Annotated in this window: 45 protein-coding genes and 1 pseudogene (1 of these 46 cut by a window edge); 34 read left to right on the forward strand and 12 right to left on the reverse strand. The window is 48.0% G+C overall.

Annotation, left to right across the window (positions count from 1 at the left end):
• Positions 1-448, forward strand: partial view of an alpha/beta hydrolase gene (locus C3B52_RS26070; protein ID WP_103109299.1) — the 3' end only. 491 nt of this gene lie to the left of the window's left edge; only the last 448 of its 939 coding nucleotides appear in the window; its start codon lies off the left edge, out of view; it ends in the stop codon at positions 446-448.
• A gap of 174 nt (positions 449-622) precedes the next feature.
• A complete protein-coding gene (locus C3B52_RS26075) occupies positions 623-1873 on the forward strand; it encodes an MFS transporter (protein WP_103109300.1) in 1251 nt (416 codons plus the stop codon).
• A gap of 98 nt (positions 1874-1971) precedes the next feature.
• Here the strand turns inward: C3B52_RS26075 and C3B52_RS26080 are convergent, their stop codons facing one another.
• Both C3B52_RS26080 and C3B52_RS26085 read right to left on the reverse strand, forming a co-directional pair.
• The gene (locus C3B52_RS26080; RefSeq protein ID WP_103109301.1) at positions 1972-2601 is read right to left on the reverse strand and encodes an RraA family protein; all 630 of its coding nucleotides are present in this window, start codon (positions 2599-2601) and stop codon (positions 1972-1974) included.
• Between the two features lie 123 nt (positions 2602-2724).
• Positions 2725-3777, reverse strand: coding sequence for a 2,3-butanediol dehydrogenase (locus tag C3B52_RS26085; protein ID WP_103109302.1), 1053 nt, complete (start codon positions 3775-3777; stop codon positions 2725-2727).
• Positions 3778-4054: 277 nt separating this feature from the next.
• Here C3B52_RS26085 and C3B52_RS26090 point away from each other — a divergent pair, with 277 nt between their 5' ends.
• Both C3B52_RS26090 and C3B52_RS26095 read left to right on the forward strand, forming a co-directional pair.
• Positions 4055-5080 (forward strand): LacI family DNA-binding transcriptional regulator, encoded by a 1026-nt coding sequence (locus C3B52_RS26090; RefSeq protein WP_103109342.1) that lies wholly within the window; start codon positions 4055-4057, stop codon positions 5078-5080.
• Between the two features lie 251 nt (positions 5081-5331).
• On the forward strand, positions 5332-6300 hold the full coding sequence (locus C3B52_RS26095; RefSeq protein ID WP_164684933.1) for a phosphotransferase family protein: 969 nt from the start codon (positions 5332-5334) through the stop codon (positions 6298-6300).
• 116 nt (positions 6301-6416) lie between these two features.
• Here C3B52_RS26095 and C3B52_RS26100 read toward each other — a convergent pair whose 3' ends face one another.
• On the reverse strand, positions 6417-7427 hold the full coding sequence (locus tag C3B52_RS26100; RefSeq protein WP_103109304.1) for an alpha/beta fold hydrolase: 1011 nt from the start codon (positions 7425-7427) through the stop codon (positions 6417-6419).
• Positions 7428-7543: 116 nt separating this feature from the next.
• On the opposite strand from C3B52_RS26100, the gene C3B52_RS26105 reads away from it, so the two are divergent.
• From C3B52_RS26105 to C3B52_RS26120, 4 genes are all read left to right on the forward strand, one after another.
• Positions 7544-8359: a MerR family transcriptional regulator gene (locus C3B52_RS26105; protein ID WP_103109305.1), complete on the forward strand. Its 816-nt coding sequence runs from the start codon at positions 7544-7546 to the stop codon at positions 8357-8359.
• Between the two features lie 166 nt (positions 8360-8525).
• Positions 8526-9251, forward strand: coding sequence for an acetoacetate decarboxylase family protein (locus C3B52_RS26110; RefSeq protein WP_103109306.1), 726 nt, complete (start codon positions 8526-8528; stop codon positions 9249-9251).
• Positions 9248-9361: an SDR family oxidoreductase gene (locus tag C3B52_RS26115; protein WP_103109307.1), complete on the forward strand. Its 114-nt coding sequence runs from the start codon at positions 9248-9250 to the stop codon at positions 9359-9361. Before C3B52_RS26110 ends, C3B52_RS26115 begins: the two co-directional genes overlap by 4 nt.
• Positions 9362-9534: 173 nt before the next feature.
• Positions 9535-10902 (forward strand): FAD-binding oxidoreductase, encoded by a 1368-nt coding sequence (locus tag C3B52_RS26120; RefSeq protein WP_103109308.1) that lies wholly within the window; start codon positions 9535-9537, stop codon positions 10900-10902.
• A gap of 58 nt (positions 10903-10960) precedes the next feature.
• Here the strand turns inward: C3B52_RS26120 and C3B52_RS26125 are convergent, their stop codons facing one another.
• On the reverse strand, positions 10961-11419 hold the full coding sequence (locus C3B52_RS26125; protein WP_103109309.1) for a DUF7832 domain-containing protein: 459 nt from the start codon (positions 11417-11419) through the stop codon (positions 10961-10963).
• A 196-nt stretch (positions 11420-11615) separates the two neighbouring features.
• On the opposite strand from C3B52_RS26125, the gene C3B52_RS26130 reads away from it, so the two are divergent.
• From C3B52_RS26130 to C3B52_RS26140, 3 genes are all read left to right on the forward strand, one after another.
• Positions 11616-13064, forward strand: coding sequence for a sigma-54 interaction domain-containing protein (locus C3B52_RS26130; RefSeq protein ID WP_103109310.1), 1449 nt, complete (start codon positions 11616-11618; stop codon positions 13062-13064).
• Positions 13065-13370: 306 nt separating this feature from the next.
• Entirely contained in the window at positions 13371-14816 is a 1446-nt protein-coding gene (locus C3B52_RS26135; RefSeq protein WP_103109311.1) for a sodium/proline symporter, read from the forward strand.
• Positions 14817-14832: 16 nt separating this feature from the next.
• The gene (locus tag C3B52_RS26140; protein WP_103109312.1) at positions 14833-15579 is read left to right on the forward strand and encodes an acetoacetate decarboxylase family protein; all 747 of its coding nucleotides are present in this window, start codon (positions 14833-14835) and stop codon (positions 15577-15579) included.
• Positions 15580-15757: 178 nt separating this feature from the next.
• On the opposite strand, the gene C3B52_RS26145 is transcribed toward C3B52_RS26140, so the two are convergent.
• From C3B52_RS26145 to C3B52_RS26155, 3 genes are all read right to left on the reverse strand, one after another.
• On the reverse strand, positions 15758-17152 hold the full coding sequence (locus tag C3B52_RS26145) for a TraB/GumN family protein (protein WP_103109313.1): 1395 nt from the start codon (positions 17150-17152) through the stop codon (positions 15758-15760).
• Between the two features lie 155 nt (positions 17153-17307).
• Entirely contained in the window at positions 17308-19038 is a 1731-nt protein-coding gene (locus C3B52_RS26150; protein WP_103109314.1) for a methyl-accepting chemotaxis protein, read from the reverse strand.
• A gap of 166 nt (positions 19039-19204) precedes the next feature.
• Positions 19205-19981: a DeoR/GlpR family DNA-binding transcription regulator gene (locus C3B52_RS26155; protein ID WP_103109315.1), complete on the reverse strand. Its 777-nt coding sequence runs from the start codon at positions 19979-19981 to the stop codon at positions 19205-19207.
• 323 nt (positions 19982-20304) lie between these two features.
• On the opposite strand from C3B52_RS26155, the gene C3B52_RS26160 reads away from it, so the two are divergent.
• Positions 20305-21525, forward strand: coding sequence for an amidohydrolase (locus C3B52_RS26160; RefSeq protein WP_103109316.1), 1221 nt, complete (start codon positions 20305-20307; stop codon positions 21523-21525).
• A gap of 69 nt (positions 21526-21594) precedes the next feature.
• Entirely contained in the window at positions 21595-22812 is a 1218-nt protein-coding gene (locus tag C3B52_RS26165; RefSeq protein ID WP_103109317.1) for an amidohydrolase family protein, read from the forward strand.
• 67 nt (positions 22813-22879) lie between these two features.
• Here the strand turns inward: C3B52_RS26165 and C3B52_RS26170 are convergent, their stop codons facing one another.
• Positions 22880-24094 (reverse strand): cytochrome P450, encoded by a 1215-nt coding sequence (locus C3B52_RS26170; RefSeq protein WP_103109318.1) that lies wholly within the window; start codon positions 24092-24094, stop codon positions 22880-22882.
• Positions 24095-24207: 113 nt separating this feature from the next.
• On the opposite strand from C3B52_RS26170, the pseudogene C3B52_RS26175 reads away from it, so the two are divergent.
• Positions 24208-24618: pseudogene (locus C3B52_RS26175) on the forward strand (DUF4275 family protein); the annotation flags it as partial.
• 60 nt (positions 24619-24678) lie between these two features.
• On the forward strand, positions 24679-25071 hold the full coding sequence (locus C3B52_RS26180) for a VOC family protein (RefSeq protein WP_103109343.1): 393 nt from the start codon (positions 24679-24681) through the stop codon (positions 25069-25071).
• 57 nt (positions 25072-25128) lie between these two features.
• Here C3B52_RS26180 and C3B52_RS26185 read toward each other — a convergent pair whose 3' ends face one another.
• Entirely contained in the window at positions 25129-26190 is a 1062-nt protein-coding gene (locus C3B52_RS26185; protein ID WP_103109319.1) for an SDR family NAD(P)-dependent oxidoreductase, read from the reverse strand.
• Positions 26191-26456: 266 nt separating this feature from the next.
• Here C3B52_RS26185 and C3B52_RS26190 point away from each other — a divergent pair, with 266 nt between their 5' ends.
• From C3B52_RS26190 to C3B52_RS26235, 10 genes are all read left to right on the forward strand, one after another.
• Positions 26457-26960: a DinB family protein gene (locus tag C3B52_RS26190; protein ID WP_103109344.1), complete on the forward strand. Its 504-nt coding sequence runs from the start codon at positions 26457-26459 to the stop codon at positions 26958-26960.
• Between the two features lie 275 nt (positions 26961-27235).
• Complete coding sequence (locus tag C3B52_RS26195) at positions 27236-27862, forward strand: nitroreductase family protein (protein ID WP_103109320.1); 627 nt, start codon at positions 27236-27238, stop codon at positions 27860-27862.
• Between the two features lie 57 nt (positions 27863-27919).
• Complete coding sequence (locus C3B52_RS26200; protein WP_103109321.1) at positions 27920-28867, forward strand: ring-cleaving dioxygenase; 948 nt, start codon at positions 27920-27922, stop codon at positions 28865-28867.
• Entirely contained in the window at positions 28867-29478 is a 612-nt protein-coding gene (locus tag C3B52_RS26205) for an alpha/beta hydrolase (RefSeq protein ID WP_103109322.1), read from the forward strand. Before C3B52_RS26200 ends, C3B52_RS26205 begins: the two co-directional genes overlap by 1 nt.
• Before the next feature lie 308 nt (positions 29479-29786).
• Positions 29787-32837 carry an efflux RND transporter permease subunit gene (locus C3B52_RS26210; RefSeq protein ID WP_164684934.1) on the forward strand — a complete coding sequence of 1017 codons (3051 nt, stop codon included), beginning with the start codon at positions 29787-29789 and terminating at the stop codon, positions 32835-32837.
• A 12-nt stretch (positions 32838-32849) separates the two neighbouring features.
• A complete protein-coding gene (locus tag C3B52_RS26215) occupies positions 32850-34097 on the forward strand; it encodes an efflux RND transporter periplasmic adaptor subunit (RefSeq protein WP_103109324.1) in 1248 nt (415 codons plus the stop codon).
• 2 nt (positions 34098-34099) lie between these two features.
• On the forward strand, positions 34100-34546 hold the full coding sequence (locus C3B52_RS26220; RefSeq protein WP_103109325.1) for a hypothetical protein: 447 nt from the start codon (positions 34100-34102) through the stop codon (positions 34544-34546).
• Between the two features lie 15 nt (positions 34547-34561).
• Positions 34562-35242 carry a response regulator transcription factor gene (locus tag C3B52_RS26225; protein WP_103109326.1) on the forward strand — a complete coding sequence of 227 codons (681 nt, stop codon included), beginning with the start codon at positions 34562-34564 and terminating at the stop codon, positions 35240-35242.
• Positions 35239-36627 (forward strand): sensor histidine kinase, encoded by a 1389-nt coding sequence (locus C3B52_RS26230; protein WP_103109327.1) that lies wholly within the window; start codon positions 35239-35241, stop codon positions 36625-36627. The genes C3B52_RS26225 and C3B52_RS26230 overlap by 4 nt, the downstream gene beginning before the upstream one ends.
• Before the next feature lie 110 nt (positions 36628-36737).
• Positions 36738-37424 carry a sulfite exporter TauE/SafE family protein gene (locus C3B52_RS26235; RefSeq protein ID WP_103109328.1) on the forward strand — a complete coding sequence of 229 codons (687 nt, stop codon included), beginning with the start codon at positions 36738-36740 and terminating at the stop codon, positions 37422-37424.
• A 10-nt stretch (positions 37425-37434) separates the two neighbouring features.
• On the opposite strand, the gene C3B52_RS26240 is transcribed toward C3B52_RS26235, so the two are convergent.
• Complete coding sequence (locus C3B52_RS26240) at positions 37435-37860, reverse strand: FixH family protein (protein WP_164684935.1); 426 nt, start codon at positions 37858-37860, stop codon at positions 37435-37437.
• 162 nt (positions 37861-38022) lie between these two features.
• Here C3B52_RS26240 and C3B52_RS26245 point away from each other — a divergent pair, with 162 nt between their 5' ends.
• Positions 38023-40209, forward strand: coding sequence for a heavy metal translocating P-type ATPase (locus C3B52_RS26245; RefSeq protein WP_103109330.1), 2187 nt, complete (start codon positions 38023-38025; stop codon positions 40207-40209).
• A 26-nt stretch (positions 40210-40235) separates the two neighbouring features.
• Here the strand turns inward: C3B52_RS26245 and C3B52_RS26250 are convergent, their stop codons facing one another.
• Positions 40236-40616 carry an ArsR/SmtB family transcription factor gene (locus C3B52_RS26250; protein ID WP_103109331.1) on the reverse strand — a complete coding sequence of 127 codons (381 nt, stop codon included), beginning with the start codon at positions 40614-40616 and terminating at the stop codon, positions 40236-40238.
• A gap of 173 nt (positions 40617-40789) precedes the next feature.
• On the opposite strand from C3B52_RS26250, the gene C3B52_RS26255 reads away from it, so the two are divergent.
• The 5 genes from C3B52_RS26255 (at position 40790) to C3B52_RS26275 (ending at position 47922) form a co-directional block, all read left to right on the forward strand.
• Positions 40790-41077, forward strand: coding sequence for a hypothetical protein (locus tag C3B52_RS26255; RefSeq protein WP_103109332.1), 288 nt, complete (start codon positions 40790-40792; stop codon positions 41075-41077).
• Positions 41078-41293: 216 nt separating this feature from the next.
• Positions 41294-43525: a heavy metal translocating P-type ATPase gene (locus tag C3B52_RS26260; protein ID WP_103109333.1), complete on the forward strand. Its 2232-nt coding sequence runs from the start codon at positions 41294-41296 to the stop codon at positions 43523-43525.
• A 267-nt stretch (positions 43526-43792) separates the two neighbouring features.
• Positions 43793-45013, forward strand: a complete 1221-nt coding sequence (locus tag C3B52_RS26265; RefSeq protein ID WP_164684936.1) for an MFS transporter — start codon at positions 43793-43795, stop codon at positions 45011-45013.
• Positions 45014-45038: 25 nt separating this feature from the next.
• The gene (locus C3B52_RS26270) at positions 45039-46454 is read left to right on the forward strand and encodes a M20 family metallopeptidase (RefSeq protein ID WP_201264945.1); all 1416 of its coding nucleotides are present in this window, start codon (positions 45039-45041) and stop codon (positions 46452-46454) included.
• Between the two features lie 148 nt (positions 46455-46602).
• A complete protein-coding gene (locus tag C3B52_RS26275; protein WP_103109335.1) occupies positions 46603-47922 on the forward strand; it encodes an HTH domain-containing protein in 1320 nt (439 codons plus the stop codon).
• A gap of 57 nt (positions 47923-47979) precedes the next feature.
• On the opposite strand, the gene C3B52_RS38045 is transcribed toward C3B52_RS26275, so the two are convergent.
• Positions 47980-49989 carry an ABC transporter ATP-binding protein gene (locus tag C3B52_RS38045; RefSeq protein ID WP_103109336.1) on the reverse strand — a complete coding sequence of 670 codons (2010 nt, stop codon included), beginning with the start codon at positions 49987-49989 and terminating at the stop codon, positions 47980-47982.
• 247 nt (positions 49990-50236) lie between these two features.
• Here C3B52_RS38045 and C3B52_RS26285 point away from each other — a divergent pair, with 247 nt between their 5' ends.
• The 3 genes from C3B52_RS26285 to C3B52_RS26295 all read left to right on the forward strand — a co-directional run bounded on the left by C3B52_RS26285 (position 50237) and on the right by C3B52_RS26295 (position 52534).
• Positions 50237-50884, forward strand: coding sequence for a polysaccharide deacetylase family protein (locus C3B52_RS26285; protein WP_103109337.1), 648 nt, complete (start codon positions 50237-50239; stop codon positions 50882-50884).
• A gap of 88 nt (positions 50885-50972) precedes the next feature.
• Positions 50973-51938, forward strand: a complete 966-nt coding sequence (locus C3B52_RS26290) for a helix-turn-helix transcriptional regulator (RefSeq protein ID WP_103109338.1) — start codon at positions 50973-50975, stop codon at positions 51936-51938.
• A 77-nt stretch (positions 51939-52015) separates the two neighbouring features.
• Positions 52016-52534 carry a DinB family protein gene (locus tag C3B52_RS26295; RefSeq protein ID WP_235615864.1) on the forward strand — a complete coding sequence of 173 codons (519 nt, stop codon included), beginning with the start codon at positions 52016-52018 and terminating at the stop codon, positions 52532-52534.
• The last annotated feature ends 170 nt before the right edge of the window (positions 52535-52704 follow it).

Here is a 52704-nt window from a genome sequence, read left to right on the forward strand (position 1 = left end):
TGCTTTACTGGTACGTGACAAAGGCGGACCAGACCTCATTTTCCAGATGCCGCTGTATCCGATGCTCGACAATCGCAATCGTACGGCGTCGAGCCATGAGATTTTGGCAGACAACGCAACCTGGAACCGGACGAACAATTTGATGGCTTGGGGTATGTACCTGGGCGAGGATGCTAGCAAAAACGAGCTGTCTCCATACGCTGTTCCAGCGAGAGCAGAAAGCTTGGCGGGGCTGCCGCCGACTTTTACGTGCATAGGACAACTCGATCTGTTCCGGGATGAGACGATCGAATATGTGACGCGTCTTGCGGAAGCAGGCGTAGATGTAGAATTTCAACTGTATCCTGGCAGCTACCACTGCTTTGAAGTATTCGTCCCGCAGGCGGAAGTGAGCAAGCGCGCAAGTCAAAGCTATGTAGATGCGATGGCGAGAGCACTTAATCCGTAAGGGATATTGCCAGTTAGAGCAAAAAGGTGATATGCTTTCGTTAAGGAAAATATAACGAAATGCTCATCGTACTTGGGAGTCTGATGATTGATGCTGGGAAACCGCATCATGATCAGGCTCCTTTATGCTTTTATTAGGGCTATTTGCCTTAAATAAGCATAAGGAGTGACGAGAGTGGGAGAGATTTTCAGGGATCGAAATTTTCGCAGGCTGTTCTTTTCTAATTTGTTTTCGGGGTTTGGTCAGGGGATGACCATGATTGGGATATCGTGGTATCTGGTAGAATCGACGGGCTCAGCCAGTTTGCTTGGCTCTACCATGCTTTTTTCCTCCATATTGACGCTGCTCGTTGGACCTTATTCGGGTACGTTGATTGACCGTTTTTCGCGTAAGACGATTCTACAATTGGAACAGCTGGGTGGCTTCGCAGTACTGGCGCTTTTGGCAGTTTGGGGATTTTGGGGGAGTTATCACGAGTGGATGCTGGTTCTGCTTTATATGGCGACGTTATTCATGTTTCAGATTCATGAGCCAGCACAGGCTGCCTTTGTGCAGGAAACGTTTCCTCCCAAGCATTACAAGGCGATCAACTCTTCACTGGAGATTGAGAATCAAACAGCATTGGTCTTAGCGGGAGGATTCGCGGGAATTATTTTGGGGAAATTCGGACTGCATGTGGTACTGCTGTTCAATGCTTTAACGTACTTGATTGCTTTAATGTTGCTGTCAGGAATCGACTACGTCTTTACCCTGGGCAAGCAAGCGGAGAAATCGCCGCGTACGTCTTGGGTAGAGCAATTTTATCAAAGCTGGGTTTATATCAGGGAGCGAAGAGGATTTATGATCTTCGGGGTGTCTGCTCTGGTGCCATTCATAGCTGTTATGCTGGCGAATTTGTTGAACCCGATTTTTGTGAGTCAGGTTTTGCGAGAAGATGTGAAGATTTATTCGCTTGGTGAGGTGACGTATTCGATTGGCGCCGTAGCAGCTGGTATCATGCTTGCCTGGTTTAGTAGAAAGCTCGGAGCTTTTTCGTACATGGTACTGAATTATGTGTTCATGGCGATTGTGTTTGTTTTGACTATCGCTATACCAAACGGGTGGGTGTTTGTACTGCTGTCTGCTTTTATCGGGTGGTGCAATGTTTCAACCCGGCTGATCCGACAGACCTTGTACATGGAGCTGCTGCCCAATCGCTTTATGGGAAGGGTCATGAGCTTTTTTAAATCAATCGGCACGCTGATGAGACTTTTGCTTCTGTCTCTGTTCACAGTCATGCTTGACTCTACGGGAGCGCAAGTAGGATACGTTGTGCTTGCCAGCTTTTTAATCATGGCTGCTCTCGGAATTGTCTTTTCTATGCGCCTGTTGCTGAGACAGGTAGACAAAGCTGAGACGGTGACAGGTCAGGGGTCTGCAGAGTAAACGGAATAGGTGGGAGATTATCCACGCTAGAATAGCTCCTCTTCAGGGAGGTTTCTTTTAGGTAAAAAGCGCCTCGATGGGCGCCTTTTCCTAGTGTATTATTTTCGTTTGGCATTAGCCAGAAACTCATCCAGATAAGCTCTGACAGCATCGGGATTGCCAGATACGCTGGCTTCTCTAACCTGATCCTTTGCTAGCTTGTCCAAGGCTTGGGTGAGAATCTCCTGTTCTATCGATTGTGGGATGACCACGAGACCGTCCGCATCTCCCACGATCATATCGCCTGGCGAAATGCTGGTACCTCCACACGAAATAGGTACATTAATTTGGCCCCAACCTGCTTTACCACTGGCGGCGACAGTCGTTCCTTTGCAAAACACGGGGAAGTCCAGCTGCTTGATTCCGATGATATCGCGGATGACTCCGTCAACTACGATTCCCTGAATACCGAGCGTTTTGGCGAGGCCGACAATAAAATCTCCAGCAATCGCCCGATAGGTGTCGCCCTTTGCATCGATCACAAGCACATCGCCAGGCTGAGCTTCCCGGATAGCCTGCAATACCGTTAGATTATCACCAATTGGCATTTGCACAGTGAATGCTCGTCCGGCAATTCGGTACTCTTCTTTTAGCGGCTTGATGCTGCTATCCATGTTGGTCAGCCCCTGAAGCGCATCAGAAATGCACGTCGTAGGGACGTTTTGGTACTGGGAAACGATAGTGGACATAAAGAACCCTCCTTTATTTGTAAAGTTTGGAATTCTAGTTATGTCCATTATACGATACGCTGCATTTCATAGAGGCAACAAAAAAGCCAGGGATTAGTTCCCCTGGCTTTACTCCATTCAGCGTTACTGTTTCGGACTTACGAGAATTTTCACCTGATTTTTCTCTTTCAACAATGCTTCAAATCCATGCTCCACGATATCGTCCAGCTTGATTCGTTGGGTGACCAGCTTGTCCGCTGGGAAGAAGCCTTTTTCCATCAGGCTGATTACAGCAGGGAACACGTCACGATAACCGATGATGCCCGTCATGTTGCGTTCTTTCATGACGATGTGGTTCGGTTTGATCGGCGCTTCTCTTTCAAAGATGCTGACGATCATGATTTGTCCAGCAATTTTGGTGGATTCGATGGCTTGAGTCAGGACTGGTGGTACACCGGTTACCTCAAACGCGATGTCGGCACCGCCGTTTGTGCGGTTGTGAATTTCTTGAACGACATCGTATTCTTTTGGATCGATGACGATAGCACCCAGCTCTGCTGCTTTTTGTTTACGCTCTGGAGAGAGCTCAACAGCATAAATTTCTGCCGCACCAGAAGCTTTCAATGCTTCGATAACGAGCAAGCCGATTGGACCTGCACCGAATACGACTGCTTTATCGCCGACTTTCAGCTGACTGGAACGAACGGCATAAAGAGCGACAGCAGATGGCTCGACGAGAGCACCTTGCTCATAGGAGAGGCTGTCCGGAATTTTGTGGACCATATGCTCATCAGCAGCAACGTATTCGGAGAAGCCACCGCCGCCACCTGCCAGACCGAGGAAGCCCATTTTATCGCAAAGATTGTATTTGCCTTGTTTGCACGCCGGGCATGTACCGCAGGAGAAAACTGGTTCTACAACGACGCGATCGCCAACCTTGATCGAGGTTACACCTTCCCCGATTTCTACAACTTGTCCGGAAAATTCATGTCCCATTACGATCGGCGCTTTTTCACCTGTCAGTGGATGAGCTGTACCTTCAGGAATGAAAATTGGACCTGCCACGTATTCATGCAAATCGCTACCGCAAATACCGCACCATTCTACTCGAATTTTTACTTTTCCTTTGAGGGCCTGGGGCTCCGTAATCGTTTCCAATCGTAGGTCTTTCAAACCATGCCAGCGCAACGCTTTCATAACGGTCATCTCCTTGTTAGGCTTGAGGATTATATATGAAATTCAGCAAGAGAAATAGGAAACGTTTCCGAAATAAATATGTCATAACTTTGACATATTGTCAAACCGATATATGCGTGGAAAAAGTCAAAAAATGTGCTGCTTGCGGATGCTTCGTAGGCGTACAGCCAGCTTTGCGATCAGGTCACGGAGATATGGTATAATTATGTATAGAAAGCTAACTTTGGATCGGAAAAACAGAAAACGATTCCGAGAAGGAAAGGATCTCTACAATACGATGAAAAATAAAGTAACGATTGAAGACGTAGCAAAACGAGCGGGCGTAGGGATTGCTACCGTATCTCGTGCCATTAATGACAGCGGAGGAATTAGCCCCAAGACAAAAGCGCTGATTTTGGAGGTCATCGAGGAGCTTGGCTTTACTCCGAATACTTCTGCGCAAAGTCTGAAAATACGTCAAACGTATCAAATTGCACTTGCCGTACCGGATATTCGCAATGCGATCATTCCGGAAATCTCCTGGTCTGTAGAGCAGGCAGCCAAGCAGCACGGCTATCGGGTCGTGCAAATCAACACGTCTGGGAATGCCCGGACTGAGCTTGAGACTGTACGGGAAGTCAAAAAGCTGCATGTGGATGGGCTCATTATCATGCCGCTTGCCTATCCGAAGACGTTGGTTGATTTGATTAATAAAGCAAGTGTTCCGGTTTCCATTATCAATTATGGAAAAAAGCTTGATGATCATGTGAAAGCAGATGTAGTCAGCCTCGCTCGTCAGGAAGGCCGCCTTGTCATGGAGCATTTGATCAAAATCGGGCGAACACGGATTGCCTATGCAGGCGCACCCAAGGACAAGATTGAAGAACGATACTTTGCCTACGAAGGGTCTTTGGCGCATGTCGATCCTTCCCTGGTTTATTTCGGTGAGGACTTTTCCTTTGAGACGGGCCTACGTGCTGCTGATTACTTTTTCAGCCTGAAAAATATGCCGGACGCCATTTATGCGGTCAATGACATGGTGGCGATCGGGATCGTGAATCGGTTCAAGGAGCTGGGAGTCCGTGTCCCTGAGGATGTAGCTGTAGTAGGCATCGATAACAATTTATGGACGACGATCACCACTCCGCAAATCAGCTCGGTTTCGATTATGGGGGATGAAGTGGCGCGTCTGGCTACTGAGCTTTTGTTGAAGCGGATTCGCGAGCAAGGGTCAGGGGCTTATGAGCGCGTTCAGTTCGAACCTCGACTGATTGTCAGGGAATCAAGCGTGGCGGTTATTCGTAAATCGCCATTGGAGATGTAAGGAATGCTAGATTGCGTAGGGTACTGGCTGTCGATCATGTCGGCGGTCTTTTTTATGTGCCTGTCTTCTCTAAATGACATTGATCCAGATAATCCCAGGTGTATATAATGGGGGTAATTTACATGAGAGTGAGTGATGATCATGAGAACAGCTGTCATTATGGTCCATGTTAATTTTGCAAAAGGGCAGGGGAGATGACTGCTTGGTAGGCTCTCTTCCATGCCACTAGGAATCACGTGGGAGGGAATTTTGTGAGTACGACTGAACATTCATTTGATCAACATCTATCAGGTCCACCTGCTTTTTCGTCTCTGCAGGAATATATAGCTTGCAAGGATGACATTCACTTCTGGTGGCCGTATGTGGCTACTATCCTCGAGCGTCATGGTCTGGAGAAAAAGGGTCAGGGGCTTCTAGCTGGGCTCGGCGGGACGTATCCGACCTTCCTCCATGGGGAGGTAGTCATAAAACTGTTTGGTTATATACGGGCAAGCGAAAAGTCATACGAAGCGGAACGGGCTGCGCAGCTGTTGCTCGCTACTGACCCGGAAATTGCGGTGCCTCGATTGGTCGCAGGAGGCCGACTTTTTGAAGATGCTCATAACCCATGGTCTTATTTGATTACCACGCGAATGTCCGGGGTCACTTGGCAGTACGCTAAGCTCAGCGGTGAACAAAAGCTTAGGATGGCGCAGGAGCTTGGATGCCAGATGCGCAGAGTACATTCGCTGAGTCCTTCGGGTATCGTCACACATGATGACTGGTCGGGTATGGAGGTAACCAGGGCTATTGAAAAAAGCTCGCTGCCTGCCCATCTGGTTGCACAGGTAGACGAATACCTTGCGGGGCTTGGTCCGTTCGACAATGTCTTTGTCCACGGAGATGTGATGTTTCGCCACGTTTTCGTCGAGAATGGACGTCTCTCCGGGATTATCGACTGGGGCGATGCGATGGTGACTGATCGGCACTATGAGTTCGCCAAACTCCACCTCGATCTGTTCAATTGCGACAAGTTGCTGCTGCGAGCGTTCCTCGAAGCGAGCGACTGGCCAATGACCAAGGATTTCGCTAAAAAGGCGATGGGAATGGCGCTCTACCGACAGGCACATGGACTCGTCCAGCATTATTCTATGGATGTCTTTTATACCTTGCCGGCTCTGCTCCCGTTGCAAGACATTGCGACGCTGGATGAGCTGGCGAACGTGCTCTTTGCAGTGTAGTAGCTAAGCTGGCAAACGATCCGAGCGAACTCTTTAGTATTTGGCCGGGAATCAAAAGACCCTGATGAAGAACCTTTTTAATGGTTTCCATCATCAGGGTCTCGTTAATCAATTGTTTAAGTTCTTTCTAGTAGAACTTTTAGTGTAGAATCAATGAAATTCGCATCAGTCGGATTCAGTCCAAAACCAGCTAAGTGTCCCCAGATCGATTCAATCGGCTGAAAAGTAGCATTCGGGATGAGGCTCGTCTCGTATTGGCTGTCTTCCGCGGTGAAATATAGATCAGTCCTCACAGGCATCACGACGGTTCGTGCCTTTATGCTGTTCAAAGCGAAGGCAAAGTCCCCATCATACAAGGGATTTCTGCTTATATCAGCATGCTGCCAAGTCCACATCATAGCGAGCAAATCATTCGCATCTGATTGAAAGAAGCTCTCCTCCCAAAACGACGAAATAAAATCCGAAAGAGAAGCGTATCCCAGCTCTTTAAAGCATTCTTCCCGGTAAAAGGCTTGTGAAAATCCCCAGCTCGCATAGACGCGCCCCAAAGTACGCAAGCCCAGCTCAGGTGGTGCTGTGTACATACCTTTATTCCACGCAGCATCTGCTTGCAGAGCAGCTCTTATGCCCTCGATCATGACCGAGTTGTGAGGCCAGGTCTTGGCCGTCCCCGCAAATGGAGCCAATCTCTCTACCATATCTGGATAGCTTGCTCCCCATTGAAAGGCCTGAATCGCCCCCATCGACCATCCGGTTGCTAAAACTACTTTCTTGACCCCAAACCTCTCTGTCAGCAGCCGGTGCTGCAGAGCGACATTATCAAAGATCGTGACGTTCGGAAAATTCGCCTTGTCAAAAGGACTTGCTGCGTTGCTAGGAGATGAGGATAATCCATTCCCGAGCATATTTGGAATCACGATAAAATATTTCTCCGGGTTTAGCGCCTTATTTATCCCAATAAGCCATTCATTTTGGTAATGCTGATCTCCAAATGAGGTAGGGAAAACGATGACGTTATCCTTGGTTGCGTTGAGTGTACCATACGTTTTATAAGCTAAAAATGCTTGTGGGAGAGTCTCCCCTGACTGCAAGCCAATATCTCCTAATTCAAAAATGTCGTAATCCATCTGCTTTCTCCCCTTTGTATGCTAGTTCAGCTTCAACTGTAAACGTTCCAGTATAGGGGAAGGTCAAGAGGGTTAATCGGTTATAATGCAAGAAAACGTGTGAAAGAGGTTGGCGCATGTTTAAAATCAGTGATTTTTCCCGATTGAGCCGAGTTTCGTTAAAAACGCTGCGTTTTTATGACGATATCGGCATCTTGAAGCCAGCGAAGATCGATAAAGAGACCGGCTACCGTTATTACTCAGCGGATCAATTACTTACTCTCAATCGCATTCTTCTATATAAAGATTTGGGATTTACTCTGCAGCAAATTCAGCAGCTGCTGAGAGAAGATATTTCGACGGAGAACGTTCGAGGAATGCTTCGGAGAAAAGAAAGTGAAATTCAACAGCTGCTCGAATTGGAGCGCGAGCGACTTAGTAAAATACAAGATCGATTGCTTTTGCTCGAGCGAGAGGGAAGGGTAGAAAAGGAACAAGAAGTGGTCATGAAAAGTGTGGAAGCGCAAAAAATCATTTCATTTTGTTCGCATGGTACGGTGGAAGAGATTCCGAAGCTGTTCCATACGCTAGGACAACTGGTAGGCAAACAAAAAAGACAGCTGCTCCCACAGATGGTTATGTGGAAAGAATCGGAGAGCAGCGAGGCGGAATTTGAATTGGAGGTAGCCTATTCACTCAAGCAGGAGATTGCCGTCTCCTCTGACATCCTGAATGTGCGCTTGCTGCCTGAGGAGCCGATGATGGCAACGCTGTTACAACGGGTAGACCCATTTGTTCCTTCTACGGCCTGCATTGATTTAGCCAAGTGGCTGGAGGACAATCACTATCGAATAAAAAAGGACCAGCCTGGGAGAGAAGTATATGTACAATCACTCGAAGAGAATGGAGGTACTTTCGTCGAGGTTCAAATTCCGATTGAATCCAAGAGCTGAAATGAATTTCCCAAAAACGGGTAATTACCGAAATAGACCACAGATTTACGGGTTACGAATATTACTACGAGCAATTCAATCCGTCCTACACAGAAGGAACCCCTTGGCATGTGATTTGCAAAGTTTTATTCCCGACTAGCAAATCCATGTTAAAGGAGATATTCGCATGCTAAAACCAGAGTACACGATTCTACCCGATTATGCGCCATTGTATCCGCAGGTTCCGTATCACTATAAAAATTATGAGAAAATCAGTGTTTACTGCAGGGGAAATCGTGAGGCGATCGAGCGGTTTTTGCCAAAGGACTTTGAATTTGTATCGGATATTTTCGAAATTTTCGTGTTGAAAAACGAAGTCATTGAAGGACTCGATCCGTATTCTGAGGGTGGAATCGTGATCCCATGCAAATATAAAGACCTTGTTGGAGCATACATGGCCTACGAGTACGTCGATACCGACGAAGCGCTTTGTGCAGGAAGAGAGATTTGGGGGTATCCCAAGAAGCTGGCTGAGGTAGAATTCAAACGCGAAGAGGGCTACGCACAAGGAAAAATCATTCGCAAGGGCAAATCCATCATTGATATTGCGCTCACCTTTGAGGACGTCGAAGTAAATCCGCCGAATCTGTTTCCACGGCTCCAGGTTAAACGGATGCCACGTGCCGACAAGTATGGCATGGATATGGATCAAGTCATTCTAAATGAATTTGTTGATTCCGTCATCCATACACGCCAAACCGGAACGGCCAAAGTGAACTGGGAGCATTCCAGCTATGATCCAATCGCGGATCTAGGGCCTGTCGAAGTATTGGGCGGTGTTTTTGTCATAGGCGACTTTACGTTGACGTATGGGAAAATCATTGAGGACAAGGTGCAAGTAGTCGCAAAATAAGCGGAGAGGCTTATGAAGTGGCGCAGGTCGTTGCTTTTCTGGCGTCAAATCGGGCATCCTTTGTCACCGGAAGTGCTTATGGTGTAGATGGTGGCAGATTGGCAAGATAATAGGAAAACAAACGTTAGTTGGATCGATTCAGGAAGCAGCGGCAGAATAAGGACTTTTCAATAAAGTCTGAGACTGCCGCTTTCCTTTTGCCCATAAAATCATGTGTCTTTTTCCAAAGTGATTCATAGCATATAACATTCTCACTATAAGCATCTGAGAAAGGAGTTCTCTTTTGGAAAAGACAAAGCTAACAGGGCGAATTGTTACGCCTGATGATGCTGATTATGAGCTTGCCAGAACCAATAATAATTTGAGCGTCCCTAAATTCCCGAAGATCATTGTATTTTGCCAGGATGTAGATGATGTCGTGAATGCGCTGAAATGGGCGAGGGAAAATCAAGTGCCGTTTCGAATAAGGAGCGGCAGGCATAGCTATGAAAATTTTTCGCTAGTAAATGGCGGTCTGGTTATTGATGTCAGCGAGATGAATAAAATTACTGTCAATCGCGAAAACATGACAGCAAAAATAGAAGCTGGAGCCGGTCTGGGGAAAGTATACAATGAACTATGGGAATTTGGTACGACGATCCCGGCGGGTACCGAAAGCAGTGTCGGTCTTGTGGGCCTTATGCTCGGTGGAGGCATTGGGATGCTGTCACGGCTGTTCGGACTTACTTGTGACAATCTGCTTGAAGTCGAAATCGTAATAGCGGACGGAGAAAAAGGGGCAAAACTGATTCAGGCAGACAAGCATCACAACAGTGATCTGTTTTGGGCTTGCTGCGGCGGTGGCGGTGGAAACTTTGGCATTGTCACGTCTCTTACATTCAAGGTGCATGCCATTTCCAAGGTGTCCATTTTCTCGATTACGTGGGGGTGGGAAGATCTCGAAGCGGCATTTGACGCCTGGCAGCATTGGGCACCTACCACCGATTTACGCCTTACCTCAGAAATTGAATTACGTGTAAAGGAAGCCAATCGAATTATTGCGCAAGGTGAATTCGTCGGTCCAGCTTCAAGTTTGCGGGCACTGATTCGACCGTTAACGGACACTGGTTCGCCAACAAGCGTATTCATAAAAGAAGTTCCATATAAAAAGGCTTTCCAATTTTTTGACGAGCCTGCTGGAAACGTGCCAGCTCACCGTAAGAGATCCGGGTCCTTTCTAAAAAAGCCTTTCCCGATGAAAGCGATCTCGACAATGAAGCATTTTTTGGAGAAAGCCCCAAATGAAAGATCTGCAATCTGGCAGCAATCTCTTGGAGGAGCAACCCGGCAGTACTCACCAACTGAAACCGCTTTTTTCTATCGGGAGGCCATTATCGCCCAGGAGTACCTCGCTACATGGAGCGAACCTGATGAAAAACAACAAAATGTACGCTGGATCGAAGAATTACGAGATGCCTTAAAAAAATATACAACGGGCGACTACGTGAACTGGCCAGACCTGCTCATTAAAAATTGGCCAAAGGCGTACTATGGCGAAAACATAAAGCGACTTCAGGCAGTGAAGAAAGAATACGACCCAACCAATGTATTCTCGTTTCCGCAGAGCATTCCACTTAAGACGGATGATAAAAAAAGTGCCCATCTCCGATGAGATGGGCTTTGCTGTAATCATATACGGAAGGTTGTCGCCATTGGAGGGGAAGACCTGATCAGCGAACGTTCTCAAGCCAATACTCATACTCGCTGTCTATGGCCTGTCCCATATGGAAGTAGTTATCCCAGTTGTCCTCTATATGATAAATACTGGGATCACAATCGAACTGCTCCATGAAGTGATACATATATTCCTGATACTCGCCGCTCTCCAGATTGCAGTAATAATAGTTGGCGAATTTGTTTCCTTCCTCATTCAGCAAATCTATAGCCAGTACGCCTCCTAATTGACGATATAGCTGCGAGCTTGTCAGCTTTCTTTGCTTGAAATCCTCGATGTGATGGGAGTAGTGGTGGAGAGCATCTGCACTGTACATTTCATGATCTACAATCCAGCCCAGAAAAAATCCTGTAAAAACATAGGCTTGTTCCCGTGGCAAATCCGTAGGGAAATCGCCCTCGTAATGATACTTCGCTTTGTCATACACGGTATTGGTGGAAAGGGTATCGCTCATCCGTTTTCTCCTTAGGTTGTTTAATGGTGGGTTTGTTTTATAAACTTTCCATATTGTTACATTCCGTTATGGTTGATTTTTTCCTTCAAGGTGTGGCTATACATCTCCTATTTATAGTGATGGTGAAATGTTTATAATATTATTAATTATGCAATTATAATGATTGCATCCTAAAAGACGAGAGGTGATAGACAGCATGGAAGATCTGAGAGTGCTATCAAAGCAATGGGAGCAAATTTTTTCGGTTATTCGCGAAGGGGTCTTGGTCGTTGATTTGGATTTACGGGTCACCTATGTGAATGAAGCCGTGCAAAATATCGGAATTTACCCGGAGAGAGTGATTGGAGAAAACATTTTTCAAGTCTTTCCGAATCTGAAGCAGGAGCACAGCCACTTTGTGAAAGTATTGGCTACTGGCCAGCCGATTACAGACAAGGTGCTTACCTTTGTTACCTATCGAGGTGAACGCAAGACGACGCTCACCTCTACTTTTCCTCTCTATGAGAATGGGGTGTTGACCGGCGCTTTTGAAGTGTTTCAGGATATTTCCGCGATAGACGAGCTATCCAAAAAAATCGTGTTTTATCAAAATAAAGAACGCCGGGTCGATCCTCAAAACAAGAAGCATGCTGTGAGTTCTATGTATACCGTTGATTCCATCATTGGAAATAGCCAAGCGATAGATTCGCTAAAGGACAAAATTTCCTTGATTGCGGACAGCTTCTCTCCAGTACTGATTTATGGCGAGACAGGAACGGGCAAAGAACTGATTGCTCAATCCATCCACACCGCTTCTGCAAAGAAAACCGCTCCGTTTATCGCCCAAAACTGCGCAGCCATCCCTGAAAGCCTGCTAGAAGGCATCTTGTTTGGTACAGAAAAAGGAGGGTTTACAGGAGCGGATAACCGACCCGGACTTTTTGAGCTTGCGAATGGCGGGATTTTATTTTTGGACGAGATTAATTCGATGCCGCTTTCTCTGCAGGCCAAACTACTGCGTGTCATTCAGGAGAAGAAAGTGAGACGGGTCGGCGGGCAAAAAGAAATCGATATCGATTTTCGTATTGTAGCGGCAACCAATGTGAATCCAGAGGTGATTTTGCAAACGGGTGAAATGCGCTCCGATCTATTCTACCGCCTCAATGTCATTTATCTGGAGCTGCCGCCTTTGCGGGAGAGAAGGGAAGACATCCCGCTGCTCATCGATCACTATATCTCTTACTATAACGAGCAATTTAACAAAAAGGTGCTGGGTGTCAATCAAGAGACGATGAGCTTTTTTATGGAGTACACATGGCCCGGGAATATCCGTGAATTGCGCAACATGATAGAGAGAGCCATGAACATGCAGGAGGGAGAGGTCATTCAACTAGAGGATGTGAACCTGGGAGCGCTGTTCGGTGTTTCCTCCATGTTGCCCGCCACCATGCCTGCTGAAAGCCGAAAGCAGCTAGGCTCACTGAAAGATGCTCTGAAGGAAGTAGAAGTGGAAATGATTAAGCAAGCGCTTATGGATACGAATGGGAATGTCTCAAAAGCTGCACGCAAACTAGATATTCCACAGCAGACGATGAACCACAAAATCGATAGATACACACTGCGACCGTTGATTTATCAGATTAAGCTAAGCGCTACTCAAAAATGAGTAACTACCAAATGTTTTGCTAGATAAATAGGTAATTCTAGCGTAAGTCCCCCTATGCATTTTGTGAAATCAGGGGCTTGGGGTTGGCATGACTGTTGCTTTATTTCTCCTGTAAGAAGGGAGGAGCTGAGAAGAGCAGTCTACCTGTCAAACGAATGGTGACTCATGAAAAGGATGCGGGGGTGTAGGCATGAATAGTTCTCTTCCTTTTGTCGGTTGGTTTCTGTATGTGATTGTTCCAGTCTCTACCTTGATCATCACTGCGGTGATTTTACTCATGATTAAAAAGAGGGAGGAGCCCACGAAATGATCGCTACTTTTATTGTTTATCTCGTTCTCGTTTTCCTTGTTGGCTTGTTTGCGGAACGCTATATATCCAAGAGCGAAGAGGGATATTACCTTGGCGATCGCAACTTCGGGCCTGTAGCGACTGCAATCAGTGCGGGGGCGACAGATACGAGCGGCTGGATTTTTATCGGAGCAGCCGGTTACTCGTATGTTGCGGGAATCTCGACGATGTGGATGCTGCCTGGATTTGTCGTAGGCTATTTTATTAACTGGTTTGTAGTAGCACCGCGTTTGCGAAGGCTGGGGACCGAATACAATTGCCTGAGTATCCCCGACTTTTTCGAAAAACGTTACGGCTCCAATTTATTGAAAATTACGTCAAGTGTCATTATCGCCATCTTTTTTATCGCCTATATGGGCTCGCAATTAACAGCAGCAGGCAAAGCTTTTCATACGATTATTGATATTGATTACAACACAGGACTGATTTTTAGCGCGTTTTTTGTACTTGCCTACACTGTTTTTGGCGGGTATCGCGCAGTTGTTTGGACGGATGTGATTCAAGGCTTCATCATGATCATGGTTCTGGTCACCTTCCCGATCTATATGATTATCAAGCTAGGGGGATGGGAATCGTTTTTTGCCCAGCTCGGACAGCTTGACCCAGTGTTGTTGACGCCCGCCGGAGGATCAGTTGGCGCTGCGGCTTTTGGTATCATCGTGGGACTCGTAGGCTTCGGGCTGGGGGAACCGGGACAGCCGCATATTATTCAGCGCTTTCTCTCTGCCAAGGATGACAAGAGCATCCGCGAGGGCACCTTTATTGCCATGGTATGGGTTATTATTGTGATGATGGGCTCCAATCTGCTCGGCCTCATCGGACGGATTCTGACTCCAAGTCTGACTGATCCCGAGTATGTATTTCCTCAGCTCGTCATGGAGACGATGCACCCTGTCGTGATCGGAGTAGTTTTAGGAGCCATTTTTGCAGCGATTCAGTCAACCTTCTCCTCCCAGCTGATGGTGGCTACACAGTCACTCGCCAGCGATCTTTTGCGCAGTATTTCCAAGCGTGAGTATAGCAATAAACAGGTCATTACGATCAGCAGAATCACCATGGTCATTCTATCGATTCTCGCAACCGGACTTGCTCTTATGGACATCCAAGCAGTGTTCACCCTCGTGCTATATGCCTGGGCAGGATTGGGTGCCAGTTTTGGTCCGTTGATTATACTAGCACTCTATTCCAACGCCGTTACGAAGTGGGGAGCTTTCTGGGGAATGATCTCTGGGACTGTAACCGTTGTCATTTGGAAAAGTACGCCTTATTCGGTGTATCTCTATGAAATCATTCCGGGTATGCTCGTCTCCACCATCGTGATTCTGGCTGTCAGCAAATGGACTTCAGCTGCGAAACGTGAGTCAATTCCAGACCATGCGGAGACCGGTATGATGAATCGATAAAAGAGGGGATTCGAAAATGAACACCTATGTAAAAGTGCATGGAAACAATATTCCGATTCAAGCGCCGTTAATTCCAGACCCTTTTGTACCATATACGTGCAAAGGATATCGTTCCGTATTCGCTTTATGTGAGGCAGATGAATCTGTCATTCGCAAATATTTGGAGCCGACGCCATTTGAATATGTAGTCAATCAGTTCATCGTGACAGTGAGTGATTTTAGCAATTGCGACAAAGTGGCTTTTATGGATTGCGCGATTGTCATTCCCGTGAAGTATAAAGATCGCTATGGCGGTTACTACCTGTTCGAGTATGAAAATGACGATTCTGCCATCGCAGCAGGTAGAGATTTGTGGGGGTATCCGAAGAAATATGCCGACATCAGCTTGCGGGAAGAGGATGGAAAAGTGAGAGGCCAGGCGATTCGAAAAGGAAAGGTCATCGTAGATATTGAGTGTAATCTGGCAGCAACTATACCGAATCTCGTCCAACCGCAGACGTATCCGCATCTGAATTTGCATGTTGTGCCGAAGCCAGATGGCAAGGGGATCGCTTCCATGAAGATCATTTCCAGAGATACGTCCCCCGATTTTCAGCTTATTAGTGAGAAGCTGGGGGAGACGACGGTGAACCTGCAAGGTCTGCCCACCGATCCGTTGGATGAGCTGCAGCCAGTAAAGGTACTTGGCGGAGGGTTGATCATCGGAGATTTTTACGCGACAGAAGAAAACGGCTGGGGACATGTGATCGAAACGTTGATTTAGAGAGACGGACGAGATGGTGAAGGTGCGTGTAAGCAAGCACCCGATGGGGCGTTCAGAGGAAGTGCTTATGCAAGTCTTTTCCTAGCGAGCGATGAGTCATATGGTGGTTGTACGGCGCAATAAAAGGAGCTGCCCCGCTTTTCACGAGGGACGCTCCTTTATGTACACAACCATTCAACTACTTCACAAATTCGACCTTGTAGCCTTTTTGCTTCAATTGGTCGATGATCATATCCTTCAAGACAAAATGTCCTGCGCCTACCACTACAAAATAGGTGGACTTGCCTTCTTTGTCGAGCAAGGCAGCTATTTTGGTCGCCATGTTTTTGTCTCGTTCCCCAAACAATCGTTTTGCGCTGTCGCTTTCTACGAAATCCTGAGAGGAAGTAAAGGATTGGGTAAAGCCTTCTAAATCACCTTTTGCCCATTGCTGCTGCCATTTGGTAAATTCACCAACGTTATTTTGCTGCGCAGCCGTAGGATTCAAAATGGCATCAAGTGCGTCGTTCAATTCCTTTTCTTGAATGTTCATCGGAACGTTGTTAAAGACGTCTGATTGAAGCTTCAGACCTTCGAGCTCTTCAATCGGTTTATCGGTAAGCAATGCGCTTTGCAGGAAATACATATCGACACCCAGCGTAGCGGCTTGGTTCATATCTTCTGGTGAGCTAACAAGAGAGGACATGGACAGACTGGTGGTGATTGCCCACGGCTTTAGTGATTCAAAAGCTTGCATCGGAAGCTCCAGCTTATCCGACACCTTCTGAAGCTTATCATAGGTTTCTTTGGAAATATGATCCTCCAAGGTCGTGCCATCCGTCAGCATCATGGAGTCTGTAAAATATTTCATGTCTTCTGGTTTAGGGGATGCCAGGTTCACTTCGACAAACAAGGAATTGGATGCTGCAAATGCGTCCCTGACCTCTTTGTGCAGCGGGTACATGTCGGAAATCCCCAAGTGAATGGAGCCGAGCAAATAGAGCGTATTTTCGCCCTTGGTCGCTTTCCAGAGAAGTCCTTTTGCTCCGGCCTGGGCAGTATCATACGCATAGGAGACGAGTCTGCTTGCGAGTACAGCAGCTTGTTCCGTGGTGCTTGGCTGATCCAGCTCAAGGCCACGAGGGGTTCCCTGAATGATACCTTTCTTTTGGAGGTACTCGTTTGCCGAGTATTTATCAATCTCAAAAGCTTGCGGCAATTCGTACTGCGTTAGGATAGCGTATAAAGTGCGAGTGACTGTTTCTCTCGTAATCGTTCCTGTTGCTCGTGACGCGGGAAGGGTTCCCTTTTTGTTCAGTCCCAAGGCATCCAGTTTCTTCGTTGTATCTGCCACTAGCGCTTGGAACTTGTCTGCGGTTATCGGCTTTTGAAAAGTCCCGTCATAATACCAGGAAAGTGGGAATATGCCGTATTTTTCGCCTTCGTGTAAGGTTGGAATCGACCACTGGCTAATCGAAGGAGCTGCAGGGACCTCGTTTGCTTGTACTGTATAGACGCTTCCCAGTATCGTCGTTAGACCGAGGACACCACTGGCAATCAGGCGACTAAGGCTGCTCCATTTTCTAAGTTTCATGCAGAAATCTCCTCTCTTGTAAAAATCTCACTCATTATAGCTTACTCTTGAGATTATAACAAACAGATATAGGAAAAGACGGATTTCTGTGATGAAATGAAGAGTGGTCAATTTGGGCATGAAAAAGCGCCAACAGGATTGCTGGCGCATATCTCCTACACTTTAAATTTGGCGACGAGTGTCTGCATTTCTTCGGCCACTTTTGAGAGGGAAGCGGCAGATGCAGCGATTTCTTCCATAGAAGCCAGCTGCTCTTCTCCAGATGCGGCCACACTTTGCGAATGGCTCGAAGATGTTTTCGCAATCTGATTGACTTCCTCCATAGATAACGTGATTTGCTTACTGTTAGCGGACAAATCGAGAGTCGTATTGGAAACATCCTGAATTTGCTCAGCAACCTCGCGTAGTGTGAGCAGAATCGTTCCGAATTTTTCCTCGGTAGAATGAACGATTTCCAAGCCTACACGAACCTCATCCTGCACCTGATTCATAGATGAAGTGGAATTGTTCGTGTCTGCTTGAATCTCGATGATGAGATCCGAAATTTGCTGGGCTGATTGCGTGGATTGCTCCGCCAGCTTGCGGACTTCATCGGCTACCACAGCAAATCCACGTCCATGCTCTCCCGCGCGTGCGGCTTCAATAGCTGCATTGAGGGCTAGTAGATTCGTCTGATCCGCGATTCCGCGAATGACATCAATGATTTGCCCAATTTGCTCAGAGCGTCCATTCAGCTTGGTAATGAGCGTGCTGGAATTTTCAACGGTTGCCTGTATCCGTTCCATTTGTCCAACCACCTGCTGCAACGATTGGTTGCCTTCTTCGGCTTGTGCTGAGGAGGTTTGGGCTGACGCGGATACTTCCGCACAGTGGTTGGCGATGGTTTGGATCGATTGCTCCATCGTTTTTGTGGTGTGTACGGCTTCTTCAGAGTGCGCGGTTTGTGACTCGGAGCCACTCGCTACCTCTTGGATGGCAATGACGATGTGCTCTGTTGCTTTGGAGCTTTGCTCTGCACTGGCAAAAAGCTGTTCGGATGAAGAAGCTACCTGATGGGAAGTAGCAGAAATTTGTCCAAGCAGCTGACGGATGCTGCCAACCATCTGCTCGAAGCCTTTGACCAAGGTGCCGATTTCATCCCGATTTTTTACTGTAATAGGGTCTACCTGCAAATCACCTTGGGCAATTTGTTCGGTTTGTTTGGCTAGCAGACCAAGCGGACGCGTGATGCTTCTCGTAAACAAAATAATAATTGTGCCACCTGCGATTATGGCAGCAACAAGTGTAAGAATCAGGCTGCGTAACACATCCTGTGCAGGTAAGTTGAAGTCCATGTAATACGTAGTAGCGGTAATGGCCCAGCCCCATGTCGAGTCAAACTCGGTGTAGGCGATTTTCGGAAGCATCTTGGTTTCGTCATCAGGCGCGTACCATTCTGTATCCATGAAGGCACCACCAGTTTTGCTCAGCTCAATATTTTCCTGGATTAGATAACGCCCAGAGCTATCCTGTAAATTCCAAAGATTTTCTCCCTCACCGTCCGGAGCGGCAACCTGGTTTCCTTTTTCATCATAAATGTAAATGTATCCGTATTTGCCCAAGTTTACGTTTTGATTAACCGGGCGCGTCCCGTCGGCATTTTTTTCTCCCAGAATCGCTACTTTTACTCTTTCCTGAGCCTCTGCCAGGTCAAGTCGGCCAGCTTTTACTTCCTGATCCAGCTGGTGAATCAATTCAATCGTCGTACGGACGGAGTTTTTCAGAGTAGTCTTGCCCAATTCCTCCATAGACGACTTGCCTTGTGAGTATCCAATAAGTCCAATGATCAAACTAGGAATTAACAAAATCAGAAAACAGATCGTAAGCAGTTTACTGCGCAAATTCATGTAATCCCTTCCCCATAATTTTGTCTTTACTTCCCATTTCCCTGTGTAAAAAGAATCGAAACCATCGCATTTGAGGATGCATGGGGCGATTTACTATTACTTTGATTCAAAAGAAAAGGATGCACTTAACGCTGGGGTGTTTAATTGAGGGGTAAGGGATCTATTCCTATTCTTTTACCTCATGGGTATTGGTGATGATCACCTTGACGCCATGGCTCTCGATTTCCTCCAAAGCCTCTATACTTGCTTCATTACTCGTTATTAGTAGATCGATAGCGGTGATTGGCACTACTTTTACAAAGGAATCTATTCCGAGCTTTTCATGTGACGCTAGACAAATCGTCTTTCTGGATATTTCGACTACTGCACTGCCAAGCGAAGCGACTTCGGGAGTAGAAGTGCTTACACCATTTTTCGAGATGCCGCCTCCCGTAATAAAGCATTTGTCCAAAGTAAACTGCTTCATGAATGTGTAGGCGAGTGCATCAGTAATGCTCCCTGATTTTTTTAATTTGCCACCTACTAGGTACACATCGATTGATTCTCTGTCTTTTAGAGCGTCCGCTACTTTTATTGAATTGGTGACAATGGTAAAAGCAAAGTCGGGAAGAAACGCGATCATCGCGTGATGAATAGACGCACTTCCGATATATACAGTATCCTTTTCCTGAATGAGAGAGGCTGCATATTTAGCGATGGCTTGTTGCTGAAGAGAAGGCTCTTGGTAGCGCAAAGCAGAAGGGAGAGGAGCAGATCTGACTTTTGTTGCGGGAATGGCTCCTCCATGTGTGCGTTTTAGCAACCCTTTTTCCTCCATAATGGTCAAGTCTCTGCGGATGGAGTCAATCGACATGTCAAAGAGGTCAGCCAAATCTCTCGCTAGAACGCGTCCGTCCATTTGGAGAAGCTCGAGGATTTTATCACGTCGTTCATCTGTGAACAAAAAAATCGCCTCCTTTAAGAAATGTATCACCAATGCTGATACCATTTTATTCGGTTATATTCCGTTTTGTCAATTTTATATCACTGCATTGTGCCGTTTTTATCTTTTTTTATCCGTTTTATTTAAACTGTGATTTTTTCATGAGTAAGATGGCAAATCAACCAATAATTAATTATCAGAAAGATATAATAAATAAAATCAATTTGGACAAATTGTAAAGATGCTGAAAATAGACGTAAAGATTGTGCAAACGAATCACGGCAATATCCTTGATAATAAATAGAATAGAGTCGGAAGATGCAAAAAGAGAGGATGGATCATGGATGAGCGGTGCTTATTGGTTAACCAATGTTCGCTTGGAAACAGGGTATCATCGGGAAAACGGTATCGTGATCGGGACAGAAACAGCTTTGTTTCACCTTTTGATTAAAGAGGGAAAGTTTGCATCCATTGTTCCTGCCACCGAAATTTTGAAGGATGGTCTTGAACAGAGGGATGCAAAAGGACGATTAGCGATCCCTTCCCTGATCGAAAAGCATGTCCATCTGGATAAAACGCTGCTGGGAGAAGAATGGCGAGCAGTCATTCCGGCGGCGAATGTCATTGAGCGATGCGAAATCGAAAAGCGTATTCTGCCAGGGCTGGCGACGTCAACAAAGGAGCGTGCTGAAAATTTCCTCGCCCTCTTGCTCTCTTATGGCTCCACACATGTTCGGACGCATGTAGATATTTATCCAGAAGTCGGCATCTCCAATCTGCATGGGGTCAAAGAAGCTCTGGCTACCTTTGAAGATCGTCTGACTCACGAAATCGTTGCGTTTCCACAGCATGGCTTGCTGCGCACCAAAGCAAAGGAGCTGGTGAGGGAAGCACTGCGACAAGGTGCTACACATGTAGGTGGCGTAGACCCTGCAACTGTGGACGAGGATATCGAGGAATCGTTGTATCAGATGGTCGATATGGCTGTAGAAGCAAAAGCAGGCATCGACCTTCATCTGCACGATATGGGACACTTGGGAACTTTTACGATGAAACGTTTGGCTGCCATGACAGTTGATGCTGGCTTGCAGGGTAAGGTGGCCATTAGTCACGCGTTTGCTTTAGGCGATATTCCTGTGAATGAAGCGGAAGAAATGGCGGCGATTTTGCGTGAAGCGGGCATTAGCATTATTACGAGTGTGCCATATTTTAGAGTGATTCCGCCAGTTCCGGTGCTGCACAAAAATGGCGTAGAGGTAGCGGTCGGATGTGACTGCGTGTTTGATTCCTGGCAGCCTTACGGGAATGGGGACGTGCTGGAACGTCTATGGCGTCTGGCGGAGCGTTCTCGCTGGCTGGACGAGCTTTCTCTATCCCAATCGCTGCAATTTATTACTGGTGGCAAAACAACGCTGGATCTGGAAGGCAAGCAGCTGTGGCCAGCTCCTGAGGATGAAGCGAGCCTACTGCTTGTTGAGGCAACCTGCACTGCAGAAGCCATTGCCCGCAGAGCGAAGCGGAGCGCGGTATTTTTCAAAGGTAGCCTGGTTTCTGGACAAATGTAGTCTTCAAAATCGTTGGAAGGCAATAGATCGGCTTCACTTATTTTCATAGAGAAAGGATGTACGAAATAGATGTCTACAGCCTATTGGATTTCAAACGTTCGCTTGGAGAGCGGCTATCGTGTGGAAAATGAGAAAGTGGTGGCGACCAATACCGAAACCGCTCAATTGTTGATCGAGGATGGTCGTATCGCGCAAATTGTATATGGACACATGCCACAGACTGAGCTGCCTACGCAGAATGCAGGGGGACTATTGGCGCTGCCGTCTTTTCGCGATATGCATATTCACATCGACAAAACGTATTATGGTGGTCCGTGGAAGGCGGTCACCCCGGTTAAAAATTTGCTGGGACGTCTGGAAGAAGAGAGCAAGCTGATGCCGAAGCTGTTGCCAACGGCACAGGAACGTGCGGAAAAAATGCTCGATTTGCTGTTGGCGGCGGGTTCCACGCAGATTCGTACTCATTGCAATATCGATCCTTATATCGGATTGAAAAACCTGGAGGCGACACTGGCTGCTATGGAAACCTTTAGCGGCAAGCTCCAGTGTGAAGTAGTAGCATTTCCACAGCAAGGTCTTCTGCAAAGCAATCAGGTGGAGAACATTCGCCAAGCTTTGAAAATGGGGGCTACTTTTGTAGGCGGGGTCGATCCGGCAACCGTAGATCAAAATATTGAAAAGTCACTGGCGACGATTTTTGAGCTGGCTGTAGAGGCAGATGCGCCGATCGATGTTCATTTGCATGACCCGGATCACTTGGGAATTTTCACCTTCAAAAGACTTGCGAAAATGACAGAGGAAGCAGGCTGGCAAGGACGTGTAACGATCAGCCATGCACTTGCTCTGGCAGATATCAGCTTGGCAGAAGCGGCGGAGGTGGCAGAGATGCTGGCTGGACTCGGCATGTCCATTACCTCGACCGTGCCAGTCAATCGAGTGACGATTCCGATTCCGCTTTTGCATGAAAAGGGCGTATCCGTATCGCTTGGTGACGACAGTATCACTGATCACTGGTCCCCGTTTGGTCGCGGAGACAGCCTGGAAAAAGCGGGAGTCTTGGCGGAGCGTTTCCGTATGCAGGACGAGCGTTCCCTGTCACAGGCGCTTGGATTCATCACGGGTGGCAAAACACCGCTCGATAAAGAGGGGAATCGCATGTGGCCAAATGTGGGGGACGAGGCGGATATCGTCTTCGTCCATGCTACATCTTCAGCTGAGGCAGTGGCACGGAGAGCGAAGCGTCAGGCAGTTATGTTCCGTGGAAATGTCGTGTCGGGCGAGCTGTAAGACGACAAAAATAGATAGTAGAAGAGGAGGTAAAACCACTTGGGTTTTAGCCTCCTTTTTCTTGTGTTCAGGACTGCTCAATCATAATCGGTAAGCTAGTGAGCGTAAATCCGTGCTTCAGGAGGTGTTCCTCCGGTCGAAAACCAGATGCGAAACGGATGCTGGGAAATCTGCGTATGAAGGAGCTGAGCGCAATCTGTGTCTCCAATCGTGCTAATGGAGCGCCGAGACAGAAGTGCTCACCATTCCCGAAAGTCAAATGATCGCGGCTATTCTTCCGGGTGATATCAAACTGATTGGCATTTGCGAAATGATCCTCATCACGGTTAGCCGATGAAATCCAAGCAATAATGATGTCGCCTTTTTTCATCGGCGGCCCAAATATGTCAGTATCTTCTGTTACTGTGCGATCCATGCTGGCGGTGAAGCGATAGCGAAGAACCTCTTCAGCAGCCCCGGGAATCAGACTTGGATCTTCGCGCAACTTGGGGTAAATCCCCTCGTCTATAAAACTGTAGAAAGCATTTGTTAACCAGGTCGTAGTTGTTTCATTTCCGGCGCCTAACAGTCCGATCCCTGTATAAACGATCTCTTCGTCTTTCAGACGTTCGCCATCGTATTCGGCTTGTGTCAGGTCAGAGAGGATATCATTTTGGGGATTTTTGCGCTTATGCTGGACCAACGGCAATAGATACTCTGCGAAGGTCTGCATCGTTTGCCCCTTGAGCTTTGTCGTTTCTTCGATTCCTTCCGCATGATGAGGCATGAAAAGAATGTCTGACCATTCCTTGATTTTTGCCCAATCCTGATTGGGAACTCCAAGCAGATCGGCGATTATCGTAACCGGGAGAGGCACAGCAAAATCTTTCATCATATCAATGGGCTTTGACATGTCATCGCTTGCGATTTTGTCGATTAGCATGTCTGCAACTGCTTGGATACGTGGCTTCCATGATTCGAGACTGCGCGGGGTGAAGGCCTTGGCAAGCAAGCCCCGGCGCTTTCGATGCACAGGCGGATCGGAGAAGGAAAGATTGATCCCGTTATCCTGGACTGGAACCGGGATCAAACTGCGTTTGCGTTCGCTTGAAAATGTTGTGAAATCAGAGAGAACACGTTTGACATCATCGTATCGAAAGACATTCCAAACGCGCTGCCCTTCATCGTAGAAAACAGGATGATGGTCTCGCATCTCTTTGTACCAGGGGTAAGGATTCCAGCGTTCTGCATTTGATGAAAGCTTCGAGATTTCGTTTAAAAAGATGATATCCAAAGTGGCCATTCTACTTGTCCTCCTGCATTTACTTGATGAACCAAATTGCTTTGGCAGTCAATGATTGTCACCAGTAATCTGCCCGCCATGGGCAAAGCTTACCCGGTTAAAGGAGAATTCAAATGAACTTTGTTGACCAGCTAATAAATAAAAAAATCAAATTTCGCCTTATCCCGCAGTGGGGATCGTACCTTCGAAAACAATGGGAGAACACATTCGCCAATCATCTAAGCGAGGATGAGAAAAAATCGATATATCTAAATACCAGGGGCGGATATCTATGGCACCTGTTTAGTTATAATAGTAGGGAGCGTTTGGACCGAGACGCCGCCAATGAAGCTTTCGACAACGAAGCAAAAGGCGCGTGCTTTGTGTTTTACCAACATTCCAATGCTGCCATTCTCATCGAGGACGCTTCTCTCTTAAAAGTAGAGGATCTGCAAGGGAAGCGCGATTTTTATACAGATGATATGTATATCATGGATAAAAACGGGGAGTGGACGTATGTTATCACTCACGAAACGGGATGGTGTGGACCGTACTTTTGCCGGCAATCGGATGGCATAAACACTATGGAAAGGACGGGAAAAGATATGCAGATTAAACTGACAAGCGTTTTTGTGGATGATCAGGATAAAGCCCACAAATTTTACACGGAGGTGTTAGGGTTTGTCACCAAAAGAGACATTCCTATTGGAGGAGCCAAATGGCTAACAGTCGTTTCTCCTGAAGAGCCGGATGGAGTGGAGCTACTGTTGGAGCCAAACGGGAACCCTGCCGCTAGCGCCTATCAGAAAGGTATTTTTGACCAAGGAATTCCTGCCACAGCCTTTCTCGTGGATGACGTCCAAAAAGAGTATGAGAGACTGAAGGCACTGGGTGTCGCATTTAAGAGGGAGCCAACGATGGCAGGAGAGGTCACACTTGCGATTCTTAACGATACATGCGGAAACCTGATCCAAATTTATCAGGTCCATGCAACATAGTGGATAAAGCAAAGCCTGATTGCACAGGGATTACGTGTGATCAGGCTTTTGAGTTTTCTAGGTTAAAACGGGTTGCTTTTGGTAGCCCCGAATGATCGAGGTAAGCAGAGCTTTGTTCATCTCCAACTCGTTACGGTTTACCTTGTGTAATAGATCTCTTGTATTATCAGTTGGGAAGTGGAGTGTACGAGTAAAATATTCTTTAAATATGCCCATGGATACGTGAAACACTTTTTCCTCTTCTGATAATGGCTCGTTCGATTCATAGGGGATCGCCTGCAAATTAGGAAAATCCAGAACCTCTTTGATACACTCGATGACTAATTCCTGTGTGGGCGGAGCCGGATTGGATGCGTGGTAGATCGTCTTGTTTTGGGCGTGTATGAGCGCTGCTACCAACACAGAGGTTACATAATCAACGGGAACGAGATTCGTCTGGACGTTTACATCCAACCGTATTCGGTATGCTTGGTTTTGCCAGCCCGATGTGCGGGAGGCTCTTTTTTTGAGGACACATAGACCTTTTAACAATCCATACAGACCAAAATTCGTATCAGCTTCGCCTGTTCGCGAATCACCGATGATGATGGACGGTCTGACGATGACGACCTCCATATTATCGCTATGGGAGAAAACGAGATGTTCAGCCAGGCATTTTGATTCTTCGTAATGATTTACAAAAGATCGTTCCGGACTGTACAGCGCTTCCTGTCCCGTGACTTCTTTCCCCACCGTATAAGCTGTACTTACATAGATAAAACGTCTTGCCCCGATTCCTTCAGCAAATAGCAGTGTGTTTTTCGTCCCGTCTACATTGACTGTAAACGTTTGCGATTTATGGGCTGGATCAAAGGAAAGGAAGGCAGCCAGATGATACACAGCATCTATTTTGTGCTGTACGCGCTGCAGGTCCTGCTGAGTTAAACCGAGCCCTGGAAGTGAGACATCGCCCATCATTATATGTATTTTTGATTTGTCCTTATCGGCAAAGCTTTGCAGCAATTGACTCGCTTTCTTTTCATTTCGTGCAAGCAGGAAAAGGGTATGGCCCTCATTTACTAAATCTTGTGATAGCTTTTTTCCGAGAAAACCAGTTGCTCCTGTTACGAGGATGTTCATTTGATTTTACCAGCTCCGTACTCTTTCGATATAGGGTGAACTTTTCAACTCGAAGGTAGAGATATAAGTGTATCAATATTCAATTATATCGAAGGGAGAGAGGATGTGACGAAAGAGGTTTGAACGATCTGGTGAACGATGAACCTTATTGGCTGGAAAAGCAAGCTTCACTGACCGTAGTTGTCAGGTAAGCAAAGTTATCATAAAGCTAACGATGGATTCCTATAGTGAACAGAGGGAAAAGAAAGGGGCTATTCATGATGACAATGACTGAACATGTAAAATCGATGTATGACTTCCATACGTGGGCAAATCAAACATTGTTTAACCGGCTGAGGGAGCTTCCGGAAGAGGTATACACACAAGAAGTACAGAGCGTGTTCCCGACCGTGGCAAAAGTAATGAATCACATTTACATGGTAGACCACAGCTGGCTCACCATCATGAGTGGCGTGGACATGCGCGAGGCGATGAGTGGTGTAGGGGAATTGGAGAAACAACTGGAGACAAAGAATGTTGTAGAATTGCAAGCCATGTATAGAGAGCTGGCTGAGCGATTTACAGCCTTTTTCGATCAAGAGCCTGACTTGGAAAGAAAGCTTGTTCTCGACAATCCATATGCTAGTATCCGGGATACCAGCCTGGCAGAAATGGTGCTGCAAGTGGTGAATCACGGTACGTATCATCGTGGAAATGTTACGGCCATGCTGCGTCAAATGGGTCACGCTTCTGTCATGACGGAGTATGCAGCTTACTGGTATTGGGGCTAGTGCGGGAATAGAGTCGGGCCGGGAGAATTTTTCTTCTGGCCCAACTTGTTGACAAATGGAAAAATCAGTCCTATAATTATCTTAAATTCAAGATAATCATTTTTAAAGCAATTAATGTTCGCCATCCTACTTCCCCAACCTATCGATTGATCAACAATCGTAAAAAGATGGAGGTACACCAGAAATCAAAAATCGATTGTTAAATATCTCTAATTTGAGATATACCGTTTTGTAATAAAAATTCTGAACGAAGAAATGTTCGAGGAGGCAATTCCATGAGTGAGTTCACTACCTTGGTGAAAAACCGTCGATCCGCTAACAAATTTTTGGAGAATGTTCCGATTTCACGGGAAGAGCTGGATGAAATCATGAACCTGGTCAAATACGCACCGTCTGCATTTAATTTGCAACACACACATTATGTAGTTGTACTTGATCCTGAAACAAAAGAGCGTGTATATGAAGCAGCATCGAGGCAGTATAAGGTAAAAACGGCGTCGGCTGTCATTCTCGTTCTAGGTGACAAGGAAGCCCAGCAAAACGTAGGACCGATTCATGAGGGATTGCTTCATTTAGGTGTGATGGATCAGCGTGAATTTGATCATACGGTTTCCTCCGTCCAAGCTTTTTATGAAACTGGTGGCGATTCGTTCAAACGGGACGAGGCCATCCGCAATGCGAGCTTGTCCGCCATGCTGTTCATGCTGGTTGCAAAAGACAAGGGCTGGGACACGTGTCCGATGATTGGTTTTGATCCAAAGGCAGTACAGCAAATTCTAAACATCCCGGATCAATATGTGCCAGCGATGATGATCACGATTGGGAAAGAGGATAATTCCAGCCAGCGAGTGAGAGGCTATCGCAAGCCAGTCGGTGAGTTTGTCAGCTACGATTCATTTTGAGCATAGCCTGCTCGATTAACTAAAACCTAATGAAACGATAAACAGGAGGGTACTCAAATGACACAACAAACAGCAGGAATTCACCATATCACAGCTTTTGTAAAAAATGCACAGGATAACGTCGACTTCTACGCAGGGCTTCTGGGGCTGCGTCTCGTGAAAAAAACAATTAACTTTGATGCTCCTGAAGTCTATCATCTCTACTTCGGTAATGAAGTAGGAAGTCCGGGAACAGCCATTACCTTCTTTCCATGGGAAACATCTCGTGCGGGGCGCATTGGCGGTGGTCAGGTAGGCTATACGACCTTCCTCGTTCCGGTTGGTTCGCTGTCCTTTTGGGAAGAGCGCCTGACGAAATTCGAGGTAGCGTATAAACGCGTGGAGCGTTTTAACGAAACGTATTTGCAGTTTGCGGATAAAGACGGTCTGCAGCTGGAGATCGTGGAGCGCGAGGGAGGACCTGCGAGCAAGTGGAGCTTTGGCGGTGTCCCCGCAGATAAAGCGATCAAAGGCTTTGGTGGCGCGATTTTGTACAGTGTAGCGCCAACCTACACGATGGCTGTTCTGGAAAAGCTGATGGGACTGCAAAAAGTAGGAGAAGAGAACGGACTGGTTCGTTTTAAAGCGAAAGGTGATTTGGGCAATGTCATCGACATCAATGCAGAGCCAATGCCTAGAGGCGCGGGTGGTGCGGGAACCGTCCATCATATCGCTTGGCGTGCAAGCGACGACCAAGATCATCGCATGTGGCAGGAGCGTGTGGCGCAGTCGGGCTTGCACCCTACAGACATCATCGACCGACAATACTTCAATGCGATTTACTTCCGTGAGCCAGGAGAAATCTTGTTTGAAATCGCCACCGATCCTCCAGGATTTACACGGGATGAGCCATTCGAGTCGCTGGGTGAAAAGCTGATGCTGCCAGAGTGGTATGAACCGCGTCGTGCTCAGATCGAGCAAGGCTTGACGCCAATTACCGTACGCGTTTTGGAGGGTGACAAGTAATGAAGCACATTTTTCGTAAAGGAACTGATCCTGCGGCACCAACCTTACTGCTTCTCCATGGGACAGGAGGCGATGAGAACGACTTGCTTCCTCTCGCTGACCGCATTCATCCAGGCGCCTCTGTCTTGAGCGTGCGCGGCAATGTACTGGAAAATGGCATGCCTAGATTTTTTCGTCGTCTGGCCGAGGGTGTCTTTGATGAAGAAGATCTCGTATTCCGTACGCAAGAGCTGAATGAATTTCTGGAACAGGCGTCCGTAGAATACAAATTTGAGCGCGACAACATCGTCGCTGTCGGCTATTCCAATGGCGCCAATATCGCCGGAAGCCTGTTGTTCCATTATCCTGATGTGTTAAAAGGGGCGATTTTGTACCACCCGATGGTTCCAAGACGGGGCATTCCACTGCCGGACATGTCGCGGGTACCAGTGTTTATTGGTGCAGGTACGAACGATCCGATTTGCTCACCGCTGGAAACGAAGGAATTGCAGCAGCTGCTGTCAGAAGCAGGCGCTGCGGTTACACTGCATTGGGAATCGTACGGTCATCAGCTTACTGTCAAAGAAGTAGATGCTTCTGCACAGTGGTTTGCGGATACTTTTAGCGAGTAATTTCATCTAGTATTGAAAAAGAGCAGCAGGATCAAGCCGATTCTGTTGCTTTTTCCTTTTTTTACCCGGTAAAACGGAGGAAGTCTGCTCATTTAATCAACTGTTTAAGAGCTTCTCAACAAAAAATAAGCCATTGTTGCCTCAGGTGATGATGGCTTTTTGTCGTAGTTTTTGTCGTAGGTAGTCCGTCCCCATTTCGTCAAGGTTTGTTCATCAGTCGTTCATATTGAGCCTCTATAGTGATCTACGTAGCCTGATCTGCCCGCATGAGGTGGATGAGAAAAGGGAGCAAAGGGGGCGAAAGACGAGTGCAGTGGCTGACCCGATTATCGTTAAAAAATCCAGCAATGGTGGTAATCCTATCGCTGCTTGTTGCGCTGGGAGGGATCTTTTCCTTTACCGTCATCAATATAGAAAGTGAACCGCAAGCCCAGCTGGGGATGCTCACGATCTCCACAGCTTACCCGAATGCAGCCTCGGAGGATGTGTTGGAGGACGTCACCAAGCCATTGGAAAAAGTGATTGATACGGTCAGCGGGGTAAAGACGTATATTTCCAGCTCAGAGGAAAATCACTCGCTGATCACGGTCTCCATCGAGTCTGCGGCTGACATGGAAAAAGTGGAGGCCGAGGTGGAAAAAAGCGTCGCCAATGCCAAGCTGCCGAATACAGCAGGCAGGCCCAAGGTAAAGCTCAGCGTGGTAGGCTCTGAGCCCATGTATTTCCTCGCGATAAGCAATAAAGAGCAGCTGCGTACGGATGATGCCTTTTATCGATTGGTGAAGGACACCATCGTAGAAGACCTGCAAACAATTAGCGGGGTGGAATCGGCAGACGTGATCGGACTGGCAACGAGGCTCGTTCGAATCAACCCCCGACAGGATGACCTGCACTACTATGGCATGACCGTATCCGATCTGAGGCAGGCGATTACTGGACAGCATCTCGCTACTTCAGTCGGGAGTGTCACAGATGCGGGTCAAGATTACATCGCCCGTTTCACCAATGAGTACAAGAGTCTGGATGAGCTGAGGAAAACGAGAATCCGAATGCCAGCTGCCGAGAATGGCACTCAAGGCTATTTACAGCTCAGTGATTTGGCAGATGTGAATTGGGAGACGGAGCGCAGCTCGATCAGCAGATTGAATGGAAAGCCGGCAGTTGCTGTGCAAATTGCAAAAACGACTGAGGGAAATATCGTGGAGATCAGTGATACCATCCACGAAAAGCTGGAAGGCTATCGCGTGAAATATCCGGATTTGAATTTTGAGCTGGTCTCGGACCGCTCTGAATTTGTGAAAAGCTCGATTGGCGGGATGGCAAAAGAGGGAGCGATGGGGATCGTAATGGCGATTGCGGTCATCTATTTGTTCCTTCGCAACGTGAAAACTACACTCATCGTTGTCGTGTCGATTCCGCTTTGCGTGCTAGTTAGTGTCATGCTTATGCAGTTTAACGGTATGACAATCAATTTGATGAGCCTGTTTGGGATGACTGTGGCGATCGGGCGAGTCGTTGATGACAGTATTGTCGTGATCGAAAATATTTTCCGGCGTCTCCTGACAGAACCGCGCACCCAATCGACGATTATCAAGGCAGTAGGTGAGGTGGGAAGTGCCATTACCTCCTCGACGCTCACAACAGTAGCAGTCTTTTTGCCGATTGCCTTTGTCAGCGGGATGCTTGGGGACTTTTTCAAGCCGTTCGCTGCGGCAGTTACGTGGTCGCTCTTGGCATCGCTCATCGTTGCGGTTACCGTTGTTCCGCTGTTAGCGAGTATAACCATGCGACATGAAAAGACGCAGAAACTCCACAAAGGAAACATTTCCGGGCTGTATACACGTCTGCTACGCGCAGCGCTTGAGAATAAAGGCAAAGTCGCTGTGCTCACAGCTGTTTTGTTTGTCGGAAGCATTGGGCTGGCTGCCAAGCTGCCGACAGGATTTTTACCCGAGTTAAATATGAATCTTCTCTATATAAAAGTCAGCATGCCAACAGGCACATCCCTTGAAACAACGAGCGCGACTGCAAGTGCAGTGGAAGCAGCTGTCTTGCAAGAACCGAAAGTCATGTACATCCAAAGCAAGATAGGCGCAAGTGACGATGCTGCCAAGCGCTCTCATGTAGCTGACATGACAATCAAGCTAGAGCCGGGTGCTGACGAAAATAAAGTACTATCCCAGCTTCGCGAGCGAGTAAAGCCATTGATCCCGGCTAGTGCACAAGTCACCTTTAGCAAACCAGCAGCCGGAGGACAGGGAGGCTACCAGCTTGTGCTGTATGGTGCCGACCTGACTACGTTAAAGGAAGCGGCAGCAGCAGTTAAAGCGCAACTAAAACAAAATCCGTTATTGGCAAATATCAAAGACAATGTATCCGAGACACGCGGGCAGCTATCGATCCAGGTAGATCGTGATCAAGCCCTGCTACGGGGGCTGACTCCTGAGCAAGTCTCAAAAGAGGTTGGCGCTGCGATCGGCACAACCAACATGAAAAGCCTAAAGCTTAATGGCGAGGAATACGCGCTAGCTTTTGGTCTCGGTGAAAAGGTAGCACTGGAGCAAGTGCCTGGGGTGTGGGTGAAAACTCCGTCCGGCCAACAGGTACCGCTCAAAGAGATCGCCTCTCTGCAAAAGGATGAGGTGGCGCCACAGCTATTGCGTAAGGAAGGAAAACCGTACATCCAGATAAACGCTGATATTCTCAGTGCGGATAAAGGCGGGGTAGCAGCTGAGCAGACCCGTCTTCTACAGCAAATGAAGCTGCCACCGGGTGTTTCCATGAGCGCGGAGGGCATTTCACAAGACTTGCAAAAGGGCTTTACGGAAATGCTCGCTGCGATGGGAGCCGCGATTTTGCTGGTATTGCTTGTGATGGTTGCTGCCTTTGGCAATCTGTTGTCACCAGCGGCTGTTCTTTTGTCATTGCCCCTTGCTTCCATTGGAGGCTTGCTTTCACTGTGGCTGGTGGGCGGAGTGCTGGATATGACAGTCATGATTGGCTTTTTGATGCTGATTGGAATTGTGGTGACAAATGCAATCGTGCTGATCGACAGGGTGCAGCAGCATAGAACGGCAGGCTTACCCGTCCGTGAGGCTCTGGTCGAAGCAGGCAGGACACGCCTTCGCCCAATCATGATGACTGCTGTAGCTACGATTGCAGCCATGCTGCCCTTGGCACTCGGTTTTTCAGAAGGAAGCCTGTTGTCCAAAGGCTTGTCTGTAGTCGTAATTGGCGGGCTGCTTTCCTCCACCTTGATGACACTGATTGTCGTACCAGTTGGCTATGAGAGCCTGCATCATTTCGCTTTCCGCAAGCAAAATCGCAAGCGACTGCAAAATGCACAGGGGCAGATGTGAGGAGGGGAAGAGATGAACAAGCGGCGGATGAGTGCAATCGCTGCGAGTCTCATGCTCACAATGGGACTCGTGCTGGTGGGTTGCACCGATGAGCAGGAGAAAAAGGAAGAAGCACCACCGGTTTCTGTCAGTATTCCGGTTACAGTCCTGACTGTGAAAGAAGCGATGCTGTCCAATGAACGAACGTATATCGGCAGCATCGCAGCAGAGGATACGAGCACAGTGGTTACTCAAGCATCTGGAACGCTCACCAAGCTGTATGTGAAAAAGGGAGACTCAGTCAAAAAGGGGCAGCTGATTGGAGAAGTAGACAGCACCAAGCAACAGCTAGATGTAGAGGAGCAAGAAAGCAAGCTTGCCTCCGCAATCGCAAGACTCGCACAGGCAAAAGCGAGCCAAGACGCAGATACGAAAGAAGTGTCATCAGCGAGAGTCCTCGCCAAGCAAGCGCTGGACAATGCCAAAGAAAGCTATGACCGTGTGAAAGCTTTGGTAGAGGCAGGGGCATTGCCAGCAGCACAGCTGGGTACGGCGGAGGATGAATGGATACGGGCTCAAAACAGCTACCGCACAAGTACACAGTCTGAAGCAAAGGATTTGGCAGGAATTCAGGTTTCGGCTGCGGATGTGGAAGCAGCCAAGCTGGCGGTTGAGAAAGCCAAGCGAGCACTGGCAGATTCCAAAATAAAGGCTCCGATGGACGGAGTGATTAATCAACTGTCTGTGTCTGTTGGTGATCAGCTTGCAAACCAAGGCGCAGTAGGTGAAATCGTGTCCCTCGATCATGTAATGGTCACGATTCAGGTAGATGAGGATGCTCTTCCCTCGTTAAAAAAAGGGATGTCCATGCAGCTGTCCATTCCTGCGCTCGGTACGAAAATCGAGGGGGAGATCACGTTTGTTGGCCTTAGTGCTGCTCGTGACACAAAGCTGTTCCCGGTGGAAATTCGCCTCCCGAATCGGGATCTAGCCTATCGTCCCGGAATGCGGGCTGATGTGACGGTAACAGGCTCCGAAGAACAAAAAGGAATCGTGCTCCCGATCGAAGCCTTGCTGGAACTGGATGGGAAGCAGTATGTGTATGTGGTCAAAGGGGATCGCGCCTACAAGCAGGAGATAGAGAAAATAGAGAGCGACACACAGGCGGCTGTCATCGGTCAGGGGCTTGCTCCCGGAGATCGGATCGTGGTGGAAGGACAATCAGATTTGCAGGACGGCAGTCAAGTGAGCATCAGCGAATACGATAAAAAAGGAGAATGATCATGTACGCAGGAATGTATTTTACACATATTATCAGTTTGGCTGTTTGGTTTGGGGCGTTAGTCATCGTCATGCTGCTGCTTGGCAGCTACAAGGCTCATACTGAACAAGGACAAGTGGCAACAGCCCTGGCGAACAAAACAGTCTGGTCAACACTGCAGGCGGCTGCGTTTGCGGTCCTTCTCTCGGGAGTAGGCATGCTTGTTCACGCGGGAATGATCGGACAAAAAAAGCCCCTCTGGCTCAAGCTGATGGAAGAAGGCGGCGGCTTGGTCATTCTCCTGTTTATTATTTTCGTAACCTTGTGGACAAGAAATTTGCGTAAGGCACTGAAACAAGGAGATGCTACCCGTTATACTCAAATGAGTAAAAGATTTTTCGGCTTGTCGTTGTCTTTCGTCGTAGCGATCGCTGCCGTTGTTCTCGTCGTCAGCCTGAGACTGGCGTAACAAGGAGGAATCCTGATGAAGGTTACTATATTAATCGCGGATGATGATCCACATATACGGGAGCTGCTGCGGTTTTACTTAGCCAAAGAGGGCTATCACGTCATAGCCGCGCCTGATGGAGAGCAGGCTGCTTCTCTCCTGGAGAAAGAAGCGATTCATCTCGCCATCGTGGACATTATGATGCCTGGAAAAGACGGCTTGGAGCTATGCCGCCAAATAAGAGAAGCATACGATATTCCCGTGATGATGCTCACTGCCAGGGGCGAGGTGAGAGACAAGGAAAAAGGCTTTCGGGCGGGAACAGATGATTATCTCACCAAGCCATTTGAGCCTACCGAGCTGCTGTACCGGATCAAGGCGCTGCTTAGGCGCTACCAGATGGTCAGTAAACAAGTCATCGTCATGAATAAAACGGTCATCGACCGACTGAGCCATGTCGTAAAGGTAGGAGACGAGGTGATTCATCTACCGCTCAAGGAGTTTGAATTGCTTGTACAGTTAGCCAGCTTTCCGGATCGGACGTTTACGAGAGATCAGCTTCTTGAGCTTGTGTGGGGAGGCAACAATGAAAGCGAAAGTCGGACTATCGACGTCCATATCAAGCGGCTGAGGGAAAAATTCACGGACAAGACGGATGACTTTGTCATTTCCACGGTTCGTGGCTTGGGTTACAAGCTGGAGGTACGAAGCTCGTGAAGTCCCTTTATGTACGACTCGTTCTCACATTTATTGCGATCGTCATCATTAGTGGAACGCTCGGCTTTTTGCTCGCCAACGAGTATTATCAGCGCAATCTGCGAGCGTACAACGAAGAGAAAATTACCCGGATCGGACAGCAAATTGTCGACATGTACGAGCACAATGACTCACTTGATTTGTCTGGCTTCATGACACATATCGCCAATTTGAACTTTCAGCTTTATCTCGTGGATGAAAACGGTGTGAAAAGCGAATTTGGCGCTCCGTTTCGGGAAGAAAAGGTCGAGCCTGAAGTAGTTCAAAAAGTACTTGCCGGTGAGATTTATCGAGGAATCACGGAAGAGCGGCACGGCTTGTTTGTAACCGGCTTTTTTCAGAACACATTAAAAAACAGTATCGGTTTGCCACTTGAAGCAAATGGAAAAAGGTATGCGCTGTTTGTGCGGCCAAACATCGAGCAGCAATTTGGTGAGGTGCATATCCTGTTTGCCTTCCTCTTGGCAGCGATGTTTATACTCAGCCTGGTATTGATCCTGATTTTTACCCGTTATCTGGTGAAGCCGCTCCAGACCTTAACCAAAGCGACGAAAAAGCTGGCGGAGGGTCAGTACGATATTCGGCTGGATATATCCCGGCGTGACGAGATCGGTGATTTGGCGGCGAATTTCACCCAAATGACGCAGTCGCTCAAGCAGCTGGATGAGATGAGACAGGAGTTCGTCTCCAATGTGTCTCACGAAATCCAATCGCCGCTTACTTCCATCCAGGGATTTTCGCAGGCGATCAGAAGCGGCGGAGTGACCCGTGAGCAGCAGGAAACGTATTTAGCCATCATTGAGGAGGAGAGTCGACGCCTTTCTGCTTTGAGCAAGCAATTACTCACGCTTGCCTCGCTGGATAAGGAAACAGGCCAGTACGAGCCGTCCGTCTTTCGTTTGGATGAACAAATCCGTCAGGTCATCCTCATGCTGGAGCATCAGTGGCAGCAAAAGAAGCTGTATATCGAGCTAGATCTGCCAGAAGTCACAATCACCTCAGACAAGCATTTGCTAAGCCAGGTGTGGGTCAACCTGATTTCCAACAGCATCAAATTCACTCCGCCTGCTGGTACGATTACGATCAAGCTCGAAGTGGGAGCACAGCTCGTCGTGACCATTGCGGACAATGGCATCGGGATATCGGAGGAAGAGTTGAAGCATATTTTTGACCGCTTTTACAAAGGCGACAAGGCTCGCAACCGGGAAGCCACAGGCAGTGGCTTGGGATTGTCCATCGTCAGGAAAATCGTACAGGTAGCAGGAGGCACCATCGAGATTCAGAGCAAAGAAAAAGTGGGAACGACAATTGCCGTCCGTCTGCCCAAGAACGAACAAACCCCCTGAGCAAAATGCTTTCGGGGGTTTGCTGCGTGCGCAGATCTAGGCATAAAAGCAGGCCGGCACCATTAATGTAGGAAAAGGGATCACATGACAGACGAAAGAGGGACAATGCGATGAGTGCTGGTCTGCAGGATTACGCGTTAATCTTTTTGACAGGACTGCTGGGCGCCCCGCATTGTATCGGCATGTGTGGGGGCATCATGTCGGCCATGACTTTTCAGTCCAAGACATCGCTTGCGCAAACAATCTTGGCCTACAATCTTGGCAGGATCTTGACGTATATGGGTGTCGGAGCCTTCATGGGTTTTATCGGGTCATTCGTCAATGCAGCAGGAACGATCGTAGGTCTGCAGGGCATCGCAAACATTCTCGGAGGCCTGTTTATCATTTTGTGGATCGGAAAAAAGGTGGCACTGCCGCTGGACAAATGGAGTCCACTGAAGCTGCCAGCCATTCAACAGTTGCTGGAAAAGCTAAAAACGCGACCGGGGGCAGCACCGGTCTTTGTCAGTGGATTACTGCTCGGTTTTTTGCCTTGTGGTCTTACGTATACCATGCATATGAAAGCGGCTGCTTCAGGAAGTGCCTTGCAAGGTGTATTCACGCTGCTGTTTTTTGGTGTTGGTACACTGCCCGCACTGATCTTTATTGGGATATGCTCCTTTGTGCTGTCGAAAGCGCTCCGATCAAAGGTCATGCTGATCGGAAATACTCTCGCTCTCGTCATCGGACTCATATCTATCATGCGAGGCATGGTCATCAACGGCTGGATTCCCCATATCAATCCATGGCTGTGGTGACGAACAGGGCTCAGGGCACAGCTTCAAAGGGGTATGTAGCAGTGGCAGATTTTCCATCTACCTCAAACGTAATCGTAGCCAGCCACCCTCCTACCATGGTCGGAACGATAGCTGCAACAAACTCCCCGTCCTTTGCTACGACTGCCTCGAAGCTCACGTCCCCATGATCCATGCTGGGCATGGTGAGGGTGACAGAGACTTTTGCCTGCTTTAGCTTGTCGAGGTGCTCACTTGGTATACGAATGCGCAGCTGGTTTTCTTTTAAAATCCGGGCGTCTGCTGGATCAAGCTCAACCTGCAAGGGAATGGACAAATCCTGTATGACCAGAGTAGGGGTTGTGGTCGCAGCGGCTGTAGCTGCCCCATGCTGAGAATGCTCTTGCTCGTCTTGCGCAGAGCAGGCAAAGAGTAAAAAAACAAGGGACAAAATTGCCAAAGCGTATGCCGATTTCCTCAGAACACTCACCACTTTCTCTCTGAATCCAAGCACCATATCGTATTCAGGCTTTCAGCATTTCATTCTTCCTCGTCTATAAATTTGCCTGTCCGCATAGTGATTACTAGGGGACATGTTTGGGAGATGAAGGGGAGTTAAGCGATGACGACCGTACAAATTTATCAGGTAACGGGAATGACATGTGCTGCCTGCGCCAATCGCATAGAGAAAAGATTGCAAAAAACGGAGGGTGTAATCGAGGTTTCTGTCAATTTGACTACGAACAAAGCATGGGTGGCCTTTGATGGCGCGCAAATTAACGATCAAGCAATCATAGAAAAGATTGAAAAATTAGGGTTTCAGGCAACCTTGAATACAGAAGAAGAACCTCATGCGGAAAAATCCGTCTTGCTGCAGCGGTTCATTTTGTCCGCAATCCTTACGTTCCCCCTGCTCTGGGCGATGGCTGCGCATTTTTCCTTTACCTCGTTTATTTGGGTGCCCGAGCTTTTTCTAAACCCCTTTTTCCAGCTTGCACTCGCTCTGCCCATTCAGCTTTTTATCGGACAATCCTTTTACATAGGGGCGTGGAATGCGCTTAAAAGCAAGACGGCAAACATGGATGTGCTGGTTGTGCTGAGCACGTCCGCTGCTTTTTTGTACAGTCATTACCTGACCTTCAGGACGATCGGACAGTCTGTTCAGCATGTGACGCTGTACTACGAGTCTTGTGCGGTCATCTTTACTTTTTTGCTACTCGGCAAATATTTAGAAGCGATGGCCAAGGACAGGACGAAAAACGCGATCAGGCAGCTTCATCAGCTCCAGCCTGAGGTCGCCAATGTTCTTCGCGGAGAGGAGCTTCGCCAGATTCCTGTTCGAGAGCTGGTTGTAGGCGATATTTTTATCGTCAAGGCAGGGGAGCGGATTCCGACGGACGGGGTTGTCCTCGAAGGACATGCGAGCATCGATCAGTCGATTTTCACAGGGGAGAGTCTTCCTGTTGAAAAATGGCGTGGGCATTCGGTCATCGGGGCGACAGTAAACCAAAGCGGCTGGCTCAAAGTACAAACAACCAAAGTCGGCATGGATACGGCTTTGACACAGGTGATAAAAACGGTGGAGGAAGCACAGCTTTCAAAAGCGCCCATCCAGCGGCTGGCAGATGAAATTACCGATATTTTTGTCCCGATCATCATCACGATTGCGCTCATTACTTTTGCTGCCTGGTACTATTTCTTTACGGCACAAGCATTTGGCGAATCGCTGGAAAAGGCGATCGCAGTGCTCATCATTGCTTGTCCGTGTGCGCTTGGTCTTGCCACGCCGATGTCCATTCTGGTCGTTTCGGGACGGGCAGCTCAGCTCGGAATACTATTCAAGCAAGGAAAGTACCTGGAGACGCTGCAAAAGGTAGACACGGTGATTTTTGACAAGACGGGTACGTTGACGCTCGGCAAGCATGAGGTCGTGGACATGGAGATACGTGGGTGGAAAAAGGAAGCGTTCCTGCGATTGGTGGCAGGGGCAGAGATGACCTCTGAACATCCGTTGGCGGCCGCTGTCGTAGCTTTTGTCAGAGCACGTGGGATCAGCATACCGACAGCTTCATCCTTTACGTCCTATCCTGGTTATGGCGTCCATGCAACGGTAGAGAGATATTCGATCCTGATCGGCTCACCCAAATTTTTGAGCGGCAAAAACGTGGATATCGCGTTTGCTACGGGAAAGATAGATGCTCATGCGGCACAAGGAAAAATGGTAACACTCGTATCGATAAACGAACAGTTAGCAGGCTACATGGTGTTGTCCGACAGGCTAAAAGAGGATGCGAGGTCCTCTGTACAACGGTTAATTCGCATGGGAAAGGAAACGATCATGATTACTGGAGACAATCCGTTCACGGCCCACAGCATTGCCAGACAAGCAGGAATTGAGCACGTCTATGCAGGGATTTTGCCCTCACAAAAGGCAGAATTAATCAGGGGCTTGCAAGCAAAAGGGAAGAAGGTTGTCATGGTTGGTGATGGTGTAAACGACGCACCTGCACTGATGGCGTCCAATATCGGAATTGCATTGGGAACGGGGGCAGAAATCTCCAAGGACTCTGCTGACATTTTGATCATGCATGGGGATGTAAAAGGAGTCGTGCATGCTTTTGCGTTAAGTCAAAAAGCAATGAAAAATATTAAGCAAAATCTGTTTTGGGCGCTATTTTATAATACGGTTGCGATACCAGCCACCATGCTTGGCTTTCTGGAGCCGTGGCTTGCAGGGGTAGCAATGGCATTCAGCTCTGTCTCGGTGGTGCTGAATGCACTTCGGCTGCGTAACAGCAGGATGGAGTGACTACGCAAAAAGAAAAAACCGAGCTATCAGGTAGCTCGGATCGGCGTTCGTTGTTCTTTGGCGTGCTCGACTCCTGCCGTAATCAGATGGCGAACATGGTCATCGTCTAGCGAGTAGAATACGAGCTTTCCTTCTTTGCGATACTTGGCGAGCCCCATGTTGCGCAACAACCGCAAATGGTGGGAGGTGTTGGCGATCGAGCTGCCGATGATGTTGGCAATATCGCATACACAAAGCTCATCCTCCATGGACAGGATGTGAATGATTTTTGCGCGGGTATCGTCAGCCAACGCCTTGAAGATTTTCGCTACTCCCTCGGATTCGACTGCGAACGGCTTTAACCGGTTTACTTTTTCATCATCAAAACACTGAACTTCACAGACATCATCCCGCTGTTTTGGAGACACCAGAAAATCACCTCTTGCTTACGCACAATGTCCTACTATTATAGTCATTCCTATGAAAAGTGGAAAGGAAAAAAGACATTTTGGTGGCAGTGTAGTGTCTCTCCTGCTTTTCGTGTAAGATGGATTTGACAAGCCTCGCCGAGCGGGTGAGTAACGAGTAGGGAGAGAGAGCAATGAATGTACAGCAGAAATGCGCCAAGTGTCGTTCCACCAAAGTAGATTTTACTGAAATGATCAATCGCCGTTTATATATCATTATTTACGCAGCTGTCCTTCTGGTGCTGGCCTTGATCGGCATATCGTTACAAGGAACACCTGTGATCTACCTGTTCCTCGGACTGGCAGGTGCATTTGTACTCTTTGCGGTACGTCTTTCATTAGAGAAGCGTAAAGTAATCAAATGCGTTTGTCTGGATTGCGGAGAAAGCTGGCAAACGGCTCCTAATGTCGTAACCAAATAAAAAAGTGCAGTGATTTGCAGGAGGCTCCCGGTGTATGGGGAGTCTCTTTTTTCGTTTTTAAGACCGACAAGTTTCAAAAAAATAGGCAAAATACTCCAAATGATTCTTGAACGTAAAACTGTGTTAGGATAATATAATAATTAAATATTCATTTGAATGTTCATAAAATGTATGGTGCTTGGGTAAAATAGATGTTTGGAAAATAGGTGATAGCAGATGTCAGATGAACAAAAGAAGGACGCTTGCTGCTCAGATCATCAGCATTGTAGTTCAGAGCATGGTAGCTCAGGTAAAATTTTGCCGCTGCTCGGCAATGTGGCTGCTGCAGGGGATGGCGCAAGCCTGATTTCCTCACAAGCGGTTGTTTACCGGGTTCATGGGATGGATTGCAGCTCGTGCGCCAAATCATTGGAAAAGCACATGAAATCATTGCCTGCTGTAAAGGATGTCGTTGTCAATTTTTCCACGGGGAAAATGCAGCTCGTACAAGAAGGGCTGGCAGACGAGGCAATCGTGAAGGAAGTAGCCAAGGCCGGCTATACAGCAATGCCGCTTTCGAAGCGGGCAAATAAACAGGCGCAACCCTCTGATCGGACAGGAGAGCGTCTGACGATCATTTCAGGTGTGCTGCTGGTATTAGGTTTTCTCGGTTCCTATACAAGTGTATCTCCTTTGCTTATTACGATCTTGTATGCACTTGCCATCATCACTGGTGGCTACAGACCAGCTCGCAGTGCGTTTTACGCGATCAAGAGCAGATCGCTCGACATGAACGTACTGATGTCAGTCGCTGCGATTGGAGCGGCATTGATTGGCGAGTGGCTAGAAGGAGCAACCGTTGTCTGGCTGTTCTCAATCGGGAATTTGCTGCAAACCAAATCGATTGAGAAGACACGGGACTCTATCCGCAACCTGATGGATCTGGCACCTCCTGAAGCATGGGTGAAGCAGGGCGAGTCACTTTCACGGGTACCTGTTGAGGACATCGGCCTGGGTGCAGTGATCGTAGTCAAGCCAGGGGAGAAAATTCCATTGGACGGAATCATTGTCCAAGGGACGGGAAGTGTCAATCAAGCTCCGATTACAGGTGAGTCCATCCCTGTAGATAAGCTTGTTGGCGATTCCGTTTTTGCGGGAAGTGTCAACGAAAACGGCTCGCTGGAAATCAAGGTCACCAAGCTGGTAGAAGATACAGCGATTGCGCGGATTATTCATCTGGTGGAGGAAGCACAGGAGAAAAAAGCGCCTACACAAGCCTTTGTAGATAAATTTGCTGCGATCTATACACCGGTCGTCCTGATTTTGGCACTTGCGGTGATTGTGATTCCACCGCTTTTTGCCTGGGGGACATGGGGAGAATGGTTCTACAAAGGCTTGGAGCTTCTGGTGGTTGCCTGCCCGTGCGCTTTGGTGATTTCGACTCCGGTAGCAATCGTATCTGCAATCGGCAATGCAGCACGCAACGGCGTATTGATCAAAGGCGGTACATTTTTGGAGCGTGCTGGAGTCATTAGCGCGATCGCTTTTGATAAAACCGGTACGCTCACAGAAGGCAAGCCGCAGGTCGCACAGGTTATGGAAGTGCAAGGGAGCGAGGCAGAGGTACTCGCGATCGCAAAAACGATTGAGGAGCGCTCCAGCCATCCGATTGCACAGGCAATTATTCAATACGCCAATGCCAATAATATCACAGCTCTCGCAGGCGAAGATTTTCAGGCGATTGTCGGAAAAGGCGCCGAGGCTACGATCAACAGCCAAAAATACTATGCGGGTAAGCCTGCCTTGTTCGAAGAGCTGGGGGTAGACCTCACCGCCTATCAAGAAAAGATTCAAGCACTGCAAAGCGAAGGAAATACACTAGTCATTGTCGGGACCTCTCAGGCTATCCTCGGAATGATTGCCGTAGCTGATACGATCAGGGAAATCACAGTCGGCGCTATCAGCAAGATAAAAGCAGCGGGGATAAACGAGATCGTGATGCTGACGGGTGATAATAGCGGTACTGCCGAAAAGGTGGCGAAGCAGACCGGAGTCAGTCGCTATTTTGCCGAGCTGATGCCACAAGACAAGGTAGAAGCAGTCAAGGCTCTGCAAAAAGAGGGCAAAGTCGTAGCGATGGTGGGCGACGGAATTAATGACGCGCCTGCATTGGCGACTGCTGATCTGGGGATTGCCATGGGAGGCGCAGGTACCGATACGGCGATGGAGACTGCTGACATCGTGCTGATGGCAGACAATCTGGAAAAGCTGCCGCATACGGTAAACATCAGCCGCAAAGCACTGCAAATTATTAAGCAAAACATCTGGTTCTCCATTATCATCAAGCTAGTGGCGCTCGTCTTGATTTTTCCGGGCTGGCTCACCTTGTGGCTGGCGGTATTGAGTGACACTGGAGCAGCGTTGATCGTGATTTTAAACAGTATGCGTCTATTGCGAATGAAGCCATAATGTCAGATGAAAAGTACGAGGAGCCGAGGGCATGTCCCTGCGGCTCTTTTTGTTTTATCCAAAGAAGAGAACGGTATTTTCTCACATTTCAAAATTACCTGTAGCTATTTGAAGAGGTGGATTATATAATAATTTTCACGACCGTTATTAGTCCGTAAATAGAGCAAACAGTTCAAGGATGCATACAACGGTTTTTGACAAAGGTGTAAGCGCATTCAGGTTCTTCGAGTCGTAGTGGTTTAGACAATCATGAGTGGGGGATTGCGTGTGGAAGCTGCAGGAGTACTGGGGAAAAAGAAATACTTGTTGTTCGCGCTGCTTTTTCTGGGATGGATCATTGATTCGCTAGGGCTGTTTGGCATGAATATTGTCATCATCCCGATCAGCAAGGAGCTCCATTTGGATGAATCACAAACAGGCATGATTTTGAGCAGCTTCTTTTTGAGTAGTGCGCTCATGACGCTGGTTGCGGGATGGGTGTCGGATCGATTCGGCTCCAGAAAAATTGTCATTGCCTCGATTTTCATTTTCTCGTTATTTTCTTTGTTCACAGGCATGATCTGGTCATTCGCTTCGCTGATTCTCGCGCGGCTGTTGGTCGGGCTTGCCGATGGCTGCTTGCCAACAGCGAGTGCAGTGGCGATTACTGAGATTTTTCCGAAACAAGAGCGAGCGCGGGCAAAAGCATTTCTGCTGTCTGCCCAAATGATCGGTGCTACTCTGGCATCCATCATCGCAGCAGCCATTGCCGTCTATATGGGCTGGAGAGGTATTTTCTATATCACAGGTGGAGTAGGGATTGTCGTAGCTCTGTTGCTGGGCATTTACTATCGTCCACCGAGTAATACAGCGAGTGCAAATGAGCAGCAGGCAGGCAAGAAGCTAGCACTTGGCAGCTTGTTTTCCAACAGACTGCTGTGGACTCTCGTGATCATTTATTTTGGAGCTAGTCTCGTTAACTGGGGCTCCTCCTCATGGATTCCGTCTTATTTGGAAAAGGTTCGTCATTTGGATCTGATGTCACTCGGAACGCTCTCGATGATTCCAAATACGTGCGGGCTTCTTGCATCACTTTTTACGGGCTGGATGCTCGACAAGAAATGGTCAGGGCGTGAAAAGCAGGTGATTATTGGCGGGGCTATCTTAGCAGGCATCTGCTTGTATCTCATGTTCAATGCGCCATCGATTATGACGATGGTAACGTACCAGGCTCTGTTTTCGATTGGTATCATGTCGGCCATTATGGCAATCCTGACACTGCCGCTCAAAGTAGTTGCACCTGATATCGTCGGCTCGTTTATGGGAATTCTGTATTTTCTTGGAGCAATCGCGGGAACGCTTGCTCCTACGATAATGGGCTTTCTGATCACGATGTTTGGGGGCTCGTACGCAGCTGCCTTCTGGTTCCTCATCGCCATGCTGATCCTACCGATCGTCGGTGCCATTACCCTCAAAACAACAGACAAATCGCAAACAGTTGCACAGTAACAGCAAATAGAGAGGAGACTTTGTCATGATAGGGATGGTCAAGCTTGCAGAAATCATTGAACAGAAGAGAGAACTGCTTATTTCGGTAAGCGATCAAATCTGGGACTATGCGGAGACTGGTTTTGAAGAATACCGATCCGCTGATTTGCTTTGCACGACATTAGAAAAGGAAGGGTTCGCTGTAGAAAGAGGAGTAGGCGGCATTCAGACGGCATTCATCGGTAGTTATGGCAGCGGTTCACCTGTCGTTGCGATCATGGGAGAGTTTGATGCGCTTTCAGGCATGAGCCAGCAAGGCGGCGTGGCTAGTCCGACTCCCCTCGCAAAAGAAGGAAACGGACATGGATGCGGTCATAACCTACTCGGTACAGGTGCTCTTGCGGCGGCGATTGCCCTGCGCAATCAGATGATCGAACACAATCTGCCAGGAACGATTCGCTACTACGGGTGTCCGGGCGAAGAGATTGGTTCGGGAAAGACGTTCATGGTACGAGCGGGATTATTTGATGACGTGGATTTTGCACTTTGCTGGCACCCGTCGACGCAAAACTCGGTCATGTCTACGAGTTCCCTGGCTTGCTACGAAGTGACCTTTAAGTTCACCGGAAAAAGCTCACATGCCGCCGCAAGTCCGCAACTGGGACGGAGCGCATTGGATGCAGTCGAATTGATGAATGTCGGGGTCAACTATTTGCGTGAGCATATCATTTCGGATGCGCGTGTGCACTACGCGGTTACGAATACGGGCGGAATATCCCCCAATGTTGTACAGGCAACAGGTGAAGTACTGTACCTGATTCGTGCTCCACTCGTTTCACAAACGGAGGAAATTTATCAGCGCATTTGTAATGTTGCGAGAGGTGCGGCATTGATGACAGGAACAGAGGTAGAGATTCAATTCATCTCGGCTCTATCGAATCTCGTTCCGAATACTACGCTGGAAACCATCATGCACAAAAGCTTTTCACAGCTCGGCGTCCCAATTCATAACGAGCAAGAAATACAGTTCGCCAGCCAAATCCGTGCGACACTCTCTCCCGAAGACAAAGCGGAGGATATCCGTTTTGACAAAGAACTGGCGGGAAAAGAGCTCTCAGACAAGCTCAATCCGTACCGTGAATCGGCTGTCATCCTGCCTGGCTCTACCGATGTTGGCGATGTGAGCTGGGTCGTGCCGACAGCGCAATGCATGACGGCCTGTGAAGCATTGGGTACACCTTTTCACTCCTGGCAGATGGTCGCTCAGGGTATGACCTCTATCGCGCACAAAGGAATGCTGCATGCTGGAAAAGTAATGGCCGCTACCGCGTGGGAGGTCATGCAGAAGCCTGAGATAATTGCCAAGGCCAAGGCCGAATTAAAAGAAAGACTGAACGGGGAAGTTTATCGCTGTCCGATCCCACCAGAAGTCACTCATTATGAGGTCGTTAAGAAAAATTAACTTCGCACGAAAAGCAGCGTCCAAAGGCGTTGCTTTTTTGCCGTTTATTTGGATAAAGCGGGATAGGCATACTGCTGTTGAAGGCGGGGGATAAACATGATTAAATGAGAGAACTAATACTAGTTGATTGTGAAAGGGGAGAGCGGTCTTGAACATTAAACTCGGATTGTTAGGTCCCCATGACTCCATGCAGGTCATCCAGACGGCATTGGCCAAATACCCGGAGTTTCACTGCACGCCGATTGAATGTCTTACCGAGCAAGACCTGGACAGTAGGGTGCTCCCGATCAAAGAAGAATTCGATATGTGGCTTTGTTCCGGCCCAATTACATATTTGATTGTTTCACAATGGGGCGAAATTCATGCTCCCATTTTTTGCGTTCCTTATAATGGCTCCAGTCTGTACAAAACCTTATTGCAAGTCATCTATGAGCAAAAGGTAGAGATTGCCCAAATCAGCTTTGACTCGTACAAGGAAGTAGAATCGGAAGCAGTGCCAGGTGTAGTGGAAGCATTGCTTGAAGCCGGAATCACAGACAAGCCGCGCTACATTATGAACGAGACGTACGAGATGGATGAGGTAACACGTTACCACACTGATTTATGGAAAAAAGGCCTGATTAAAGCGACCATCACGGCTCATCCGATCGATACCGAGCTTCGTCAGCTCGGCCTGCCTACGTATCGTATATTGCCTGCTACGATGGCGATTGCGGCCGTGGCAAGCCAAATGCTGCGGACCTTTGAGATGCTGTATTTCAAAAATACGCAAATTGCCATTCAAATGATTGATACAGAGCTGCACGATGGCTTGACCTCAGAAACGCTGTCCTCTGATGATCTGACAAAAATGGAGATCGGGTATACGGACAAGCTGCTTACCTACGCTAAAAAAGTTCATGGATCTCTAAAGTCTGTCGGGAGAGGACGCTATGCGATCTTCACTACAAGAGGCTTACTGCAAGAGATTACGCACGATTTTCAAATGGCCCCCGAGATCCAGGGGATCGATCAGCAGGGACGCAAAGGGATGACCTGTGGCATCGGCATTGGACAGACGGCGTACGAGGCTGAAATCAATGCGACGAACGCGCTGCTCCATGCCAAGAAAAGCGGCACGGGCTCGTGGGTCGTATGCTTTGATGATAAGAAAATTGCGGGGCCACTTGGAAAGCCCGAGCAAATCACGTATTCGTATGCCTCAGAAGAATTGCATGCCATCAGCAAGGCAACATCACTTGGTGTTTCGACTCTGCAAAAATTGAAATCGGTCCTGCGCAAGCTCTCCAGTGAAGTAATCAGCTCACAGGAACTCGCCCAGTATATGCAAATCACGCAAAGAAGTGCTCGCCGGATACTGACTGAGCTGGAGGAGAAGGGGTTTGCCGAAATCGTCGCAGAAGAAAAACCATACATGCGAGGCAGACCACGCAAAGTGTATAAAATACTGTTTGAGCAAAAGGTGTAAAGAAAAAAGGAGCGGGCACGCGAGGCCCAGCTCCTTTTTTGCTTGATAGGAATTGGCTTACACCAATACGCCACCATACATTTCGTATTCTTTTTGTGTGCAGGCCACCCAGTGACCGCGCTCAATCTCACGTAGGACGCGCTCCTCGCCCTGATTTTGCAAATAGGCTTCATCGTCGAAAAGGATTCTTCTGCGGCTGCGCTCATAATCCGGATCTGGCAACGGAATAGCAGAGAGCAGCGATTTGGTGTATGGATGGATCGGATTTTCGTACAGACGGTTACTTTCCGCCAGCTCGACGATACGTCCGCGATACATAACCCCAATCCGGTCACTGATGTATTTCACCATGGACAGGTCATGAGCAATGAACAAGTAGGTAAGTCCCTTTTCCTTTTGCAGACGCTTGAGCAAATTGATGACCTGTGCCTGAATCGATACGTCCAGTGCGGAGATAGGCTCGTCCGCAATAATAAACTCAGGATCAACTGCCAGTGCACGTGCAATTCCGATCCGTTGGCGTTGTCCGCCGCTGAATTCGTGCGGATAACGACTGGCGTGCTCACGGTTGAGACCGACAGTTTCCAGCAGCTCATACACTTTTTTCATCCGCTCTTCCTTGGAATGAAGACCGTGAATATCGATGCCTTCCGCAATAATGTCCGAGACTGTCAGACGTGGATTCAACGAGGAATACGGGTCTTGGAAGATCATTTGGATTTTGCGATTGAGCCATTTCTTTTCTTCCATCGTCTTTTTCCCGTGCACGCTCTTGCCTTTGAAAAGCACCTCGCCGCCCGTTGCATCATAGAGACGGAGGATCGTGCGGCCTGTAGTGGACTTCCCGCAACCAGACTCGCCAACAAGACCGAAAATCTCACCTTTATAAATATCAAAGCTGATGCCGTCGACCGCTTTTAACGTATGTCCACCGCCAAGGTCGAAATACTGCTGCAAGTTTTTGATTTCCAGAAGCTTCTCCCGCGTGTCTGGGTTTGGAGCTTCCTCGGGGGTACGCATCTGCAGCGGTTCTACCTTCTCTGTGGAAGGAGTGATTTTCTTGCGGACCGCAGAAGCAGGTGGCTCGATGTGAGGAGCCATCTCATGCAGCAGCCAGGTAGCGGCGTAGTGTGTATCCGAGATTTTGAACATCGGCGGCTCATATTCCAGGTCCACTTTGAGCGCATACGGATTGCGTGCGGCAAAGGCATCGCCAACCGGAGGACGGAACATATCAGGTGGAGAACCTGGGATCGACATGAGCTCTTCCTCATTCGTATCCAGATTCGGCATCGAGCCGAGCAAGCCCCATGTGTACGGATGCTTTGGATCATAAAAAATCTCATCAACCATACCGATTTCTACAATTTTGCCAGCGTACATCACGGCTACACGGTCAGCCATATTGGCTACGACGCCGAGGTCATGCGTAATGAAGATGATGGAGGTACCCATTTTTTGCTGCAGTTCCTTGAGCAACTCCAGGATTTGCGCCTGAATCGACACGTCCAAAGCAGTCGTCGGTTCGTCTGCAATAATTACTTTTGGATTACAAGCGAGTGCGATGGCAATGACAATCCGCTGACGCATTCCACCGGAAAACTGGTGCGGGTATTGATCAATTCGTTCCTTTGCAAACGGGATACCGACCATTTCCAATAGCTCAATCGATCTTGTTCTCGCTTCGGTGCGAGACAGCTTTTGGTGCTTGATATAGCTTTCCATAATTTGATTGCCGATGGTCATTGTCGGGTTGAGCGAGGTCATCGGATCTTGGAAAATCATCGAGATGTCGCGTCCGCGGACGTCCTGCATCTCTTTTTCGCTCAAAGTGACCAAATCTCTGCCTTCAAATAGGACTTGTCCTTTGGGGATACGCCCTGGGGGAGAGGGAATGAGACGCATGAGAGCTTGAGAGGTCACCGATTTACCTGAACCAGACTCCCCAACAATCGCCAATGTTTCCCCTTTGTGCAAATCAAAAGAGACGCCGCGAACGGCTTTGACCTCACCTGCATACGTATCAAACGAGACGTGCAGATCTTTCACTTCCAATACTTTGTCCATGACAACCTCCCATTCCTTGCTTTCTGTGAAGTAACACCCATGTATATCCAAAATTTTCTCTTGTGCACAATTGTTCGAAAATGAAAATCATTATCACTATTATACTATATTCAAGAAAAAATGCTAAAAAATTTTTTGCCGAAAGTTTATACCTGGATAGGAGGCCTTTTGAGGCTTTTTTAGCGTTGCCAATTGGTTAGTACCTCATACAATACATCAGCGTATAGACAAAGGAGGGAGCGATTGAATGAAAAAGAAAACGCCAGAAGAAGCGAATACAGCTGCTCCTATTCGACGCAGAGCCAAGGAAGTAGCGCTCACGTTTGACGATGGGCCCGACCAGTATTGGACACCTCGTTTGCTGGACATTTTAGCCCATTATCAGATCAAAGCCACGTTTTTTTGTGTCGGACAAATGGTGAAATATTTCCCCAAGATGCTGGAGCGAATCGCAAGTGAAGGACACGTCATCGGAAATCATAGCTGGGACCATCCTGATTACACAAAAATCTCGCTGACAGCAGCTGCCGCGCAGATCAAGCGCACGAGTGAACAAATAGAATCAGTGGTGGGCCTCTGGCCAAGACTGGTTCGTCCTCCCTACGGAGCGGTCAATGAGGCTGTAATTTGGACGATAGGTGCAGCGGGTAACGAAATCATTTTGTGGGATGTGGATAGCTGGGATTGGAAGGGGCTGAGCGGTCCGCAGGTGGCAAGAAACATACTTGGACATGTAAGCTCGGGCTCGGTCGTTTTGCAGCATTGTGCAGGCGGCACAAAAGATACGCTAAAAGGCACCGTTGACGCTTTGCCATACGTAATTGAGGTATTGAGCGAGCAAAACTACACCTTTGCTACGATTTCCGAGATGTTTCATTTGTCAGCCTATCGCTAGGTCAAAGCAGGGAATTTGGCTGTTTAGACGAAAAGTACAATTGTAATAATAGTAAGAAGAGAACGACAGAGGGGAGCAAGATTTTACGATGTCCAAAGCTGATAACATGCTCTCCATTTTATGGCTGCTGCAAACAGAAAAGAAAATAACGGCGAAGCAATTGGCGGAGGCTTTGGAAATAAATATACGCACCGTGTATCGTTACATCGACGCCTTGTGTGCGAGTGGTGTGCCAATTATTTCTGACGCGGGGCACAACGGTGGATACAGCCTGCTTCATCCATTTACCGAGGCACCCTTGTTTTTCGATTTGAACGAACAAAAAGCACTTGTCCATGCAGCTGTGTTTGCCCAGGAGGCAGGCTATCCATTTGGAACGGATTTGATGAGTGCGATCGCCAAGCTGAAACGGTACACAAACGAGGAGCAACGCCAGACGATTGACCGCCATAGCATCGGCTTTGAAGTGATCCTCCCTCCTCAAGACCCTGCCTTGGAGTCCTTTTTGCAAGAAATTGAGCTATCCGTAGCGAATGCCTGTACATTGCAGATGGGCTATATAAAAAACTTCCAATTAAATGTCCAGACGCGTGAGATTGACCCGTATGGTCTCGTTCATTGGCGTGCAAAGTGGTACCTCATTGCGTATTGTCATCTTCGCAGTGAGATTCGCAGCTTTCGTGTGGATCGTATTCACTCCATTTCCCGTACCGATGCCACATTTGAGCGACCACCGGGATTTTCCGCGCGACAATTCTTTCTTGGGAATCTGCTTCCGGAAACAGACGAACAGGAGCCGCTCATTTCTGTGATCGTAAAAGGAAGAATGCAAGCCATTACCGACCTATGTGGCCATTGGTTTCTTGGACATGCAGTAGTGGAGCGCACAAGCGATCAGGTACACTTTCGGATCAGTGAGCAGTTTGTCCATACCCACGTTCCTCATTTCCTGCTTTCTTATGGCAAGTCGATTCAAGTGAAAGAGCCTGCTTTTCTCAAAGAGCGATTGGTAGCTGTTGCAAAAGATTTGCTCGATTATTATCAGTCGTCCTGACTTCACTGACTGCTGTTGTCAGGTAAGAGTCGTTATGATGGAAGAAAAGACAGGCGAAGAGCCAAAATGGAGGAATCATGATGAAGCATGATGCGCTGCGTACGTACGATTATCATCTCTGGGCGAATGAAAAGGTGTTCGAGCGACTGCAGGAGGTTCCCCAAGAAATTTGTGAACAAGAGGTACCGAGTGTATTTCCTACGATTTCCAAGACGCTTAATCATATGCTTTTGACCGATTATGTCTGGTTACTGGCGATGCAAGGGGAAAGCTACGAAAAGGTCGGAAAAGTAGTGGGGCAGCTCTCTTCGGAAACAGCAGGAAAGAGCGTGACAGAGCTGCGAGAGATGTTCCATGAGATGGCAGGGAAGTTCAAAGACTTTTTCCAACAAATCGACATGGAGGCAACGGCCCCGTATTCACATCCGCAAATGGGAACCATCCATGCACGGTACTGTGATATCGTACAGCATGTCGTCAATCACGGCACGTATCACCGCGGGAATATCTCCGCTATGCTGAGGCAGCTTGGACACGCTGGTGCTTCCTCGGACTATATTTACTATTTGTTTGAGGTGCTTCCAAAAGAGAAGTAGAAAGACAAAAGCTCCGCCTGATTGTAGGCAGAGCTTTTTTGCATGTGCGCCCAGCATGGGCGTTATCTCTAGGGTTAAAGTCCCGAATGGTGAAGGCAGTAGTAACCATTAGCCTAAGACAAGGGTGTCCACCGTGAGGTGGAATCTGAAGGAAGTTGGCGGCAAACCTC

It is taken from the genome of Brevibacillus reuszeri, from assembly GCF_002897295.1.
Lineage (GTDB): Bacteria > Bacillota > Bacilli > Brevibacillales > Brevibacillaceae > Brevibacillus > Brevibacillus reuszeri_A.

Bases quoted from the DNA above. Each gene is read 5' to 3' on its own strand.
- C3B52_RS26080 (WP_103109301.1), bottom strand. From the start codon at position 2,601: ATGTCCACTATCGTTTCCCAGTACCAAAACGTCCCTACGACGTGCATT.
- C3B52_RS26085 (WP_103109302.1), bottom strand. From the start codon at position 3,777: ATGAAAGCGTTGCGCTGGCATGGTTTGAAAGACCTACGATTGGAAACG.
- C3B52_RS26090 (WP_103109342.1), top strand. From the start codon at position 4,055: ATGAAAAATAAAGTAACGATTGAAGACGTAGCAAAACGAGCGGGCGTA.
- C3B52_RS26100 (WP_103109304.1), bottom strand. From the start codon at position 7,427: ATGGATTACGACATTTTTGAATTAGGAGATATTGGCTTGCAGTCAGGG.
- C3B52_RS26105 (WP_103109305.1), top strand. From the start codon at position 7,544: ATGTTTAAAATCAGTGATTTTTCCCGATTGAGCCGAGTTTCGTTAAAA.
- C3B52_RS26110 (WP_103109306.1), top strand. From the start codon at position 8,526: ATGCTAAAACCAGAGTACACGATTCTACCCGATTATGCGCCATTGTAT.
- C3B52_RS26125 (WP_103109309.1), bottom strand. From the start codon at position 11,419: ATGAGCGATACCCTTTCCACCAATACCGTGTATGACAAAGCGAAGTAT.
- C3B52_RS26130 (WP_103109310.1), top strand. From the start codon at position 11,616: ATGGAAGATCTGAGAGTGCTATCAAAGCAATGGGAGCAAATTTTTTCG.
- C3B52_RS26135 (WP_103109311.1), top strand. From the start codon at position 13,371: ATGATCGCTACTTTTATTGTTTATCTCGTTCTCGTTTTCCTTGTTGGC.
- C3B52_RS26140 (WP_103109312.1), top strand. From the start codon at position 14,833: ATGAACACCTATGTAAAAGTGCATGGAAACAATATTCCGATTCAAGCG.
- C3B52_RS26145 (WP_103109313.1), bottom strand. From the start codon at position 17,152: ATGAAACTTAGAAAATGGAGCAGCCTTAGTCGCCTGATTGCCAGTGGT.
- C3B52_RS26150 (WP_103109314.1), bottom strand. From the start codon at position 19,038: ATGAATTTGCGCAGTAAACTGCTTACGATCTGTTTTCTGATTTTGTTA.
- C3B52_RS26160 (WP_103109316.1), top strand. From the start codon at position 20,305: ATGAGCGGTGCTTATTGGTTAACCAATGTTCGCTTGGAAACAGGGTAT.
- C3B52_RS26165 (WP_103109317.1), top strand. From the start codon at position 21,595: ATGTCTACAGCCTATTGGATTTCAAACGTTCGCTTGGAGAGCGGCTAT.
- C3B52_RS26170 (WP_103109318.1), bottom strand. From the start codon at position 24,094: ATGGCCACTTTGGATATCATCTTTTTAAACGAAATCTCGAAGCTTTCA.
- C3B52_RS26180 (WP_103109343.1), top strand. From the start codon at position 24,679: ATGCAGATTAAACTGACAAGCGTTTTTGTGGATGATCAGGATAAAGCC.
- C3B52_RS26185 (WP_103109319.1), bottom strand. From the start codon at position 26,190: ATGAACATCCTCGTAACAGGAGCAACTGGTTTTCTCGGAAAAAAGCTA.
- C3B52_RS26190 (WP_103109344.1), top strand. From the start codon at position 26,457: ATGACTGAACATGTAAAATCGATGTATGACTTCCATACGTGGGCAAAT.
- C3B52_RS26195 (WP_103109320.1), top strand. From the start codon at position 27,236: ATGAGTGAGTTCACTACCTTGGTGAAAAACCGTCGATCCGCTAACAAA.
- C3B52_RS26200 (WP_103109321.1), top strand. From the start codon at position 27,920: ATGACACAACAAACAGCAGGAATTCACCATATCACAGCTTTTGTAAAA.
- C3B52_RS26205 (WP_103109322.1), top strand. From the start codon at position 28,867: ATGAAGCACATTTTTCGTAAAGGAACTGATCCTGCGGCACCAACCTTA.
- C3B52_RS26215 (WP_103109324.1), top strand. From the start codon at position 32,850: ATGAACAAGCGGCGGATGAGTGCAATCGCTGCGAGTCTCATGCTCACA.
- C3B52_RS26220 (WP_103109325.1), top strand. From the start codon at position 34,100: ATGTACGCAGGAATGTATTTTACACATATTATCAGTTTGGCTGTTTGG.
- C3B52_RS26225 (WP_103109326.1), top strand. From the start codon at position 34,562: ATGAAGGTTACTATATTAATCGCGGATGATGATCCACATATACGGGAG.
- C3B52_RS26235 (WP_103109328.1), top strand. From the start codon at position 36,738: ATGAGTGCTGGTCTGCAGGATTACGCGTTAATCTTTTTGACAGGACTG.
- C3B52_RS26245 (WP_103109330.1), top strand. From the start codon at position 38,023: ATGACGACCGTACAAATTTATCAGGTAACGGGAATGACATGTGCTGCC.
- C3B52_RS26255 (WP_103109332.1), top strand. From the start codon at position 40,790: ATGAATGTACAGCAGAAATGCGCCAAGTGTCGTTCCACCAAAGTAGAT.
- C3B52_RS26260 (WP_103109333.1), top strand. From the start codon at position 41,294: ATGTCAGATGAACAAAAGAAGGACGCTTGCTGCTCAGATCATCAGCAT.
- C3B52_RS26270 (WP_201264945.1), top strand. From the start codon at position 45,039: ATGATAGGGATGGTCAAGCTTGCAGAAATCATTGAACAGAAGAGAGAA.
- C3B52_RS38045 (WP_103109336.1), bottom strand. From the start codon at position 49,989: ATGGACAAAGTATTGGAAGTGAAAGATCTGCACGTCTCGTTTGATACG.
- C3B52_RS26285 (WP_103109337.1), top strand. From the start codon at position 50,237: ATGAAAAAGAAAACGCCAGAAGAAGCGAATACAGCTGCTCCTATTCGA.
- C3B52_RS26290 (WP_103109338.1), top strand. From the start codon at position 50,973: ATGTCCAAAGCTGATAACATGCTCTCCATTTTATGGCTGCTGCAAACA.
- C3B52_RS26295 (WP_235615864.1), top strand. From the start codon at position 52,016: ATGATGAAGCATGATGCGCTGCGTACGTACGATTATCATCTCTGGGCG.